Source organism: Deltaproteobacteria bacterium, assembly GCA_016874755.1.
Classification (GTDB): Bacteria; Desulfobacterota; Binatia; order UBA9968; family UBA9968; genus DP-20.
In genome coordinates this window covers 1-57,197 of record VGTH01000011.1, presented here as the reverse complement: position 1 = coordinate 57,197, position 57,197 = coordinate 1, and the positions used below count along the sequence as shown (strand labels likewise).

Below are 57,197 nucleotides of genomic sequence, written 5' to 3'. Positions count from 1 at the left end.
AAAGCGACGGACTACGTGATCGACCTTGGTTCTGGCGACGGCCGCATTATCATCACCGCGGCAAAGACCGCCAAAGCGCGGGGGTTGGGAGTCGACATCGATTCTAAACTGGTTGAGCTCAGCAACAGCAACGCCAAGAGTGCAGGCGTTGCAGATCGCGCCGAGTTCGTCGAGCGCGATATGTTCAAGACCGACATCAGCAAGGCCAGCGTCTTGATGCTCTACGTCTTGCCGGAGTTCATGCAAAGGCTGCGCTCCAAAGTGCAAAACGAACTCAAGCCCGGCACCCGCGTGGTCGCCCACGACTATCACATGGGCGACTGGTACCCGGACCGCATCGTCGAGCTGACCGTGCCGGAAAAGATTGAGGCCAACGGAACCGATAAAGCTTATCTTTACTTGTGGGTTGTGCCGACCATGGTGCAAGGTAGTTGGAATGTCCAGTTCGAACCGGCGGGAAAGGTCGACCCGCTCATTTTCGCTTTCAATCAGAATTATCAAATGATCAGCGGCGCCGTTGTCGGTCCCGGGCAACCCAAGATCGAGGACAGCAAGCTAAACGGCGACGAAATCAGTTTTACGCTGACCATGCGCTCGACGCCCTATCAATTCACCGGCAAGATCATGGGCAACACGATCGAAGGCAAAGCCCTTGCCGCCGGTGCCAAGGAAGCGATGCCGTGGAAAGCGACTAAAGCGAAATGACGAGTGGAGCTAAGGTCCGCGCTGTTCCGCCATCCTAGCGCCTACCCAATCGACGACTGCGGGTACGCCGGCGCCGGCCTTTAGATCGGTAAATAAAAACGGCCGCGCGCCGCGCATTTTTTTGGCATCCCGTTCCATCACGCCGAGATCGGCGCCGACGTGGGGCGCCAGGTCGATTTTGTTGATCACGAGTAAATCGGATTTGGTAATCCCGGGGCCGCCCTTGCGCGGGATCTTGTCGCCGGCGGCAACGTCGATGACGTAGATCGTCAGATCGGCAAGTTCCGGGCTGAACATGGCGGCTAGATTATCGCCGCCCGACTCAATTAGAATCAGATCAAGATCAGCAAAGCGGCGCGTGAGCCGATCTACGGCTTCTAAATTAATCGACGCATCCTCGCGAATCGCTGTGTGCGGGCAGCCGCCGGTCTCCACGCCGATGATGCGCTCCGGCGCCAGCGCCTGATGGCGCACGAGAAACTGCGCGTCTTCTTCCGTGTAGATATCGTTGGTGACGACGGCGAGATTATAGCGCTCGCGCAGCTCACGACAAAGGGTGAGCGTCAACGCAGTCTTGCCCGAGCCCACCGGGCCGCCAATGCCAACGCACAGCGGTTGATCTTGCTGCATGGTGATCCCTAAAATTTAGCGCTACAAACGTTCTTAGGCCTTGTCAGGGCGACCGGCTGGTCGCCCAATTTACGAGCGAAACAACCTTGTGTACTGCGTCTCGTGCCGGCTCGATAGAATGGCCAATTGCGGCATGAAACCGCCGAGCTCGTCATCGCTCAATTGCGCCGCAGTCTCTGTGACACGCACGACATGATCACTCAGCGCCAATAAAATCTGCTGCCCCTGGGTTTGGCCCAACGGCACGGTCTTGATCGCCGCCATAATCTGATTCTCCAGCCAGCCCCAGAGATACGCCGCCAGTGCTTCTTGCGCGGCGATTTGCCAGTGGGCTACTGCCATTCCAAACCCGGTGGGAAAAGCTGTTTCCGCCAAGCTGCGGAGATGGCCCAGCGCGCGCGGCTCAAGATCCCCGAGTTCACCAAACAGGCGCGTCAAGGAGAACCCCATCTGCACTGTTTCCGCGCGCAGCTCCGCAGTTTCTCGCCCGGCAAGAAACAAATCGTTCCAACGATTCACTGCGGCGAAATCGTTTGCTTGCCACGCGGCGATCAGCCGCAACAACAGCGGCGCTTCAAGCCGCCCGAGGGAATACTCCAACACATCGCCGATCCAGCGCTTTGTCGTCGCTGCATCGGTGACAATCCCCGCGGCAATCGCCGCCTCCAACCCTTGCGAGTAGCTGTAGGCACCCACCGGCAAAGCCGGGCTGGCCAACTGCAATAGACGCAGGAGGCGAATATCCGCGTGACCGTTCATGACTTCGCATGCGCCATGTCGCCGTTGCCGTACTCGTGAATTTTCGCGGCACCGTCGCTGCCGTGCGAATGACGGCTGGAATAGGCGCCCGCCTCGGGTTCGAACACCGCTTCTGTGCAGATCAGATTGGCGCCCAGACTTTTCAGCATCGCTTCCAGGACGTGGTTTCGGTGGATGCGCAAAAAGCCCGCGCAGACCTGGGTGGGTGCGTGACGATTGCCAAGGTGATACGCGGCGCGAGTCAATTCTTCCGGCGTCGCAAAGGATGCTTGCACGACGATCTCGGCAGCGGCAACCACTTCGACCACACGGCCATCGGTTGCAACGAGCAGTTCGCCGCCGCGCAGCGACTCACCGCGCGGCAAACGAACGTGAACGTTCTCGCCGTCGGACAGACTGGCATCGAGCCAGCGTTTTTGCCGTGACTCATAGGTCAGCGGCAACTGCGCGTCGATGCGCAGGTCGGCACGGCGTTCGATGCGTTTGATAATTTCTACCATCAGAAAAGAAAGTAGCGCTGCGCCAGCGGCAACACGTTGGCCGGCTCGCAGACCAGCAACTCGCCTTCGGCGCGCACCTGATAAGTTTCTGAGTCGACCTCGATCTTTGGCTGCCAGTTGTTGTGCACCATATCTTTCTTTCTTAGCTTGCGGGTGCTTTTCACGGCGACCAACGGGCGCGATAATTTGAGTTTTTGCAGCGCCGGATTTTTCAACGCCGCTTTCGAAATAAACGTCGCCGACGTATTCAAAGCTTTGCCGAAGCTGCCGAACATCGGCCGGTAGTGCACCGGCTGCGGCGTCGGGATCGACGCATTGGCGTCACCCATCGCCGCGGCGGCGATCATGCCGCCTTTGACAATCAAATCCGGCTTGACGCCGAAGAAGGCCGGTTTCCAGAGCACGAGATCGGCCAATTTGCCTTCAGCGATGGAACCGACAACGTCTGCGATACCGTGAGTAATCGCCGGATTGATGGTGTACTTGGCGATGTAGCGTTTCACCCGACCGTTGTCGTGGCACGCTGGATCGCCGCGGAGAGAACCGCGCTGAACTTTCATCTTGTGCGCCGTCTGCCAGGTGCGAATGACAACCTCGCCCACGCGCCCCATGGCCTGCGAGTCGGACGACATCATCGAGAACGCTCCGAGGTCGTGTAGGATATCCTCCGCCGCGATCGTCTCTTTGCGAATGCGCGATTCGGCGAACGCCATATCTTCGGCGATGCTTGAATCCAGATGATGGCAAACCATCAGCATGTCGAGATGCTCGGCGATGGTATTCACGGTGTAGGGCCGGGTCGGATTGGTCGACGACGGCAGCACGTTGGCTTCGCCGCAGACTTTGATGATATCCGGCGCATGGCCGCCGCCGGCGCCTTCGGTGTGAAACGTGTGAATCGTCCGCCCTTTGAACGCTTTGATCGTCGCTTCGACGAAGCCCGATTCGTTCAACGTGTCGGTGTGAATCGCCACCTGCACATCGAGCTTGTCCGCTACTGACAAACAATTATCGATGGCCGCTGGCGTCGTGCCCCAGTCTTCGTGCAACTTCAAACCGATAGCGCCGGCGTTGATTTGTTCGATCAACGGCGCCGGCAAGCTCGCGTTGCCCTTGCCGAAGAAACCGAGGTTCATCGGAAACGCTTCGGCGGCTGCGAGCATTGAGTAAATGTGCCATGGACCCGGCGTGCAAGTCGTCGCGAAAGTCCCAGTGGCCGGACCCGTACCGCCACCGAGCATCGTCGTCACCCCCGACATCAACGCTTCGTCAATCTGCTGTGGACAGATGAAATGAATATGCGAATCGATGCCGCCGGCGGTGACGATCTTCCCTTCGCCGGCAATGATTTCGGTCGCTGCGCCGATGGCAATCGTCACGCCTGGTTGAATATCGGGGTTGCCGGCCTTGCCGATCTTCCAAATGCGGCCGTTCTTAATACCGATGTCGGCTTTGACAATGCCCCAGTGATCGACGATCAGTGCATTGGTGATCACCGTGTCGGCGACCTTCGCCGCCGGCAGTTGGCTCTGCCCCATGCCGTCGCGAATGACTTTGCCGCCGCCGAATTTCACCTCGTCGCCGTAGACCGTCAAGTCTTTTTCGACCTCGACCCACAGTTCGGTGTCGGCGAGCCGCACCCGGTCGCCCACCGTCGGCCCAAACATCTCCGCATAGGCGTGGCGGCCGATCTTCATTTCACCGCTCCCATGACTTTGCCATTGAAGCCATAAATCTTTCTCGCGCCGGCAACGGCGACCAGCTCCACGGTGCGGGTCTGTCCCGGTTCAAAACGAACCGCGGTGCCCGCGGCGATATTCAAACGAAAGCCGCGCGTCTTCGCGCGCGCGAACTTCAACGCCTCGTTAGTCTCGAAGAAATGATAGTGCGAACCCACCTGAATCGGCCGATCTCCACTGTTGGTCACGGCTAGTGTCACGGTCTTGCGACCGAGGTTGATTTCAAGCTCACCGTCGACAACTTGGATTTCCCCGGGGATCATCACATCTCCTCACGTGAGGGCAAGGGCGACCGCCGGTCGCCCCTACAGCTTGTTCCTAGACTATCGGATTATGCACCGTCACCAATTTCGTGCCATCCGGAAACGTTGCTTCAACTTGAATCTCCGAGATCATTTCCGGCACACCTTCCATGACATCGTCACGTGTCAACAATGTCGCGCCCCAACCCATCAGCTCCGAAACGCTCCGGCCGTCGCGCGCCCCTTCCATGATCGCCGCGCTAATAAATGCGACGGCTTCCGGATAATTTAACTTGAGACCGCGCGCCTTGCGCCGCTCGGCGAGCAAAGCAGCGGTGAAAATTAGTAGTTTATCTTTTTCGCGTGGCGTTAGTTCCATTTGTGGCTCCTGCAAAGTGCGAATCGAGGATAGAGGATCGAAGATAGAGGATTGCGCCTTCCCCCTCCATCCTCCATACTCAACCCTCGATCTTCCAACTAAGTCCGCCAAATTCTTGGCTCGATCCCCTCGCGTCTTAACAACGCCGGCCGCAATATCCGCCACAGCTCGAAGAAATATTTTTTCGCTGCTTCGCTCGAATCACCGAGATAGCGCGCAACGAGCACACCCGGCAACAACGTCACCGCGCCGTCACCCCCGACTGGTGCAGCTTGCCGACAGAGGCCGAGCAGTGCCACGCTCAATTGCGGCGCCGCCGCGATCAAAGTTCCAACCACCGGTTGGTCGGCCAACAGCGCTGGCGAGCGCAGTCCAGCGCCGCCGCCTTCTAAACAAGCCCGCTCAAGCAGCAGCGGCTTTCCGCCACGATCGATCAACGTGCGCGCGAGCCACTTTCCGTTCGTGAAGCGCTCCCCCGCGCCGCTTCGGCCCAAACAGAGGATTTCCCAGCCGATGTAGCAAGATTCGGCACCGAGCCGCACCTCGGTTTTCTGCTCCGCCAGCGCGGCGTCAAAAACGATGGTCTCCTGCGGCAGCCATTCCAGCGTGGTATCCGGACCGAGGGTAAATTGGATATTCTGCGTAGCCGTGGGACCGGCGCTACGATACCATTTGGTTGCACCTGGAGTGGTCAGCAGGACGGAGGAGCCTGGCTGCACGGTCGCGCCGAGGTCGAGTCGGTCGCCGCCAGCGATCCCTCCCGGCGGGTGAACAATGATCGTGTGACACACGGCATCGCCTTCGGGATAAAGCGGCTTTTGCACGACCAGCGGCCCATCATGCGCGCGCCGCGCAAGCACGGTGCGCCGGCCGCGCTTGGCGAACTCCAGCGCCAATTGCGCCTGCCAAGCTGGCGCCCTGGAAGCGGCGGCCTGAGACATCGGAGGTTACACCGCTAACATCTTACGCACGGCGTCGCCAGAAAGATCGTCGCGGCCGCCGGCATGGACCACAGCGCCGCGATCGAGCACACAGTACGCATCGCAAATCTCACGCGCGAAGTCGAAATACTGCTCGACCAGAAGGATCGCAATCCTTCCCTCGCTCTTGATGCGGCGCACCGCGCTCTTGACCGCCGCAATTTCCGGAGACTCACGCTGGCCGCTTTTGACGCGATGCAAGACTTTTTGGATCTGGCTGATGACACTCGGCTGAATGCCTTCCGTCGGCTCGTCGAGAATCAAGAGCTTCGGCTTCGTCAACAGCGCCCGGCCGATCGCCAATTGTTGTTGTTGGCCGCCGGAGAGATCGCCGCCGCGCCGTTTGGCCATCTCTTTAAGCACGGGAAACATCTCGTAGATATCCGCATCGATGGATCGGCTTTTCTGCCCCGCCAGACCGGTCAACAGATTCTCTTCCACCGTCAGCCGCGGAAAAATTTCCCGCCCCTGCGGCACGTAGCCGAGACCCAAGCGCGCGCGGGAGTAGGATGAAGCGTTCGTAATATTTCGGCCGTCGAAGTTGATCGTCCCAGAACGTACCCGTTCGACGCCCATGATTGCTTTTAGCAGCGTGCTCTTGCCGACGCCGTTGCGGCCGAGCACAGCGGTGCAAGTACCCGCCGCGACTTCCAAGGAGACATCGTTGAGCGTGTGGCTGCCGCCGTAGTAGTGATGGAGCTTTTCGATGCGCAGCATCAGCGTCCCAGATAAACCTCGATTACCCGCTCGTCGTTTTGCACCGCTTCCATGGTTCCTTCCATCAAGACGCTCCCTTCGTGCAGCACTGTGACCTTGCGCGCCAGCGACGCCACGAACGCCATGTCGTGCTCGACGACCACCAGTGAATGTTTACCCTCCAGTGAGAGAAATAGCTCCGCGGTCCGTTCGGTCTCCTCATCGCTCATGCCGGCCGCCGGCTCGTCGAGCAACAAGATTTGCGGCTCTTGCATCAGCAGCATGCCGACCTCCAGCCATTGCTTTTGGCCATGCGACAAGCGGCCGGCAGGCTCGGCCATGCGCTCTTTCAAATGCACCCGCTTGAGCATCTCATCAATGCGATCTTCTTCTTCTAAGCTGCGCCGGTGAAACAGGGTCTTCCACACGCCTTTAGGACCGTTCATCGCCAATTCGAGATTTTCAAAAACCGTCTGCTGCTCGAAGACGGAGGGCTTTTGGAATTTGCGGCCAATACCAAGCCGGGCGATTTCGTACTCGCTGCGCCGGCTAAGGTCGATGGTCTGGCCCAGATAGACGCTGCCCGAGTCGGCTTTTGTCTTACCGGTGATAACGTCCATCATAGTGGTCTTGCCGGCGCCGTTGGGACCGATGACGCAGCGCAGCTCGCCGGCGTCGATAGAAAATGAAAGCTCGTTCAGCGCCTTGAAGCCGTCGAAGCTCACACTCACGCCGTCGATGTAGAGGACAACGCCATGCGAGACATCGATGCGGTCGCGTTCGACTACATGGCTTTCCCCGGAAATGCCGATGCCGTCGAGGTCGGAAACCGCCGTCGTCACTTGGCACCACCGCGCCGCAAGACCATCACTCCTTGCGGCAAGAACAACGTCACGATAACGAACAAGGCGCCGAGAAAGTAAAGCCAGATGTTGGGCCAGGCAATAGTCAAATAGCTTTTGGCGGCGTTGACCAGCCCGGCTCCCACTAAAGGTCCGACCAATGTACCGCGCCCGCCCACCGCGACCCAGATAGCGATCTCGATCGAATTGGCCGGCGACATCTCGCTCGGATTGATGATGCCCACTTGCGGCACGTAGAGCGCACCGGCGACGCCGCACAGGAGCGCCGACACCGTCCAGGCGAATAATTTATAATCGCGGGTATTGTAGCCGGAAAACATCGCGCGCGACTCGGCGTCGCGGATCGCCGTCAGCACACGGCCGAATTTCGACGCGACGATGAAGCGGCAGACAATGAGAGTCAGAATCAAACACCCGCCGGTGATGGCGAAAATCGCCACACGCGTGCCGGGATGCGCTAACGAAAAACCGAGCACCCGTTTAAAATCGGTGAAGCCGTTGTTGCCGCCGAAGCCGGTGTTGTTGCGAAAAAATAACAGCATCAAAGCGTAGGTCAGCGCCTGCGTGATGATCGAAAAGTAAACCCCTTTGATGCGCGAGCGAAAGGCGAACCAGCCGAAAACATAAGCAAGCAGGCTGGGGACGAGCAGAATCTTCAACAGCGCCACAAAAAAGTACTCGCTGCCGGCCCAGTACCAGGGAAATTCCTGCCAATCAAGAAAAACCATGAAGTCCGGCAGATGGCTGCGATACTGTCCCTCGGCGCCGATCTCGCGCATCAGATACATGCCCATCGCGTAGCCGCCGAGGGCGAAATACAAACCATGTCCTAGCGAGAGAATGCCGGCGTAGCCCCAGATGAGACCGAGCGCCAAAGCGACGATCGCGTAGCACATGATCTTGCCGACCAGCAAGAGGTAGTAATCGGATAGATGAAAAAGACTGCCTGCTGGCACGAGCAAACGCAGCGCAGGAACCACGATCAACACCACGGCGGCAAACCATGCCAGATAAAGCCAGCCGCGCCGGTCGTAAAGTTGCGCGATGCGCGTCATCTCAGCTGTCGGCCGTGCGCCCTTTCAGCGCAAACATGCCCTGCGGCCTTTTTTGGATAAACAGGATGATTAGGATAAGCACAAAAATCTTGCCGAGCACGGCGCCGGCGAAAGGCTCGAGAAACTTGTTTAATTCGCCCAGACTCAATGCCGCCACGATGGTGCCGGCCAATTGGCCGACGCCGCCGAGCACGACGACCATGAAAGAGTCGACAATGTAACTTTGCCCCAAGTCGGGGCCGACATTGCCGATCTGCGACAACGCGACGCCACCCAGTCCGGCAATGCCCGAGCCGAGACCAAAAGTCAACGCGTCGACGCGGGGCGTTTGAATCCCCATGCAATCGGCCATGGTGCGGTTCTGCGTCACCGCGCGCACATAGAGCCCGAGCCTCGTGCGCGCCAAGAACAGCCAAACCAAGAACAATACGAAGCCGGCAAAACCGATGATGACAATACGATTGTAGGGCAAGACGACATCGGCGCCCAGATCGAAGCCGCCGGACATCCAGGTGGGGTTGGCGACCTCGACGTTTTGCGCGCCAAAAACATTGCGCACGACTTGGATCAACATCAAGCTGATGCCCCAGGTCGTTAGCAGCGTTTCCAGCGGACGGCCGTAAAGGAAACGAATCACGCACCGCTCCAGGGCGATGCCGACTAGCGCAGCGACCAGAAATGCTGCCGGCACCGCCGCGACCAGATACCAATCGAGCGCTGCCGGCCAGTAGACGCGAAAGAGCGTCTGCACCCAGTAGGTCGCATAAGCGCCGAGCATCAACATTTCGCCATGGGCCATGTTGATGATGCCCATCAAGCCGAAGGTGATCGCCAAGCCCAGGGCGGCGAGCAGCAGCACACTGCCCAGGCTGAGTCCGCTAAACAGGGCGCCGGCAATCTGCGGGATCAAGTTTCGCTGCTCGATGGCGGCCAGCGCCTTTTGCGCTTCGCCGCGCACCTCGGCATCCGGCTCCGCCGGACTGCCGTCGTTATTTTTTTGTAATAGAGAGCTAAGAATCTGCCTGGCCTGGGGGTTGGAGCTGGCGCTGAGCAGCTGCACCACTTGGCGGCGCACCGCGGGTTCACTGCTTTTCAATTCAACAATCGCACGCGCTTGCGACAACAATGCTTTGATTTCCGCATCGGCCTCTTTTTCTAAAGCAGTCTTGATCAATGGCAGCATTTCTTCGCTGGGTTCGCCGCTGATCGTTTTCGCCGCGGCGAGCCGTTCGGCACGCTCGCCAGACGCCAACCGGAGCGCGGCTATGGCGCCGTCGAGCGCCGCGCGAATCCGATTATTGACGGTAATTTGCTCGGTTTTGCCCGCCGCCCCATCCACGGCCGCTCCAGTCACCGCATCAGTGACTTTGCCGTCGCCAACGAGAACCGGCCGGCCATTGAACAGATGCAACGCGTCGTCTTGCATCGCCTTAAACAAAGGCAGCGCCGCGCTCTCCCCTGACGCCACCAGTTTGTTAATCGCTGCGATCCTCGCGTCGGCGTCCTCGGCGCCCAACTGCTTGACCATCGACTCGTCGAGAGCATGGCCGAGCGCGGTGAAAAGAAATGCTCCCAAGAAGGCCGCGGCCGCAAGTCTCTGTTTAGAGATGAAGTGCATCTAGTGTTCGCAGACTAAAAATCGCAGAGGGCGAACAACCCGCCCTCTGCCAGCAAAATAGTTACTTCTTCGCGACGATCTCAGGCTCGTCCTTTTTCTTCTCGTTGCCTGCAATGAATGGGCTCCAGGGCTTTGCCTTGACTGGGCCTGAAGTTTTCCAAACCACGTTAAATTGGCCATCCGCCTTCACTTCACCGATGAATACCGGCTTGTGCAGGTGATGATTCTTCTCGTCCATCTTGGCCGTGAAACCGGACGGCGCCTTGAAGGTCTGCCCCGCCATGGCGCCGATGACTTTATCCGTATCCGTCGATTTCGCTTTCTCCACTGCCTGCTTCCACATGTAGATGCCGATGTAAGTCGCCTCCATTGGATCATTGGTCAGCGGCTTGTCTTTATGGCCCGCCAGCCCTTTGGCTTTCGCGTAGGCGAACCATTTCTTGGTAAACTCTTCGTTGGTCGGATTCTTCAAGGATTGAAAATAATTCCACGCTGCCAAATGGCCGACCAGCGGTTTGGTATCGACGCCGCGCAGCTCTTCTTCACCGACGGAAAAAGCCACCACCGGCACATCCTTGGCTTTCAATCCCTGATTGCCCAGCTCTTTGTAGAAGGGCACGTTGGAATCGCCATTGATGGTCGAAATCACCGCGGTCCGTTTGCCTTCGCCGGCAAATTTTTTGATCTTGCCGATGATGGTCTGGTAGTCCGTATGGCCGAAGGGCGTGTACTCCTCCATGATGTCGGACTCGGGAATATTTTTCGATTTCAAAAACGCACGCAAGATCTTGTTGGTCGTCCGTGGATAAACATAGTCGGTGCCGAGCAAGACAAAGCGCTTGGCGCCGCCGCCATCCTTCGACATCAGATACTCTACCGCGGGAATCGCCTGCTGGTTCGGCGCTGCGCCGGTGTAGAAAACGTTTTTTGACAGCTCTTCGCCTTCGTACTGGACCGGATAAAAGAGCAGGCCATTCAACTCTTCGAAAACCGGCAAGACGCTCTTGCGCGATACCGATGTCCAGCAGCCAAACACCGCAGCGACTTTGTCCTGAGCGATCAACTGCCGCGCTTTTTCGGCGAACAACGGCCAGTTCGACGCTGGATCGACGACCACCGGCTCGATTTTCTTGCCCAGCACGCCCCCCTTGGCGTTGATTTCGTCAAAGGCCATCAGCGCCATGTCTCTTAAAACCGTCTCGCTAATCGCCATCGTGCCGCTGAGCGAATGCAGCACACCGACTTTGATCGTGCCTTGCGCCTGCGCCTGATTCAGGCTCGCTAACGCCAGCCCGACGCTGAGCGCCGCTACGGCAAACATTTTGATAAACTGGCGCCGCTTACGCCCAGCCAGCGACCTAAAAGCATTCATGAATTCCTCCTCTATTGTGAAGTCCGTAATTTTTCAAAGCACCTAAAACAAGAATTGAGTTTGCAGCCGGATGCGGTGCGCATCACGCACGCTTGGCTGACCGCTGAATCTGCTGTTGTCGAGGAAGCTGTAGTCGCTCTGCAGCTTCAGATTGTGGCCGTAGATGTAATAATAATTGAGACCGGCCGTATACGCGGTGGTTTTCCGCGCCACTCCAGCGACGTTCGCCTTGTCGAACTCGACGCCGGAAATACGGCCAGCCAGCTCCAACTTCGCCGGAACCACATAGAAACCGAGCTGCGAGTAATAACCCCAGTTGTCACCGGAAGAGCGGCCGGGGGTGGTAAAATGATCATGCCGGTAATAACCCGCCGCCTGCAGCGCCAGCCGTTCCCAGCGAAAGCCGAGGTCGAGAGTCAGGTTCGTCGTGGTATCTTTGCGCACCAGGTTTTGAAATGACGAACCACCTTCGATCGGGTTATAGGCGGCCGCAAAACCGACGGACAATTCCGGATCGGCGGCCGGCTTGGGAGAGCTTTCGTTGTATCCATAGGGCTTGAGAATATCTAATTCCAGCCGGCCCAAAGCGCCCATCCGGCTCGAGAAGTTCTGTTGTCCGGGAGCGTCGAGAGCGCGAATGCTGTTGAGCGCCGCCGCATGGTAAGAAAGCGGTCCGATTTTTCCGGAAACATGCGCGCCGATTGAGCGCGGCAAATTGAACGCGTAGTCCGCCTCGGATAAATCGGAGAACAGCAGGTTGCCAGGGTGCGTGTAGAACTGCCGGCTGTACGGCAGCACGAAGCGGCCGACTTGCGCGCCAAACTCCGGCGCGTAACCGTATTTCATCCACCAGTCGAGCATGGTTATGTTGTTGTTGTTGCCAAGCGTGCTGCCCTGGATCTGCATAAAATAAGACAGCTTGGGATCGAAAACCTTTCCTGACAGCGCCAACCGCGCCAGCCCCACGTCAAACGTGTGATTGGTGCTGGTATTCTCGGCCTTGTTAAATGTGTAGCGGAATTGGCCGAAGCCGTTAGCGACCAAAGAAAACGGCTTATCCTTGCTGCGAATGTAAAAACCGTCTTCATAACCTGCTTCAATCGCGGGCAACTTGGCGAGGGCCTCCGCTTGCGCCTTCGCCTGAGCTTCGCCCTTCGTCTCTTGGGCTTGCACGCGCTTTTCGAGCTGCTCAATGTAAGCCCGCTGTTTGGCCAACTCCTCCCGCAAGACTTTCAAATCGAGATCCGCCTCACCAGCGAATCCTCGCGCCGTTGCTGCAAGCAGCCCCAGTACAGTGGCGCACAGGGACCCGCGCGCCGCCGGTGTCTCAATCGACCCATGGTTCTCCTCCTATGAAAAATTACTGTCTTATGTTGGAGACCCGTCGTTGGGTCGAGCGAAGAACGCCGGTGTTCCTCACCGGGTAACAGGCGATAGCAACTCTTATGCCGCAGGCTATCGAGCTAGGCGCGGCGGGATGGCCGCGAAAAGATGATGAATTATTGCGTATGGCTGTGCAGTGCGTGCAGAAAAGCGTGTTCGGTTTGCTTAGAAACTAGGCACTGCGATTAATTCCTAAGCACATCTGCGGAAGATGGATCAATGTGAGATCTGCGGAAAAATCTCGGGTGAGATTTTCGCGCGGCAATCGTCGGCGCCGGCGAGCTTCAACCCTTCCCTCTCCTGCTCACCGCTTCGGAAAGGATCAAGGCCTCGGCGATTTCCTTCATCGGCCGGCGCAGGTTCATGCTCTCTCTTTTAATCAAGGAAAATGCTTCCGCTTCAGTGTAGCCGCTTTGCTCCATCAAGAGTCCCTTGGCTTTTTCGATTAACTTGCGCGCTTCCAAAGTCCGCTTCAGATTGCCGTTCTCGTAGCGCAGCGCCGCGAGCTCGTGAAAGCGAACCAGCGCCAGCTCAATGGCCGCTGGCAGCTCCTCAGCGCGGAGTGGCTTGAGTAAATAGCCCATGATGCCGGCAGCGACAGCGCGCCGAATCGTCCCGGCATCGCAGCGACTCGTAAGTAGAATGATCGGCGTCGGCTGCGGGGCCATGATTTGCTGCGCCACACTGATGCCATCGAGGTCGCGCAGCCCAACCGCCATGAGCACTACATCCGGTGTTTTTGCGCCGACCAATCCAGCGGCACCCATACCGCACCGCTCGAGGTTTCGGCGATAACTTCATAACCCCTGCCGTTCAGGACACTGACAGCACTGCGGCACGATGGAGGGTGATCGTCGACGAGCAAAATTCGCGTCATGGCTGCATGGCGTTTCCGTTCTCGTGCAATGTGAGCAATGCCGATGCCAGCGAAATCCGGCGCTTTGGGGCCAGTGCTGCCCCGAGAACCAGTCGGAAGCTTATACAACTGCACAGAAGTTGAGCGACGCGAACAAATTCTAGGCAGGCAGGAGATAGCCGTCGAAATGCCCGGCGCGGGCATCCGTCGCTCTTTATTGAGCTAGCAACTTCAGCTTGTTTTTGGCGTTCTTGCCAATCTTATTGCGGGGAAATTTCTCGGCCACATGTTCTAACAACTCGCGCCCGAGATTGCGTTCTTCACCCTGGCGTTCGACCAAATTGAAACCGAGCGCGAAATATTCTTCCGGGCTAAAGTTCTTTTCTTTCTTCAAGGTCTCGAATAGCGGGAAAGCACTGTTGCGATAGAGGTCGACAACCAGATCGACGCCCGGATGTTGGCGATGGCTCGCCACCGTGTGGGCATGCCGCTTCAACTGCGCCAGCGCAAGCTGGAACTTGTCCTCGGGCTTGAATTGAGCCAGCTCTTTCAGCGGCGTCAAAAACGGCACCGCTTCCTTGTACTTCTTCGCTTTGACCAGTTTGCCCCCTTGCTCGGCAAGCTTATCGTAAACAAACTCACCGTCGGCCTGCTTTAGCGCGTGCAAGAACGCTGCTTGAATGCGCTCCTCGCTATCGATCGCTTTCTGCAGCCGCTTCCATAAGGCATCGATGGTGTCCTGGCGCCACTTGCCCTCGAACGATGGCAACAGCTCGACGATGCTCCAAGCTTTGCTGGCGTCCTCGCAGGCGAGCAACTCTTTGATCAACGCCGTGCGCGCTTCGGGAATCTTGCGCAGCGAGCTCGCCGCCACGTCGCGCTTGCGGTAGTCGGCGTCGCCCAATTGCTCAACCAACGTGCGCACCGTGCCCGGGGTGCCCACCTCGCCCATCTGGCGCAGAGCAAATTTCTGCACGTCGTTGTGTGGGCTCTGCATCAATTTCGACAGCAACGCGCGCGATTCATCCGGCAGTCCGTGAATGTCGAGCAATTCGAGGGCGAGCCGCGTCATCTCGGTGAATTCATTTTCTTCGAGCAGCGGCAGCAGTTTGGCGTACTCGTCTTTGCGGAGATCTTGATCGCGCAGGCAACGCAACAGCGCGACCAGCGCATGCGAACGAATGATTGGCGGCTGCTCCGCGCCAATGAATTTGAAGAGCCACTTGCGCGCGCCCGGCCGGCCAAGCATGCCGAGCAGGCGCATCGCCGACACCGCGGCTGGCCGCTGCTGCTTCACGTCGAGATCGTCGGCAAAGGCTTCGACTTCTTCGAAGAATTGTTCCTGTTCTTTGTCACTCTGCTCGCGCACCACGGGTGTCAGAAAATCGCAGATCGTTTTGTTCAACTCATCGCTGCCGCTAAGCAGCATTTGCAACAGACCCTTCAGGGCACCCTTGCCGCGCACCGCGCAAAGCACCCGCGCGCCGTTGACCTGTCCAAGGCGTGGTGCGGCGGACAAACGCTGGAGCAAGGGTTGCACGACGGGCTGCCCCGCCGTAGTCAATAACTTAACGGCACGTTCTTGAATGTCTCTGTCCGGATCTTCGAGCAACGGAATCAGCAGTGCAGGACCGTTCTTCGCTTGAATCGTTTCGAAATAGCGCAGCGCATAATCCTTAATAACCGGGTTGGGATTGCTAAGGCTCGCCGCGACCGTCTTAGCAACGGCAGCGTTATCGAGCTTGAGCGCGCCAAGGACCAGGAGCGCGGCCGCCCGATGCTCCACGGTACCTTTGTCGGCGAGCGCCAACAGTTGTTGTTGCAAATCAGCCATAAGATAGATCGTTTAACATCTGCGGTTTGGCGTCTAGAGTCCGGCGTTAGACGTCCGGAGCCCAAAACCGCTAGACCCAAAGCCGTTAGACTCTAGACGCTAAGACTTTTCCCTTTATCATCGCGCCGGCCCGCCAGTCCGCAACTCCTCCATCAACCGCCCATACCCTGGCCGGCAATCAAAAATGCGCAGCGCCTTCAACGCGCCCCACACCATCACCGCTGGCGCGGCCACGACGGCCTTGCCGCTGTCAGCTTCCAGCGGTGCGATGATGTCGACGCTCGGCCAGCGCGGGCAGGCGATATAGATCGCGTCCGCTTCGGGATGCAGCCGCGCCAGGTCGCGGCCAAGCGTATAGGCTGCGTCGGCCGATTGGCTGGCAAAATCGATGTTCTTTGTTAACCCTAGCCCCTTGGTCGCTGGCACTTTGAAGCCGCTGGCTTCGAGAAAATTCTTGATCTCCTGATTGCGCGCATCGATAAACGGGCTCACGGCCAAAACTGAGCGCGCGCCAAGCAAACGCAGCGCTTCGACCACAGCGCCGTTGGCCATCACCACTGGCAAATTCGTTTCGCGGCGCAAGAGCGCGCCAAGCTCAGCATCGCCGTTCGGCCCCTTCGCCAACGCCACCGGCGCGCCGCCGCAGATCAACACATCGACTTTCTCAGCGGCCAAACGCTTGCCGGCGTCGACCATGCGGTCGAAGGCCGAAGCCGCCTGCTCCGCACCGAGCGTTTGAATCGGCTCGCTGATCGTCAAGCCGACGTGCAAGACACCCTCGGGTAAGAGTTTGCGCATCTCTTCGCCGGAAGTGTCGAGAATCGCCGGCGCGATATGGCCAACTCGCGCGCGCCATCCGTATTTCATGATCTGTAGCCTTTCTGAAAACACTTACTCACCACAAAGACACGAAGATCGGAGAAAAGAACGACTTTTCCGAACTTCGTGTACTTCGCGTCTTCGTGGTGAAGAGTCCTATGTTGTCGACTTACTCGCAGCAATCACGAAGCGCGCCCGCCGGTTCTTGGCCCAACAGCCTTCGTTCTTGTCCGTGCACACCGGAATCTCCTGACCGTAGCTGATGGTATTCAAACGCTCTTTGCCGATGCCCAACGTTGCCAGAAAATCCAGCGCCGCTTGGGCGCGCCGCGAACCCAGTGCGAGATTGTACTCGACGGTGCCGCGCTGGTCGCAGTGACCTTCGATCTGCACACGCGCCGCCGGGTTGGCTTTCAGCCATTCACCACTGGCGCTGAGAATTTTGCGCGCCTCGGCGCTCAATTCTGAGCTATCGAAGCCAAAATAAATCTCTCTCAACGGACTCGACGCCGGAGTGACGCTGCTCTGCCCACTGCGCAGATCATCGAGACTGCCTCCTGTAACCGTCGGCACCGGCTTTGACGCCATCGGTGCGTTTTTTTCGGCGTCGGGATTCTCGAATGTCCACTTTGGCATGCCATATTCATCGAATCTCGGGTTGATGCTTGGCGCGCAGCCAGCCAGCCAAATAGTTGCCAATACTGTCGGCAAAACCATTGCCCATGAGTTCATTTTCTCCATGTTGCTATTTGTCCTTCCTCCTTGATGATTCATGCTTTGATGCTTGAGGTGGTGAGCTCTTGCTTCACGCGGCGGCCAACAAGCGTACGCCGTAGAGCTTTGGCTGCGAGACCACGAGACGCCGCCAGTTGGCGCCGCCGTCGGTGGTCGCGTAGACCGAGCCGTCGGTGTAGCCGACGCATAGTGTGTTGGGGTCGTCGGGGTGTATCGCAAAGCCGCAAGTCATATGTTCGTGTCCCGCCGGCAACCCGGTCTTCAAAAAAGTCCAATTCTTGCCGGCATCGTCGCTGCGCAGAATCTGCGTTTTGGCGCCGCCGGTTTCCGCCAGACGGAGCTGGCTAAACTTTACTGTGTTGTAAGGGCCAGCGCGCACGGTGCGGTAGCCGGCCCAGGTCGCCGGGCCATTCTCCGCGGCGCCGAGGAAGACGCGGTCCGGCGCTGCCGCATGATTGATCATTGGAATCGCATAGGCGCGGCCGAGACCGTACTCGCATTTGATCCAATTTTTACCGCCGTCAGTGGTCCGGTAAGTGCCGATGCCTGTGCTGGCATAAAGCGTGTCCAAGTCCTTCGGATGGCGGGTCACCCAGTGCACGTCGCGGTAGACCCGCCCCTCTTCATGCTGACCCATCTCGTAAGGAACGACGGCCGCCGGATCGTTAAACTTTGGGTACGCCGTCAAGCTCCACGGCCCGCTGATATCTTCCCAAGTCGCGCCGCGGTTGCGGCTGCGCGCCACACCGCCCTCTTCGATGCCGACGATGATTTCGTCGGGCACGCGGGCGTCGAGCACGATGCAGCGCGCGTGCGCCACATGGGCGCCGGGCGGGAAGGTCCAGCGGTTGTAATCGGGTAAATTGCGAAACGTCGATAGCTCGGTGAACGAGCGGCCGCCGTTTTCGCTGACGTAGACCGAAGCCGGCAGCGTGCCGACGTAGATTTCATCCTTGCGTGTCGGATGCACCGCCATGCACCAGATATCGCGCCGGTCGATGCCGCCCGACGGCAGCCACTTCCAGGTCACGCCCTCGTCCTCGCTGATGTGAATCTCGGTCAGCGTCGCCGCATAAAGTTTTTTCGGGTTGAAAGGATCGCGCGCGACTTCGCGGATGGTCTCACCATCCATCGCGCTGTTGATGATTTCGACGTTGTCGGACTTGCCATCCCAGCGGCAGCGCAAAAGTCGCTCGGCGGTCAGGAGAAATAGTTGCAGATCCTTGCTCATTGTGCACCTCCGTAGTCGAGTGGTCCAAAGCGAGAGTAGGGAAATCAGCCGAGCAGGTCAAGCCGCGCGGCGCGGCTTCGCCGCGCTGTTTCGGGTTCTAGCTTTCGAGTTTCGGGTCTTCGCTCAATTTCGTTGTTCAACGCTTGAACCATGAACGGATGTTGTTCTACATTGGCGGCCATCATGCGCCAGGTAAAACCACCCGACCCCAATACTCGCAGGCCGAGTTTCAAGCTGCCGCCCGGCGCCTGCGATACTCATTTGCATATCTACGGGCCGTTCGACTGCTATCCTTTGGTTCCCGAGCGCCACTACGACCCCGACCCACACTGTACGCTAGATCATTATCTGAAAGTGCAGGACGCGCTCGGCTTAGAGCGCGCCGTCATCGTCACCGGCAGCGGCAATGGCACGAATAATCAAATCACACTGGACGCCATCGCGCGCATGAACGGCCGCTTCAAAGGACTGGCGCAGCTCGATCCCAACATCAGCGATGCCGAGTTGGAAAAATTAACAAACGGCGGCATCACCGGCTTTCGCATCAAAGGCAGAAATCCCCCGAGCCGCGGCGGCATGAGCGTCAAAGAAACCCCGCGCATGATGGAGCGCACACAAGGCTTCGGGTGGCATATCGAGTTCATGTCTGAATCCATGCAGGAAGTCATCGCCACCACGCCATTTCTCAGTTCCCTCAAAGTTCCCTATCTCTTTGACCACGTCGCCCACGCCGAGCCCGACCAACACAAACATGGCGATAAGGAGTTTGCCGAACTGATCGCGATTTTAAAAAACGAAGAGCACGCCTGGATCAACCTCTACAGTTTCTACCAGCTCTCAAAAACCGGCACGCCTGACTACGCCGATATGGTCGGAGTCATCCAAGCGCTCATCGCCGCCCGCCCGGACCACGTCGTCTGGGGCACCAACTGGCCCCACGCCAGCATTACCGTAGCGACGCCCAACGACGGCGATTTGGTGGATTTTCTATTAGCCGCGGCGCCAGACGAAACCACGCGCAATAAGATTTTGAGTGAGAACCCGGCGAAGCTTTACGGCTGGTGAAGTAAGTCATTGAATACCCCTCGATACACGACTAGCGTCGCCACTCGGGGCAATCGGCAAAAAAATCCCGTCCGTCCCGAGTAGCGCGAGGCGTTATCGTGGGGCTTGACCAGGAGGATTCAAATGTACGGCTGGCGCGCTCGCATTGGTCACGTCGCCCCCTCGCGCGGCGACACGTTGGTTTATGAATTCTACAAAATGTTTCCCGAGGGGTTCATGATCATGAACACCACGGGCACCGTGCGCAATCTGGTCGACAATGACTTTGAGGCGGCGCTGCAACGCATCGATGAATCTGTCAAAGACCTCGTCGACAACAACTGCGATTCGATCATCTTCAGTGGCTCACCGCTGTTTACGCGCTTGCCCTTCGGCAAAGACCGCGAGTTGGGACAAGAACTGACGAAAAAATATGGCGTGCCGGTGTCCGCCGGATTGACCGCGGAAGTGGAAGCGCTAAAAGCGATGAAGTGTAAAAAACTCGTCGTCGGCACGCCCTATCCTGACGAGCTGAACAAACGATTGAAGCACCATCTCGAACAGTCCGGATTCGAGGTTCTGCAGATCGCCGGCTACGGCGTCAGCAACAACGCCAAGCTCACCGACTTGCCGGTGCATGCGGCCTACAAAATCGCCAAGCGGCTCTACGCCAAAGGCCGCGATGCCGACGGGATTTTCATACCCTGTCCACGCTGGCCGACGGTAACCGACGTCCAGCCGCTAGAAGACGAGCTCGGCATTCCGGTCATCACCAGCAGCGTCGCGTGCTGCTGGCACGCCATGAAGTTGATCGACATCAAAGAAAAAATCACCGGCTTTGGGCGCTTGATGGCCAGTTTGGGACAATGAGCACACTCGCGCATGCGGGCGAAACTTGATGCGACGTAAAGTTCCCGTCGTCTAACCGATAGCCATAACAAAGGAGACCATTTATGGACTGGCTCAAAGCAATGATTCTAACGGCGCTTTTTTCGGCGACCATCGCCGATTTCAACGCGGCTGCCATGGCGGCCGACTGGGGCCGCAGCGGCAGCTGCCGGCGCGGCGAGCCCATTCAAATCCAAGACCTCGACATGCGGCCCGATCCGGTGATTGAGGGACAGCGCGTCCGGTTTTGGCGCATCAACCTGCGCTACGACGGCCGCGGCGAGTGCGAGACCAACATTTATGTGCGCGAGGGCAACAACATCGCCGGCGCCCTGCGCAACTACACGATTCACAATGGCATGAATGAGATCCAAGTACCCGCCAATGACGGTTTTCGTTTTCGCACGCGCGAATCTTGCTTCAACGTCCAGGTGGACCTCGAAGGATCGCGCCGGCCGGTGGACGCCGAGAAACGCTTCTGCGCTACCCAGCGCGTGGTGTGGTCTATGCGCGAACCGGAAGACCGCGGGCGCTTTGAAGCAAATCGTCGCTAGCGCCTGATTCACGATAAACCCGGAGGCGGGAGGACGGGTGATTCTCAGCCTTCCGCCTTTCATCCTTCATAATTCATCATTCATCCTTTCCCACGCCGCACCACCAACCCGGTCCCGCACAGGACCAACACACACCCGAGAATCGTCTCCGCTGTAACCCTCTCACCGAGAAACAGCGCCGACCAGATCATCGTAAACGCCGGCATCAAAAACGTCACGGTCAACGCTTTTGTCGCCCCGACGTCGGTGATCAAGCGGAAATACAAAAGAAACGCCCAGCCGCTGCATAAAAGCGCAAACGTCAGCATGCTAAGTGCGATGTTAACCGTTATGGGACCGGGCGGCGGTGCAAGCGGAATTAGCGGCAGAAGCAACAATCCCGCCGCCAGTTGGCTCGCGCCGGCAATCGCTTTCGGATTGGCGCCGCCGGCAAAACCCTTGGCATAGGTGCTGGAGATCCCGTAACAGCAAGCAGCGCCCAAACAGGCAGCGATGGCCCACAGCGCCATCGTGCCAATCGCGCCGGAGCCCAGCCGCGTCACCAGCGCAACACCGGCCAGACCAAGAAAAAATCCCAAGATCTTCTGAGCCGTGATCTTTTCGCCCAACCAAAACGCGGAGAACAACGCGCCAAACAGAGGCGACGTAGCGTTGAGAATCGCCGAGTAAGACGCCGGAATGTGCAGCGCCGCAAAGGCGAACAGAAAAAACGGCAGCGCCCCATTGAAAATGCCGATGACAACGTACTGCCTCCAGAATCGCCGCCAATGGACGTCGAGACCGATGGCGCGGAAATAGAGCTGCAGCGCCGCCCAGGCGATCAGCACGCGTAAATCAGCAGTAACAATCGGACCGAGGGCCGGCGCGACAATGCGCAGAAACACAAACGAGCCGCCCCAGATGGCGGCGAGCAAAAGCAAACGAAGCCAGTCTGGTAAGGACATTTTGTCTCACTGGAAGGGAACCAGAGGTATCCGAGTGTGAACAGCCCCTCGATACGCGACTTGTGTCGCTACTCGGGGAATCGGTCAAAATTCCGTTTGTCCCGAGTAGCGCGAAGCGCGTATCGAGGGTAGTAGCGGCATTGGCCACGTATCGAGGGAAGTAGCGCGAAGCACATAGCCTGGTAGGTCATCCCCAAACTCGCCGCGCCGTCTCCAACATCACGTCAAATTTGCGGAACTGATCGTCTTCGGTGAGCAGATTGCCGCGGATGCTCGAGGCGAAGCCGCACTGCGGGCTGAGCGCCAATTGTTCGAGCGGCAGAAAGCGCGCCGCGTCGTCGATGCGCCGGCGCAGCTCGTCGACCGTTTCGACGCGCGCGCTCTTGGTCGTAATCAACCCGAGCACGGCGATTTTGCCCTTGGGCACGAAACGCAGTGGCTCAAAGGTGCCAGCGCGCTCGGTGTCATATTCCAGCAACAAACGCTGATGGTGCAGGCCACCAAAGAGTTTCTCGGCGATGGCGTCATACTTGCCTTCACGGTGCCACATGCTTTGGCGATTGCCGCGGCAGATGTGAATGCCAAACGTCACGCCCGGAAAATTCGCGATCACTTCGTTATCGGCGCGAATCGACCGCTCCATCGTCGCCATCGGCTCTTCACCGCGCGCTCTCATCGCCGCGATCGAATCCGGATCGACGTAGGCCGTGTAGCCAGGCCCGTCGATGCCGACATAGCGGCAGCCCGCTTGGGCCAACTCGCCGATCATCTGCCGCTCGACGGCGACGACGTCTCTTAGAAATTCATTCGTCGACGGATAAACCGCCTTCGAGGCATCACTATCGTAACATTGCTGAATGCGATCCGGCCCGATCAGCGAGACTTTTACCGGGCGATCGCTCACGCTCTGGGAAAACCGAAAGTCGTCGACCAGCGTATTGTGAATCAGTTTCAAACGCTGGCTCACGCGCTTGCGATTGAGCAGGATGGGATCCTGCGCCTTGTGCGTCCCTTCTTTGTCTTCCTCCGTGCGCGCCAGCATAACGTGGTAGCTTTTCGCGCCGGCCTGCCACTCCTCGACACCCGCCACTACGGCGAAGCTTTCCATAAAACTGGTGCGGCGAAATTCGCCATCGACGACGATCGGCAGATTGTGCGCGGCCTGTTTCCCAATTACGTCGCGAATCACCTCGTCCTGGACTTTGCGCAGATCGTCTTCGCCGATTTCGCCCGCGCCATATTTGGCGAAAGCATCTTTGATTTTTTGCGGCCGTAGCAAGCTGCCCACCTGGTCGACGCGCATGGTATTTAGATCCGTCATTGAAGCCATACGATTCCCTTTTAGAGTTCCATGTAAACCCCACCGGAGTGCTTCGACAAGCTCAGGACGAACGGAACAAAATTAACGAGTCGAAGCATTCTTGGGTTTCAGCGGACTGTTCCGCTCAACCCAAACCTTCGATGACCCCACTGGCATTGACACTCATTTTCACCGCTTGCGGCACTTTACCCAACCCCGGCATCAGCAGCATGTTGCCGGCTATGCAAACCACAAAACCTGCGCCGCTCGACAAATGCGCGTCGCTGATTGTCAACGTCCAACCCTTCGGCGCGCCGAGTTTTTTCGGATCGTCGGACAAGGAGTTTTGCGTCTTGGCGATGCACACCGGAAAGTGGCCAAAACCCATTCCGGCAAATTTATCAAGTTTGCTTTTCGCTGCATCCTTAAACGTTACGCCGTCGGCGCCGTAGACTTCGCGAGCGATCGTAGCGATCTTCTGAGTGAACGGATCATTCGCGGCATACAGCGGCTTGATCTCCGCCGGATTGGCTTTGGCCGCAGCGCCGATGATTTTTTCTCCCAGCTCCGCACCGCCTGCACCGCCTTTGCTGAACACCTCGTTCACGGCAAACTCAACACCGAGCTCCTTGCAGCAATCCTTGACGGTTTGAATATCGGCATCGCGATCGTCGGCAAATCGATTCAAGCCGACCACCGCGGGCAAATGATACTTGCGCAAATTGTCGACATGCTTGGCGAGGTTTTCCAGGCCGGGCTTTATGTCGGTGTTGGCGGCGTCGTGGCGGCGCAGTGCTTTAATCGTCGCAACCAAAACCGCGGCGCTGGGCTTGATTCCAGACGACGGCATCACGATGTCGATATATTTCTCGCCGCCGAGATCGGAAGCGAAACCGGCTTCATTCACCACATATTCGGCGCGGTCCAGCGCGATGCGCTGGGCGATGATGCTGCTCGTGCCATGGGCGATATTGGCAAACGGCCCGGCGTGAATCAGCGCGGGCGTGTGCTCGGTGGTCTGCACCAAATTCGGCATTAGCGTTTCGTTTAGCAACACCATCATGGCGCCAACGGCCTGCAAATCCTTCGCCCGAATTGGCTTACCTGCGCCGGTATAGCCAATCGTGATCTCGCCCAAGCGCCGCTCGAAGTCAGCACGCGATTCCGCCAACGCCAAGACCGCCATGATTTCGGAAGCAGCGGTAATGATAAAGCGCGAATCGCGCGGCACGCCATCGGCTTTGCCGCCGAGGCCAATCTTGATATTGCGCAGCGCCCGATCATTCATGTCCATGGCGCGGGGCCAGGAGATATTGTTGAGATCGAAGCCCGGCTCGTTGCCGAAAAAAACATGGGCGTCGAGCATGGCGGCGAGCAGATTGTGCGCCGAAGTCACCGCATGTTTGTCACCGTTGAAATGCAAGTTAATTTTTTCGTAGGGCTGAACTTGTGACCGACCACCGCCGGTGGCGCCGCCTTTGACGCCGAACACTGGCCCAAGCGACGGCTCGCGCAGCGTCGCCACCGATTTCTTGCCAAGCTTTTCCAGCGCTTGGGCTAAACCAATTGTCGTGACCGTCTTACCTTCACCGGCGCTGGTCGGGGTGATGCCCGTAACCAGAATCAACTTGCCCTTGGGAGCAGTCCCTTGCGCCGGCAAACACTCGAGCCGAACTTTGGCCGTGTGGCGTCCGTAGGTTTCGATGTCGTCGTCGCGCAGACCGAGTTTGTGGGCGATTTCGTTGATGGGCAGTAAGTCGCTCATGATATCGGCTCTCCGTTTGCAGCCTTCCCCTTTTGAGACTGCGTCGTAATGCCAAGCATCGCTCGTTTCGTCATCCTGAGCAGTAGTGAAGGATCTGCTTTTCCGCCAGCTACATGAAGCATATTCTTCGCCTTCGGCTCATGACAATGGCGACACAAGTCTCCCTCGGGGCAAGATCAAGATAGGGGCTGCTCCTAAACGGCCCCCTCTCTAACTCTCCCCCGAAACCGGGGCGAGGATTAGAAACGCAATCACCCGACTTGGTACTATTTCACCACCCCGTCACTTTTAAGCTTGCTCAGTTCCTCTGCGCCTAATCCCAACACTCCCTTCAACACCTCGTCCGTGTGCTGCCCCAGCGTTGGCGACTGGCTGCGGATGCTTGCCGGTGTCTTGGACATGTGGATCCATGGTGCCAACATTTTCACCGGTCCGGCGGTTGGATGGTCAACGTCCGTGAACGCTTTGCGCTCTTTGATGTGCTGGTCTTCGATCACTTCGCCCATGGACAACACTGGCGCACCGAAATAGTCGATGGCGCGCAAGCCATCCCAAAGTTCTTGGCGCGGTTTGGTGGCGATCCAAGCCTTTACCAAATTGTACAGCTCGTTGCGATTTTGTTTGCGCGCCGCCTCGGTGGCGAAGCGGGCATCTTGCACGAGATCTTCGCGCCCCATGAACTTTGCCAGCTTGGCAAAGCGGCCGTCGCTCAAATCCGGCACGCGCAGCGTAAAAAATCCGTCCGCCGCCGGCACCGGCTTGTTACCGATCTCGATGCCGATGAAGTGCTCGTGCCATTCGCTGATCATGAAACCGATCAGCGCTTCTTGCATCGACACGACAATGCGCTGCCCCTCGCCAGTGCGCTGGCGTGCGTGCAACGCGGCGAGGATGCCGCACACCATGCTGACGCCGGCGGCTTCGTCACCGATGCCGATCGCTTTCGTCCCGGGCGCTTTGTTATAGCCCCAGCCGGTGTGCGTCCAGCCGGACATGCTATTGTTTGTGTGCGCCGTGCTGCCGTAGTCTTTGTATGGCCCGGTCTCGCCGAAGCCGCGCGAACAGGAATAAATGATGCGCGGATTGATCTTCTTCAAGTCTTCATAGCCCAGCCCGAATTTTTCCATGGTGCCGGTATGATAGTTCTCCACGACGATGTCCGATTTGGCAATGAGTTGCTTCGCGATGTCGGCGCCTTTGGGATCTTTGAGATTGAGCACGACGCTTTTTTTGTTCTGACTGACCCAGAGAAACTCGTAGCCATCGACTTTGGCATTGGGCGGCATCCACGAGCGGCGAAAGCCATCCCCAGCGGGCGGCTCGATCTTGATAACTTCCGCGCCGAGATGGCCGAGCAGCATGGTGCAGAAGGGGCCGTTCAATGCATGGGTAAAATCGATCACGCGAATATCGTCGAGTGCGCCGGGCATGAGAACCTCCGTCCGATAAATTATGAAAACGGCAAGCGGATTTTCCCTTCCGCGAGTGGTCGGACCATAGCATGATTTGGGCGCGGCGCAAAAGAATCTGCGTTTGACAGCCAACGCTCTCCAGGGGTAGCGTTCGGCATGCTTGTCGAATCCAAACCAAAGGAGATTTTACTTTGTCGCGTTTAAGAACTTGGTTTGCTTGCGCAGCACTCGCTCAACTAGTTTTCACCAGCATCTTATCAGCGGCCACTCACCCGGACATGCCTGCTCTACAGCCCGATCTCAAAGCAGGCGGGGGCCGATTCAAAAACGCCAATTACATGAGCCCTGACTTGCTCTACGAGAAGGGCAGCGAATGGCAGGAGTATTTTCAGAATCAGTTCATGAAATAAGCGGGATCGCATTCACAGTTGACAAGTTCCACAGTCGGGGACTAGCGTGATCAATCCGCGCAGCCCGACAGCAAGAGGGGGAACATGCTTCGACCGGCACAGCATGAACGGATCGCATGTAGCGAGACGACGCTTGATCTGTTCGCCTGAGCTTGTCGAAGGGCTCCTAAGAATCTTGCCATAGGCCCGCAGCCCTGACAAATCGAGAGGAGGATCCAATGATTCGAAACCTAATTGTTCTCCTGTCTGCATCTCTCATTCTCAGTGGCTTTAGTTTAGCCACAGCCGCCAGCGTCGAAGACGTGGCGCTAATGAAATCGCCCAACCGCGAGAAGCTTCTCATCGAAGGCGCCAAGAAAGAAGGCAAGGTATCTTTTTACACTGGCTTGATCGTCGATCAGGTCGTGCGCCCGGTCAAAGACGCTTTCGAGAAGGAATATCCGTTTGTCCAGGTGGAATTTTTCCGCGCCAACGCCGACCGCTTGGCGCAGCGCATGATCACCGAATATCAGGCAAAAAAATACGAAGCCGATATCGTCAGCGGCAGCGCCGCGGCAACCATGCTGCAGCGCGCCGGCTTGATGCAGCGTTTTTATTCGCCGCCGATTGCCGAATATCCGCCAGAGTTACGAGACCCAAAAGGATTTTGGGGCAGTACCAACGTTTACTTCATGACGCTGGGTTACAACACGCGCAACGTCAAAGCCGCCGAGCTGCCGAAAACCTACGAAGACCTGCTTAACCCGCGCTGGAAAGGACAAATGATGTGGTCCACCAGCCGCGGCTCCGGCGCGCCGCAATTTATCGGCAACATCCTCGTCAGCATGGGACAGGAAGCCGGCAAAGCCTACCTGCAAAAACTCAGGCAGCAAAACATCGTCAAGACCACCGCCAGCGCGCGGCAGATTCTCGACTTGGTGATTGCCGGTGAATATCCGATGGCGGTCCAGATCTTTAATCACCATGCCTACATCAGTAAAGCCGCTGGTGCGCCGGTGGAATGGCAGCCACTAGAGCCGGTGACGGCGACCAACAATGCGATTGGGCTTGCGAAAAACGCGCCGCACCCTTACGCGGCGATGCTGTTCATGGATTTCGTCCTGTCACGGCGCGGCCAGCGCGTCTTTCAAGCGGCGAACTATTTGCCCGCGCATCCAGAGATTGCGGCGTTGCAAGCCGACTTGAAACCAGGTGTGCGCTTCAAAAAGGCAAATTACTTGGGCCCGGAAATCCTTTACGACAAAAGCAATGAGTGGGGCGACTATTTTGAGAAAGAGTTTCTGAAGTAGTTCGGGGATCGGAGAATTAACCGCAAAAAGCGCAAAAGGCGCAAAATAAGAATTTGGATTTGTAGGGGCGAGCAAACTTTGCGTTCTTGGCGCCTTTGCGCGAGGAAATCCGGGAGCGAAGGATGGGCTTGAATCAACGGATCGGCATCGACTTCAAAGACGATGGCCTCGACTGCGCTTTGTCGGCGCAGGACGTGCTCGATCTTGCGCGCCAAGCTGAAGCAGCCGGATTTGAAAGCGTCTGGCTAAACGAAGACATCGGCCGCGACTCGATGGCGATGCTCGCTGCGATGGCGACGACGACCAAACGCATTGGCATCGGCACAGCGATCGTCAACGTCTACACCCGCTCGGCGTTTCAGATCGCCATGGGCGCCGCAACTTTGGATGAACTCTCCGGCGGCCGCGCCCGTCTGGGTCTCAGCGTCGGCCATCACCCGTGGAATGATCTGGCGCACGGCATTCCCCTGCGGGCGCCACTGGCGCGCTGCCGCGAGTACGTGCAGTTTGTTCGCAAGGCGCTCACCGGCGAAAAATTTACCCATGATGGCCCGGTTTTTTCTGGCGTGAACAGCAGGCTCGGCGTGCATAAAGCGCCGAAGCATTTGCCCATCTATGTCGGTGCGACGCGCCCCCGCATGGTCGCCCTGGCCGGCGAGGTTGCCGATGGCTTGCTGACAAATGTCGTCTCGCCGTACTACGTGGCCAATTTTTCGACACATCAGTTCCGCGACGCCGCCCGCAAGGCGGGACGCAACCCCGACGCATTGGAACTGACAGCCATCACCACTTGCTGCGCCAACGACAACCGCGCCGAAGCCCTCAGTCATGCCCGCGCGACTTTCATGCAAAGGTTTCGCAGCAACCCCGACCGGATGATCGGCACGCAGTCGCCGAAATTTCACGATGAGCTGCGAGAGCTGAAAGACCTGGTTGAGCGCGGCGAGACCAAGCGCGCTCAGGAACAGATCAGCGAGGGCTTGGCAACGACGTTTGTCGCCGCAGGAAGTGGTGCGGATATCCGCAAAACCATCGACGAGTATTTTTCCGCCGGTTGCACGCGGGTCATTGTCGCGCCGTTCCCGCGCGGCAGAGACTCAGCCGAGCGGCTGATTCGAGCGCTCTCGGACTAACATGCACGCTTCCCTGTTTACAATTGCAAACTGTGCGGGCTCAGCGCCTCTGCGCGAGATATTCCGCTAGTTTTTATTCTGCGCCTTATGCGCTGCTTGCGGTTAAGTTCCCCGATTCCGAATCAAACCGGACGGAACTTCGGCAGGGTCGCTTCCGTCGTGACATCATCGAACACTACGCGCACCGCCATGCCGACTCTCACCTCTTCCCACGAACAGCCGATCACGTTGCTGCACACTTCCACATGATCGTTAGTCCCGTCGATCATGATGTGCGCCACGACGTAGGGCAGGTCCGGCTGAAATGCGGTGACGGCAGCATAGTGCACCACCACAAACGTTGTCACTTTGCCGGTCTCGCGAAGTTTGTTCCAAGCGTAATCCCAACTGTAGCAGTGCGGGCAAAAGGGCTGCGGCGGCCAGCGGTATTCGCTGCAGCTTTTGCATTGCTGCGCGATTAGCTCGTGGCGTTTGCAGCCGTCCCAGAAGGGCTGGGTATCGATGTCGGTTTGCGGCAGCGGCTTGGCGTAGGCTTCCATGTTCATGCCTTTCTCAGCAAGATAGCGCTGTCGACGCATTCGCCGCAGAGCAGCGCGATATTCGGATTCTTCACTTGCCGGCACTTCGCGCGATCGTAGCTGTGCGGCCCTTCGCACAGATCGTCGATGACACCTTCGGGCCGAAGCTGCTGCACCGCTTCAATGAAATGGTTGAGCCCCGCGATGTGGCCTTCTGACAAGAGCCCCCCGTGCGTATTTACCGGCAGCGAGCCGTCGAGCTTGTTATGACCAGCGCGCACCCACGGGCCGATCTCGCCCTTGGGCACTTGCAGCAAGTCTTCCAGGTGGGTCATGCACATGAACGTGAACGGATCGTAGATCTCCGCGAAGCTCACGTCTTTTGGCGTGATGCCCGCGCCTTCGTAGAGTTTGGGTGCAGTTTTCACCCCATTCGTTTCCCACCATCCCGAAGTTTTACCTACACCGCCGACGCCCGACATGATGTAAACCGGCGTGTGCTTCATATCCTTTGCGCGCTCAGCCGAGCTCACCACCAGCGCCACCGCGCCATCGGTCTCCTGGCAGCAATCGAACAGACGAAACGGATAAATCACCCAGCGCGAGCTCTGATGCTCTTCGATGGTGAGCGGCTTGCGCATCATGGCTTTTTTGTTGACCATCGCATGCTCGCGCTCGGTGACCGCGAGATGCGCAAAATCCAGTGAACTCGTGCCGTACTTCGCCATATGCGCAGTGGCATGGGGCCCAAAATGCGCCGCCGCATGGTGCTGTCCGAACGGCATGGTGAATTGATCAGGCCCACTGACATCGCGAGCGCGCTCGGTCCGCGCCACTCGCCCTTCGCTGTAGCGATTCTGCGCTTTGAAGACGAGCACGTTTTTGCAAATGCCCGAATGCACCATCATCGCCGCCGACAACACTGCGGCGCAGTTCCAACCGCCGCCGCCGTCGCTATAGAGCTGAAAGTTGCACTGCTTAATTCCCAGCATCTTGGTCAGCTCTTCTACTTCTTTGGATTCCGGCCGCTTGTGGAAATAAGAAACAACGCCGTCGATGTCCTGGACATTGAGCCCCGCATCGCTGATGGCCTTGAGGCTCGCCTCCGCCGCCAGCGTCAGCGTGCGCACCCCGGACTTGCGCGTAAACGCCGTCCAGCCGATGCCGGTGATGGCGGTTTTATCTTTGATGGCTTGTTCCGCCATTGCTCATCTCCTTCGAATACACGGTGTACTGGGCTTTATCACTCGAAAAATTTCAAGCTACGATGGCCCAAATAGATGCGGCAATAGCAACCGCCGTAACGAATCCGATGACTCCTTCGCGTCGACGCCAAAAGTCCCCTGCCTTCACGGTTTTCAATTCTTGCCAAAGAGAATAACGACAGCCCTTACGAAGCCACAAAACAAAACCGCCTAGGAACACACACAAGTCATCGAAGATTAGGCCAAGACCCAAACTGATCTCCTATCACAATCCATAAAACGTCTTCGCGTTTTCGTGCAGAATCTTCTGCACCGTGCTGTGGGACATCTCGCCGGCGTCGGCGCGCTCTTTGAGCAAGCGCGGAAACTCGTACTCCATCGACGAGTCGCGGTGGGTGTAGTCGGAGCCGACCATCAGGCTGTCTTCGCCGGCGACTTTCAGGATATACGGCAAATCTTCGTCGACTTGGCAGGTGACGTACATGCGGTTGTCTTTGAGTAGATCGGACGACAGCGTGTAGCGGGCGAACCGGCTGAAAGAGCCGGCGCCGTCGAAGGCTTTTTCCATGCGCCGTTTCAGTTCCCAGGCGATGAACGGAATCCACGAACAGCCGGCTTCGATAATACCGAAGCGGAGCTTGGGATATTTTTGCGGCAAGCGGTGGCGGATGATCGTGTGAAAGGCGTGCACCGTCGGTAGCTGCGAGCGCATGAACGAGCCCAGAGAAAATTCCGCCGCCGACACGAAGTCGGGCGTGCCGGAACCGATGTGCACGCAGATCGGCAGCTCCAGGCGATTGGCCTCAGCGTAGAATGGCTCGAAATATTTGTCCGCCGGCCATTTGCCGGCTTCGAGATCGCCCTTCTTCAAGATGCCGCAGGCGCCGTGATCTTTGGCGAACTGCAGTTCTTTAATTGTCTCTTCCATGTTCATGAGGGGCGGCAAGCAGACCCAGCGCAGCCGGCCTTTGGACTCGGCGCAGCGGTCAGCAAGCCAGCGGTTGTAACTGCGCCGCAATGCCGTCGACACTTCGGGATTGGTCGTCGCTTCCATCAAGAACAACGTCGGATAAATCACCTGTACGTCGGTGCCCATCTCATCCATGTCGCGCAGTCGCTTTTGCACGTCGAGCAGTTCTCTCGTCTCCACGGTCGTACGCGTGTTGTCATCATCACGAACAAAGCGCATCTGGCGATGGCCGTCGACCAACCAGTAACGCACCGGCGGCTTGGAAGGATCGACGCGGCTCGGATACTGAGTGAGCGGTTTATACTCCTGCTCGAAATCGCGCAGATATTCCCAGGTCGCTTCGGTTTCGTCGATATGGGTGTCAGCATCGATGATCGCCATGGCATTTCTCCTTAAGGATTCTTATATCGAAATATTAATCACAAAACGGCGCTCGTTAGCAAAGTTGAAAAGGATGGATTTTCACCACGAAGTGCACGAAGGACACAAAGTTCGGAAAATAATTTCCTTCTCTTCTCTTCGTGCTCTTCGAGCCCTTCGTGGTGAAAAAATTCCCTCTCTCACTTGCCGAAGATTTTGTCTTGCAGCGCGACCCACTTCGCGCTTTGTTCCAGGACAACTTCGGGATGAAAATAGTTCGCCTTGGCAAATCTGCCGCCGCCCGGTTTCAGCTTTGGAGTTTTTGCTTTTACCTTGGGATGTGCCGGCAAATAGTCAGCCTGCTGAAAGCCGCGAGAGTTGGCGCGGTGGAAGTCGACTTTGATGAATGGATATTTCTTCTCGAAGACTTCTTTGAGCGGGCGCACCGCTTGGTTGACGATGAGCGGTGTGTACCAAACGACCTTGCCTTCTTTCTTGGCGCCTTCTTTAAGGAGCTTTTGCCGATCAGGCTTGTTGAGCTGGGCAATCTCTTCAGCCGTTGTTGCCAACGCCGGCCCAGAAACTGCCATTATCGCGACAACGATCGCAAAGGTTTGAAACCCAATACTCCATCACTCCAATGCTTCTGTAGAAGCGAAAAAGGGCCACCCAATGGAGTGACCCTCTTCATTGCAGTCATCGCTCGCCGCGACGTCTACCCCGCCGACTCGGCGAAGAACTTGCCCATTTCGATGGGCGGCAGATTGCGGTTTTCAACCGACCCACTAGGCAGCGGTTTGCCGTCTTTGCCTAAACGCATCTCTTGGCCGCCTTGTTTTTGGCCCTTCACGCCGGCGCCGATGCGGAGCACGACGAGATTGCCTTCGCCGGTGTTGAGATAACGATAATAGGCGCCGCGCGGAATCATTACCCCCTGGTACTTTTCGATCTTCAACTCGCCGCCTTTTTCATCGAAGACGCTCATCTGGCCTTCGAGCACGATGAAAGAATGATCTTCGTCGAGGTGCTGGTGGATCTCGTTCTCGCCGCCCTCGGCGTTGATCTTGGTGTGAATCCACATGTTGGTCGTCTCGGCGACGAGCTGGGTGACGCGGCCCTGTTTCATGTAGGGGGTTTTGAGCGAGAACTTTTTCGATTTGGGTTTTTCGTTCTCCAAGATTCTCGCGGCATTGGCACTGGCTTGCATGGTTTTTTCTCCTTTGGTCTAATTTTGATTAATTGCTAATCCCGTCAATTTTCAAATTATACAATTTTATCACGTTCTCGCGCACCACCTTGCGCAGCACTTCTTTGGGCAGATGGCCTAGCTCCTCGGCAATCACTTTGCGCGAGTGCGGCCAGGGCGAGGCCGCGTGCGGGTAATCATTGGACCACATGAACGTATCTTGGCCATAGCGGGTCATCAACAGCCCACCCGTCGGGTCGCTGAAAAATGTCACGTAGACTTGTTCGTTGCAGTACTCACTGGGCAGCTTCTTCATAAACGGCAGCGGCACTTTGTTTTTGAAGCGCAGATAGTACTTGTCCCACTCATGCATATAGAATGGCAGCCACGCGCATTCGTTCTCGACATAGACGAGTTTCAACTTGGGGAAACGCGACAGCACGCCGGTGAAAATTAAGTCAAAAAGCGTGTTCGCCGCGTCGTTCAACTTGTCGTTGACCGCCGTCTTGTAAGTGTCCAACCCTTGCCGCTCCCAGCGGCTGTAGTTAAAGCCGGTGAGAATGTGCAGGTTGACCGGCATGTCCAATTCACTGGCAGCTTCCCAGAAGGGATCGTAATAATCGCTCTTGAACGAAAGATGCTCCGGCGGCACCTGCCAGACCAGGCAGCCGATCATCCCGGCCTTCTTGCAACGCTCCAGCTCTTTGATGGCGTTTTTGATGTTGTAGAGCGAGATCATCGGGATGCCGAAGAGCCGTCCGGGATGGACCTTGCAGTAGTCGATCATCCAATCGTTGGCGATTTTGAAACAAGCTTCTTGACACTCGGCGTCTTCCATAGCGAACAGGCGCAGGCCAAGCGTCGGATAGAGCACTTCCGCCGAGACACCGTCGGTTTCCATCTCACCGATGCGCGCGTGGGGATTGTAGCCGCCCGGCTTTTCTCCCGGCGAGTTACGCTTGGGAAATTTCGGGTAGCGGTCTTTCATCGAGCCCAGGTTGTTCACCCAGAGATCTTCCGGCTCTTGAATGTGCGAGTCGGCGGAGATGATGTTTTCTCCAGCCAATACGACGTCGGGCGTATAATGGGAGGTCGGCGCATTCATCGGGTTACCTCGCTTTCGCTCTGTGCTTTTTTGGTATTAGTCCAATTCGGGACGTTTGTCCATGTCCACTCGCGCGACCGATGCCGCCTTGACCCGAACCGTCACGCGTAATAGGTAACTCAGAAACGGACGGTATCCTCAATAACAGGAATCTTGCATGCAGCGGCGTTGGTTATCACTCATTCTTGCTATCATGCTCACGGGCTGCGAAAGCGGCGTGGATCATAATCCCGCGCTCGCTGCCAAACAAGCCGAGGAGTTTGCTGCCTTGGCCTACGTGAAGCAAGATTACGAAGGAGCCTATGCGCTGCTCGCCGACAGTACTCGGCGCCACGTGTCGCTGACACAATTCAAGCAAACGGTCACCAGAAACGAAACTGGCGCGAAACCGGCCAAGATCGTTGCGCAAGAGTTTGAGCCCATGGCCGACGAGAAGGCGATTTATGTGTATCTTACCGCCGCCAACGGCGGACAGTCGAACTATCGGATCACCTTGGAAGGCACCTCGGCCAGCGGTTACAAAGTCTTGCGCTTCGACAACCTCGGCTTCAGTCTATCCCTCGGCAAGCGCAAAAAGCTTCCTCAATAGCACGCCTCCTCGAAAGCTTTCAGCCGTTTTTCATCGACAATTCATCTGTTACAAATTGACTGCCAACCGGCGCCGTGTTAGTTAGCGAAAACTTTAAGCCAAGGACCGATGGTGGCTAGACTACAATTCGAAGAGCTTCGGTCGCTCGACTTGCGCCAATGCGCGACCGTCGGCGACATCGTTGATGGCATGCGCTACTGCGCCTTCGGCGCGCGCATGCTGGGCGAGGTGGCGCGGACAATCGAATCGATGATCGCCGGGCCAAAGAAGCCCGTCATTATCTACGACGGCCTGCCGCGCTCACCGCTCGGACTTTTGCTGAGCAAGTTCGTTGCGAACAAATGGTGCAGCAAGATCATGCTGCCGTCGGAGTACGCGCGCGGCAAGACACGCGGCGAAAACGCCATCGTCGTCGGCGCCTTCTCTGAGCGCGACGCCAAGGCGATCTATCGCCGGCCGAAGCGCGCCTTGTTCATCAATCAGTTCGACATGGCCAAGCCAGGCCAAGTGCGTGACGGTTTTTTCCCCGACGCGGTGTTCGCCGACCCGCGCTATATCATGCCGCTCATCTATCACGCCCTGAATGAATGGCTGAGCGGCAAGCGCTGCACGATCACTTCATTGGTGGCCGATCTCAAACGCTACGGCGGTGTCGCTGACCAAGTGGCGCGCGGCGCAGCGGCACTGCATGCGATGATCGAAGACAAAGATTGTCAACGCTTCATGACGATCAGCGGCGCCATGACCGTCGGCAAGATGGACCTGGTCATCTGCGACATGATCGAAATGGGCTTCACGCACGCGATTTCATCCACCGGCGCGTTAATGGCGCACGGCTTGGTTTCGTCCATCGGCTTGAAACACTACAAGTACAATCCCAAGTACAACGACACCGAGCTTGCCAAGCGCAAACTAAACCGCGTCACCGACACGTTGGAGCCGGAAACCAATCTCGACACCGTGGAAGAAGTGATCGGCAAAGTCATCGAGCAGCTCGATGGCAAGGCGCCCTGCAGCCCAACACAATTGAACCGCCTGATCGGCAAACACCTGGCGGACAATTATCCCAACGACCGCGGCGTTCTAAAGTCGGCCTATTTACACAAAGTGCCGGTGCTGGTGCCGGCGTTCGTCGATTCGGAACTGGGCAACGATATTTACATTCACAACATCAAGCGCAAACGGCGCGGCAAGAAACCGATTTTTATGGATCTGGAGCTGGACAGCAAAGAACTGATCCGCCTGGTAACGGCAAAAAAACGCTTCGGCATTCTTTCCATCGGCGGCGGCGTGCCGCGCAACAACACCCAGAACGTCTCGCCGCTGATCGAGATCATCAACGAGCGGCTCGGTCCCACGTTTCCGCCGCGCCGCTTCAGCTACGGCGTGCGCATCTGCCCCGACCGGCCCCACTTCGGCCATCTGTCCGGCTGCACCTATTCGGAAAACGAATCCTGGCGCAAAGCGGCCAAGGACGGCATCTACGCCGAGATGCTCGCCGACGCCACGCAGGTTTGGCCGTTTCTCGTCAAATATGTGATGGAGCAGCGCGCGTGAGCGGGGTTTTGTTTCGGGTTTCGCGTTAGGGCAAGACGCGCGTAAACGCGAAATGGAGCGAACTGTTCCGAAAAACACGAAACCCGGGACCCAAAACCCGAAACGTTATTTCTTAATCCCCAAGATTTGCCGACCGTATTCGCGCACGAGGTCGTCGCGTTCCGGCGATGGCGGTAGGGCTTTCAGGCGGTCCTCGATGCGGCCGCGCGCTTCGCTGCGCAGATCGTTCCACAGCTCGAGCTGCTTCTGCAGTCGATCCTTCTCATCCGCTGTCAGCGGCTGCGATGAAGCTTCGTTATTACGAGCCGTGACAATTTCGCTGCGGTCCTCGGCCCGAGTCTCGATGACCATGGCCCGATAGGGCCGGTCTTTTTCGTCATAAAGAAGTGCGAAACCGCGAAAACCGATGGCATAAACGAACAAGCGCAGAGCTGGTTCGATGGGCAATTGGCTTAGCTGCAAGCTCACCGTCTGGGGCTTGGCACTGGCCGGGAGGACAATCTGCAGACCGGTGCGTGCTTGAATCAAATTGATGGCGGCGTCCACCGGAAATTGCTCGAAACTCACCGACAGTTTGCCATCACGATAGTCCACCCGTTGGCCGGTCTCCGCTGTTTGCGCAACACCGGGCGCGCCTAACAGAAAAACCAGAAGTACCGAAGCCAACGCTCGTTGAATTGATATTTTCACTGCTTTGAACCTTTCAGTTTCCGCACAACGAGCAAAGTCCGTGCCTTGGCCTAAACCAACCCGAATTTGCTCTTATTCGCTCAAAGCATCCTGCAAAGTCCTAGAGTTCCATCCAAGTGCGCTGTCTCTTCTGTCGCAAACCGACAACATTGTAGCCATCGAGAGCAGGATTGTCCTTCTCTGGTTTGCCCCGCCACCCTCACTTTTTTTGTACAAGCCCCTCGAGCCACGGGCGAAATTCGTTGATTTTATCTTTATGCTCTTCCAAGCCGGTAAATAGGTATTCGCGCTTAGGATCGAGAATGTAGAACTGATTGACAACCCCTTCCTTGGCGATGTCCACGCGCAGCGAATTCTCCCGCGTCAGTTTTTGATAACTCATTTGACCGTCGCGCGAAAGAATCCAATTGAGAAAGACTTTGGCGGCGTTTGTATGCGGCGCCGACGCCAAAAGCGAAGCCGCATCGGTGCCCGCGCCGACGGCCGCCAAGCCTTCGAGGTGAACCGAGGCCAACGGCAATCCTCTTAGCGCCAGGTTTTCGCAATCGACGCCGCCGATGGCGATGGCGTATTTGCCGCCGGCGACCCAATCGGAAATCTGCGGCAGGTTGCGCGAGAAGACAATATCCATTTCGCCCAGGAGCCGCTTCAAATATTCGCCGCCCAGATCCTTGCGCGCGTAAAGCGCGTACATCTGATTGCGCGCGCTGCCGATGCGCAGGTCCTGCGAAACGATCTTGCCTTTCCATTTTGGCTGAAGCAGATCCCAGTAACTCTTGAGCTCGCCCGCCTTCACCAAGTTGGTATTGATGCACGCCGCCGTGTACGGCACCGCGCGCCACATGGGAACAAATTTGTCTTCGTTGTCGGCGAACCAGATTTTGCCCTTGTACCAACCAGCGCTGTCGAGCACGTCGGGCAAAACCAGCATCGAGCGGATCGGCTGCAGCATCCCTTTGTCTTTCAACGTGCCGAGTAAAATATCCGTGCCGCCCAGAACAAGATCGGCTTGGCGCAGCCCGGCGCGCTGCTCCGCCATGATGCGCGAGATCAGTTCGCTCATGCGCCCCGGCGTATAGTTGACCTTGATCTTGGGGAACGCTTTCTCGAAGGTATCGACATAGAGCTGCTGCTGATCGGCAGCGGGCGGTCCGAACACGACCAAGCGTCCTTCTTTTTCCGCGGCTCTTTGCGTGGCATCCCAGTCGGCTTTCCAGTTGGCAGGAGGTTGGGCAGCGAATAGTTGAGCGCAACAAATTATCCAAGTAAGCATGAGTGTCCCCCTTTGGAAAAGGGGGATTAAGGGGGATTTTTTTCTTTCAGCGTCAGCAAATCCCCCCATACCCCGCTTTTTCAAAGGGGGGTAGAAACAAGACAAAGCCGGCATTCGCTCAATGATTCGTTGGCAAAATTCCATGATTTACAATCTCACTATCCGCGGCAAATGATCTTTCATCTCACCAATATTCACCAACCGCCCCGAGCCAACCACGTCGAAGTGAATCATCTCATTGTCCTTTAAATCGCGCAGGATACCCGGCGGATCGTCGCCGCGCATGACCGCTTGTATCGCCGACATCCACAGCTTGCGCACTAAGATCACGCCGCGATCGGAGTAACCTAAGTGCTCCGCCGCACGGTCGGCGATGGCACCCTGGCCGATTTGTGCGGCGGCATCTTGGCCATTGACAGTGGTCATGTCGTATTTTTTGAAAGTGCCGCGCATGAGCGGCTCTGGCCGAGGCTTATTGCGTTTCGGCCGAATTGTCGACTTGCCATCTTTAAAAGGAAAAAATTTCAGAATGAAAGATTGCGTGTTGTAGTCGTCCACCGGCACGCGCCACGCGACGTCGCTGAAGAAGTCATCCGCCGCGCCCGGCAGCGAGCCGCCGTCGTGAATGACCAGCACAGGCGGCGTGTAAGACACTTCGCGATGCCACTCTTTGCCTGGCTCCGGCCCCGGCCGGCGCGCCACGTAGCTGGCGAACAGATCGCCCGCCAGCACGTCGAATTCGGGAATGCGCTCACGCTCGGGATTTTCCCGCGCGCCGTTGACTTCGCGCCCGTGCAAAATCGTCGCGTGCACCGGATCGAGACAGTTGTCGAGCTGATTCAAGAAATTGCACTCGCGCAGATAGCCATCGTAGGTGCGCTCGCCATCTTCACGCACAAGAAAGTCATAGCGCGGAAACGGCGGCGGATCGCCCGGGCCCATGTACGCGAAAACGATGCCGCCGACTTCGTTGACCCGATACGCTTTAAGGCGAACTTTGTCTTTGAAGTTGCTGTCCGCCGGCTCGCCCGGCTGTTCGATGCAGCGGCCGTTCACGTCGAACACCCAACCGTGATAGCAGCAGCGCAAGCCGCCCGCTTCGATCCAGCCATATTCCAACGACGTGCCGCGATGCGGACAACTTGGCTCGGTCAAACCGACCCGCCCATGCTCGTCGCGAAACAATAACAAATCTTCGCCGAGACGGCGGACAATCTTCGGCGCGTCAGAGCTGATCTCTCGGGAAAGACTCACCGGCAGCCAATAACGGCGCAGGGTTTCGCCCGCCGGCGTGCCGGGGCCGACGCGGGTCATCATATCGTTTTCTTGGCGATCCATAGTCTTTTTCTTGTCGGAGAGAGGGCACAAAGTCAAAGCCTCGCCAATCACCGTGAGAGGGCGATCAACCGGTCGCTCCTACGAGTCATCGCCATTTCGCTTTGTTCAATTCATAACCGACCCGTGTAGGGGCGACCGGCTGGTCGCCCTCCCAAACGGTTGCCTGTTACCGAGCGTTCGGGCTAGCCTAGCATCAGCCATGAAACAAGAACCGAGCCCTCCGGCTGAAATTCCTATCGATCCCGAACTCCCCATCTGCGATCCGCATCATCATCTATGGGAACGTAACGACGAGCACTATCTGCTTGAAGATTTCTTACGTGACACGAATAGCGGTCACAAGATTGTTTCGTCCGTGCTGGTCGAGTGCGGCACGCACTATTGGCAGGAAGGCCCCGAAGAGACTCGCCCGTTGGGCGAAACCGAATTTTTCGCGAGCGTGGCTGTGGACGCGAGCGAGCGCAAGCTTGGCACCCAGGTCGCTGCGGCGATCGTCGGTCATGCCGATCTCGCGTTGGGCGATAAAGTTGCGCCGGTGCTCGAAGCACAATTGGCCATGAGTCCAAAACACTTTCGCGGCATTCGCCACCAAACCACCTACGACGACGACCCTGACATTCGCAGCACCGCGGCCAAAGCCATTCTTGCCGACAAAAGCTTTCGCCGCGGCGTCGCCTGCCTCGCAAAATACAATCTGACGTGCGACGCGTGGATTTATCACACGCAGATTGGCGAACTCACCGAGCTCGCCCGGGCGCTGCCCAACGTGCAGATGATTCTGGACCACATTGCCGCGCCTTTGGGCGTCGGCCCCTACGCGGGGAAACGCGCCGAGATATTTCAACTGTGGAGCAAAGGCATTGCCGAATTAGCAAGCTGCGCCAATGTGTCGATCAAACTCGGCGGCTTCGGCTCGCTGCGCTCCGGCTACGATTGGCATCAACGCCAACCGCGTGTCGGTTCGCTGGAGCTCGCCTCGGTGATGGCCCCCTATTTTGAATTTTGCATCGAGAAATTTGGCGTGCGGCGCTGCATGTTCGAAAGCAATTTCCCGGTCGATAAGCGCTCCTTCGACTACGGCACGATTTGGAACGCCTTCAAACGAATCACCCAGAACTATTCAAAAGACGAACGCGCCGCGTTGTTCCACGACACCGCCGCGCGCGTCTATCGACTTTCCTAAACGTCTGCCGTACCGAGCGGAAAACGGATTGGCAACTCGAAATCCGAAACTCGGAACGCCGGCCTATCCCAACGGCTTGAGCCCGTAAAACCGCTCGGCGTTGCGGTGCAGCACCGCGTGTTTGTCGTCGTCGGTGAGATGCTCGTTTTCGATGATCTCTTCGATCTCGTGTTTGCAATATTCGTTGTTCACTTCGTGCGGGAAATCGCTGGAGAACATGAACGGCTTGTTGCCCACCGCTTCGATCGCGTGATGGAGCGTTCTCTCCGTCCCTTCGCAGCCAACGAAAAGTCTGCCCGCTTCAGCCTGGCGGCGAATGTAGTCGCTGACCTTTTCGCCATTTTTCAACTGGATGTACTCGCCGCGCGGATCGTATTGGATGTGGGTCTCCCAACCGCGGTCGAAGCGTTCCAGACAGGTATTGAGCCATGAGACGCCGGCTTCCATGAAACCGATGCGCACGTTGGGGTATTTTTCGAAGATGCCGTTGAACACGATGCCGGCAAACGCGACCATCTGCCCCACCGCGTGGCCAAGGCCGTTGATCGGCGCGTAGGGCGTCAGCCAATCCATGCCCAAGCCTTCGTGAGCGCCGCCGTGGATGCCGATGCAGCAGCCGAGCTTGCTGGCTTCCTCGTAAAACGGCCAATATTCTTTGTCGCCCAGGTGGCCTTTAAAACCAGTCGACGGCAGCATGACGCCGCAGAATTTCAGCTCGTTGACCGCGCGGCGCATCTCCTTGATCGCTTCCGCCGGCTCCTGCAGCGGAACGAGTGCTAAGCCCTGAAAGCGCGGACTCTTCTTTAAATAGGTATCGGCGAACCAGCTATTCCAGGCGCGCGCCACGTCGACGGCAAACTCGCGGGTGATCACTTTGCCAAACGCGAGACCGCCGGTCGAATAGAGCACCGCGCGCTCGATGCCGACGTCTTCCATGAACTCCAACCAGCCATCTTCGCGCACCGGCCGAAACGCGCCGGGAACCAATGTGTAGAGAGTCGCCCCATGCAGATGATCCAAGGGCGGAAAGATTCTGCCTTTGAACCTGCCGCTCTTGATATAGGGCTCCGGCATGTAGCTCAGCAGCCCGTCCCAATCTTCCATCACATGCCCGTCGCCATCGACAACCGGGATTCCATTGCGTGCCATAAATGAATACCTCCTTAGGAGATTTGATTGCCCCTTCTCTATCGCAATAAGGTCGGCCCTAGCAACGCTTGACTCCAGTGTCCGATACTGCCTAACGTCACCGCGAGAATGGCTGACTCACCACGAAGACACGAAGGGCACGCAGTTCGGAAATATTTTTCGTGTCTTACCTTCGTGTACTTCGTGCCTGCGTGGTGAAAAATCCCTTTCTCTGGAGGATGAATTATGCAGCAACCCAAAGTCATCGATGCCGACGGCCACATTTACGAAAACCACGAAGAGATCGAAGAGTACTTCGAAGGCAAGTACAAAGGCATGCGCCGCGCCCGCGCTTATGCGCTGTTTCCATCCCTCGATGGCTGGCCGCGCGGCCTGGGTGCTGGGCGGCCTGACAAAGTCACTGAGACCAAACCTGACGACGTCATCAAGTTCGTCGAATCCCTCGGCGTCGACTACACTGTGCTCTATCCGACTGCGGCGCTGGCGATCGGTTTGGTGCAAGACCCTGGCTGGTCCTGCTCGATCTCGCGCGCCTACAACAACTGGTTTCACGCGCGCTACATCAAGAGAGATTCCCGTCTAAAAGGCGTTGCCGTTTTACCCGTGCAAGACCCGCAAGGCGCCGCTGCGGAGTTGCGCCACGCTGTGGAGAAGCTCGACATGTGCGGCGCGTTTCTGCCCTCGGCAACGGTGATGAACAAGGGCTTCGGCCATCCCGACTTCCGGCCGATCTTCGCCATGGCGCAAGACCTGGGCGTGCCGCTCGGCATTCACGGCGCGCCAAGCCGCGGTTTTGGTTTCGACTATTTTGAAGATCAAGGACAAGTCCATGCGCTCGAACACCCGTTTCCGTTGATGATCCAGTTCACCAGTATCATTTGCGACGGCGTGCTCGAACAATTTCCCAAACTGAAAATCGCCTTCCTCGAAGCCGGCTGCGGCTGGCTGCCCTACATGATGGATCGTTTGGATTATGAATATGAAACCCGCGGCGCGCGTTCGTTTCCCAATCTGAAAAAGAAACCGAGCGCCTACGTGAAAGACTGCCCGGTCTATGTGACCTGCGAGCCGGAAGAAACATCGCTGGCGCACGTGGCGCAAATCATTGGCGATGACCGCATCATGTTTCCGTCCGACTATCCACACGAGCGGGTCTACGGCGAGTTTTTGAAAGACATCCCGGAGCTGCTTAAGCGGCCCGAGTTGTCAGATTCGACCAAACAGAAGATTCTTTACGACAACGCCAAAGAGTTTTATCGGATTTAACTTCCCAAACTGTAGGGGCAGGCCCCCTTGCCTGCCCGTCTTGTGACCCCACGAGCGATCGGACGGGCAACCACAGGGGGTTGCCCCTACAAAACACAAAGAGGTGCAAGAAAGATGATGCAGATTTACCGCGCATTGATAGCCTTATTTTTGTTCTTCGCCGCCCCTGTCTTCGCCCAGGACGCTAAACTCATCGAAGCGGGCAAGAAAGAAGGCAAACTGGTGCTGTACGGCACCATGCAAGGCGACACGTTTGACCTCTTGCAAAAAGCCTTCACGAAAAAAACCGGCATCGCCATCGACTACTGGCGCACCTCGGCGACCAAAGTCGCCGAGCGCGCCCTGGCCGAAGCGCGCGCCGGCAAGGCCCTATTCGATCTGGTGATGTCCACCGAAGACACCCACCGGATTATGTACAAGGAAGGCATTCTGACTCGCTATGAATCGCCCGTGTGGAAGGACTTTCCCAAAGAAGCGATCGACCCGGTGCTCGGGCCGCGCGCGCGCAACCACATCATCGGCGTGATGTACAATAAAGACGTCATCAAGCCCGCCGATGCGCCGAAGTCCCTCGAAGATATCGTCAAGCCGCAGTATCGCGGCAAACTGGTTATCGCCGACCCGACCGTCCACACGACGACCGCCCAATGGCTGGCGAATCTCCACAAGATCATGGGCAAGGAGAAGGCCGACAAATTCATCCGCGACCTGGCCGCCATGAAACCGGTCCTGGTCGAATCCTTCGCGCCCAGCGCCGATCGGGTCACCACCGGCGAGACGCCGATCGGCATCACCTATGTGTATTACGTCTATCTCAACGGCCGCAAAGGCGCGCCTGTAGACTACGTGCGCGGCGACTACCGGCTCCTCGGCGACGCCAGCTACATGTCGCTGTTTCACAAAGCACCGCACCCCAATGCGGCAAAAGCATTTATTGATTTCTTCCTCGACGACGAAAGCATGAACATCATGGCCAAGAACGGCGAGTTCGTGAATCGCAAAGGCGTTTTCCCGCCTGTGCCCGACGCCGACAAGATCAAGTTCGTCGAGATGGATGATCTCGGCGAAAGCTTCTACACTGAAAAACGCAAAGAATTTCAAAAATTATTCCGCTAATCATGAAGCTCCGAGCCAACGCTCCATCACTCGATTACTCCAGATTCGTGCTCGTGCTCGCGCTCACGGTGGTAACGGGGATCGTTTCGGAGTTGCGTGCCCAGTCGCTCATCAAGGTCCCCTTCCCCTATTCGCCGATCAACGCCAGCGCGCTGCCCTTCTTCATCGCCAAGGACACCAAGCTCTACGAGAAATACGGCCTCGACGTCGACCCGGTCTTCGTCGGCGCCTCGCAGTTGATCATCCAGTCGATGCTTTCCGGCGCCGCCAATGTGGCCGGCTTCGGCGGCCCGGCGATTGTGACGAATGTGTTGCGCGGCGGCGACATCATCACCGTCGCGGCGATGACGCCCCTGACGATTTCACTCGTGGCGCATCCGAGCATCCAACGGGTCGAAGAGCTCAAGGGCAAAAAGGTTGGCATCAGCCGTCTCGGCGGCATTCCTCATTTTGCGATTCAGTTGATCCTCGACCGCTACAACATGAAAGACGTAACGATTTTACAAATGGGCACCCAGTCTGAAGCCGAAGTTGGCCTGCGCCGCGGCGCCATCGACGCGGCCGTATTGTCACCGCCGCAGCTTTATTTGCTGCAGCGCGACGGTTTTCGTGAGCTGGTCGGCGCCCAGGACTACACCAAGCTCGGTATCAAGTTTCTCTCCGGCGGCATCGCCGCGCGCCGCTCCTACGCGGTCAAGAACCGCGATGTGATCGCGCGCATGATCAAAGCCACTTTCGAAGGCGTCAAAGTCATCTTCACCCAAGAAGCGCTGGCAAAGAGAATTCTTTCCAAATACACGCGCCAAACCAACCCGGAGATTCTCGACAAGCTGCACAAGTTCGCGACGGAGACGATTCCGCGCGACCCGACTATTCCTCGTGAAGCCATCGTCAATATGTCACGGCTCATGGGCGAATTTGGCATCGTCGAAAAAGCACAAGTCAGCGCGACGACGCCGGAAGCCTACTTCGACAACAGCTACGTCGACGAAGTCAAGCAGTCGGGGTTCTTCAAAGAGCTGTGGAAATAGATCGCCTGCGGCCGAAATTGAGTCAGTCCATGAGCAATTTTTTTTCCGGTCGCTGGCTCCCGCTAATCATTGCAGTCGGGGTCATCACGTCAGCGCTGCCGGCATCGGGCGGAACGCCCGACGACGCCGATCCCGCCGCGCGCATGGCGCGCTACGATCTGACAAAGTCCGATATTGACGACGTCGATCGCACGCTCGGCGACGCCTTCAAAAACTTGTCAGAGATCTGGAGCAGGATTTTCGCCGAGAATCGTCTCAGCTACAGAAATCCCGCGCTCAAGCGCTACGTCAACAACGGCACGGCGCGGTGTGGTTTGAATTTTCTCCGGGTGGGCAACGCCTATTACTGCCAGCCCGATGACGTCATCTGGTACGATCCAATTTTCCTGGCTCGAGTGAAAAAACTGGTCGCCGCGCGAAGCAAACAGTCCGCCGATGCGGTGCCGGTTCTGATCGTCGCGCATGAGTGGGGCCATGCGGTGGCGGCCCGGTTGGGATTCGGCAAACAAACCATTGGCACCAACGTAGAAAACGATGCCGACTGCTACGCCGGCGCAGCCACGCGCGAGCTCATCAAGCTGCGGCGGCTTCCCGCCACCGCGCTGCAGGAAGCAGAGCAGATGTTTGAACTGATCGGCGAGCCGGACTCCAAAGCGACCGGGACGTTCGACGATATCCCTTCCCGATTGCACGGCGTTAAATCCGAGCGCCAGTTAGCTTTCTCCCGTGGAGCGGAGTCGGGAACCAAGACTTGCCAAGCTGAAAAGCGCTACTACGACATACTGCGAAAAGTTCAGAAGCCGATTAAATGAAGACCTCGCTTTGACCCCGAGCACGAAGCGGCCAGCGCCAATTTTCAGCTCGAAACGCAGGTTTGAAACGGCGTGATCGGACATCCTGAGTTGAGCTGAAGGGGGCTCCGGACGCCGTAAACACCGTGCGTCCGGCACGACTTATTGATGCCCAACGCTTTCGGTCTCGACTTCGGCACAACGAACAGCGCGCTCGCTTGCGCGCGCCGCGACCGTTCGGTCGAGCTAGCGCAATTCGGCGGCGGCGCGACGTTTCGCTCGATCCTTTATTTCGAAGAAGACGAGACTGCCAAGCTTCATCGACTCCGGGTCGTCGCCGGCCCCGATGCGATCCAGCGCTATTTGAACGCGAAAACGCCGGGTCGGCTCATCCAATCGACCAAATCCTATCTCGCCAGCCGATTGTTTCAGCAAACCCAAATACTCGGCGAGACTTACTCGCTCGAAGAATTGATCGGTGTGTTGCTGCGCTACCTGCGCAAATCGGCCGAAGCACAATTCGGCGACTTAGGTTCCACGGTGGTCGTCGGCCGCCCCGTCCATTTCAGCGGCACCAAGAAAGATGAAGACGACGAGTTCGCGGTGAGCCGGCTGCGCACGGCTTTCAGGAACGCCGGCTTTGACGACGTGCACTTTCTGCCGGAACCGGTCGCCGCCGCTTACAAATATCAGCGAACTCTGGACCACGACGAGCTGGTATTGATCGCCGACTTCGGCGGCGGCACCAGCGACTTTTCGCTGGTGCACCTGCATGCCACACGACCAGGCTATAGCTTCAGCGAACAAGTCATCGGCCAAGTACTTGCGAATGACGGTGTCGGCATCGCCGGCGACATGTTCGATAGCAAGCTCGTGCGCAACCTGGTCGCGCCCATGCTCGGCTTAGGTTCGCAGTACAAAACGGAGTTCGGCAAAGTCCTGCCGGTGCCCAACTGGATCTATGAGCATCTCGAGCGCTGGCATTATCTCTCGTTTCTCAAGAATCGTAAGAACATGGAGCTGCTGCGACAGCTGCACTTTCAAGCCCGTGAGCCGCAAAAACTCGCGGCATTGATCGACCTCGTCGATCACGACCTCGGCTACCGCTTGTACCAATCCACAGAAGCGGCTAAGTGCGCGCTGTCCGAAAGCAACAACGCGCGATTTCGCTTTCACGAAGCCGCCGTCGACATTCAGAAAAGCGTCCTTCGGGATAACTTCGAAAGCTGGATTAGTCCCGAGCTGCAGCAAATTGCCAGGTGCGTCGACCGATTGCTCGGCACCTGCAGCGTCGCTGCCAAGAACGTCGACGCCATATTTATGACCGGCGGTTCCTCTTTCGTCCCGTCCGTGCGCCGTATCTTTGAGCAAAAGTTCAGCCACGCACCGATCCGCGCCGGCCAAGAATTCACTTCGGTAGCCGAGGGGTTGGCGCTGCACGGGTTGGAACTGTTCAGTTGATGTCCCTTGCTCCAAGCCCTTTGCTGTTGCCTATTGCCTCCTGCCTTCCCGCGATTGACACCACTGCCACGTTCGCACTAGAAGTGGGCTGACTCATCCCAACAAGGAGAAGCCCATGGCTATCATCGACGCCGACGCCCACTTGATCGAAGGAGCACAAACCTGGACGTTCATGTTGGAAGAAGAACGTCATCTCGCGCCCGAGCTTTTGATCTCGCAAAAAACCGGCATCGAGTTCTGGCGCTTCGAAGACCGTGTGCTGGCCAATTCCAACGTTGGGCTTAACGTGCCGCCGGAGTCGCGCGACATGCTCGATGTCACGTCACGCCTGAAACACATGGACGCGCTCGGCATCGACATTCAAGTGCTCTATCCAACACTGTTTTTGCGCCCGACAACCGCCCGCGCCGACGTCGAGCTGGCGGTCTATCGCGGCTACAACCGCTGGCTCGCGCATATCTGGAAGCTGGGAAACAATCGCCTGCGCTGGGTCGTGCTGCCGCCGCTGCGCTCTATAAATGAAGCCATCGATGAAATTCGTTTCGGCAAAGAACATGGCGCCTGCGGCATTTTCATGCGCGGCCACGAAGAGGGCCGACTGTTGTCCGACAGCTCGCTTTTTCCATTGTACAAAGTAGCGGAACAACTCGATCTGGCTATTTGTGTTCATGCCGGCACGGGTGATTTCGCCTACTACCACCAATACGGCCAAGATGTTTTCTCGCGCTTCAAGTTGCCCTCGGTGGGCGGCTTCAATAATCTGATCTACCAAGGCATTCCGGCGAAATTTCCCAAGCTCCGCTGGTCGTTTGTCGAAACCACCGCCCAATGGCTGCCCTACGCTGTCAACGATCTGGTGATCCGCACCGAAGCCGAGCGCGCCTTTCAGCGCAACAACGCCGGCCACGTGCTCACGCAAGCGCGGCCCAAAGAACGCACCATCCATGCGTCCACTATCCTCGCCGACAATCGCGTCTACGTCGCCTGCCAAACCACGGACGATCTCGCCTACATCGCAAGCTGCGTCGGCGAAGATCACATCACCGTCGGCACCGACTACGGCCACGCGGACTACTCCAACGACATCGAAGCGTTTCAAAGCTTGGCCCAAGACGGTGGGATCAGCGTAACGTTCGCGAAGAAAATTCTCGGCGAGAATGCCAAGCGGCTCTACGGTTTGTAAAATCTTTTTCAGACTTAAATACAGGTGCTGCACCGGTTGAAGTTCGGCACCGGCGCGCAATTGCGTGCCGTCACCCGTGTGACGGCGTGCGCAAAAGGGTGGCTTCGCTCGTTAAGCTAGCGCTCCTTGTGACTTCGTTAGTTTCTGTGAATATCTTTCGCCGTAGCGGCAGCACTTACGGGTTAGTTAGATTGCAAGATTTGCAAGCACGACAGCTTATTTTTGATTTATACCAGTGGGCCATCAGGTCAAAAGGCGGGCGTCGAAAGTAAATTCCTGCGGTTTGCCAAGGGTGATTTTCCGGAAGTCAGGGTGGTTGGGATTAAGTACGTAATTCAGCTCTTCCGGTATGATAATGCTCGGCACAGCCAAGACCACCGATCGCGATTCTCTCACCCAGGCGTCACCGATCCCTTGGGTGGAGGGTGGCGGTGGCTCTTGTCGCCAATCTTGTGACAGACCTCGTAGCGGTAGCGTTTCAACCAGTGACTCGGGAAATTGAAAAGGGAATGCGGTGAATCGGTTGGGCCTTCTGAGGTCACGGTGGACGAGAAGTTCTAATGCCGCGAGGGACTTGTGCTGGCTACCATAGAGAACCGCCACACCGGAGGAATTCCAGCGACCACCAAATAATTTTGCACCCTCGCCAATAAAGGCGTCGTGAGCACGAGCGTCCGGCACGATGCGCCATCCCGACGCCATCAGGAATAAACGCCGTACTCGATCCGGCCCAGGAGATTTTCGACCTCGCGGGCGCCGATCTCCGTTTCTGCATAGTCCAACGGCACGGCGCCACCCAAACCAAATTGGGGAGCTTTTAGCCATTGGCGCGCCGCCTCGATGCCGCCTAGGACTGTCGCTGCCTTTCCTATCAATCGGGCTAATCGCACAACTCGGTCGGACTCCGCTGGCCCCAGCCGCCCCTGCGCCTTTCTTCGATGGAGGGTGGCGTTCGAGATGCCCAGTTTCGACGCAAGCTTCTCCATCGGCATATCCAGGCTATTCCGCAAAGCCTCCAGCTCCTGAACGGGTAAGCCGCCCTGAACCTGCTGAATAATCTTTGTCGAGGCTAACATCCTGGAGCCGGACTTGCCTCGGACTTTATCAGACGAAACGCGAAGGTAAGACTCCACAATCATTGCCGCAGGCTTGGCTTTCGGCGATTTTGTCTTTTTCAGCACAGCTCCCATTTGATAATATAAATAATGTCATATGACACCCCTGTCAAGCGAACCCGGCCAACTGTCAGAAAGAAGATAAACGGTGGACCGAATCTTACGACGCAGCGCCGCGCTTTTGTTTTTCGGCCAGCATCATCGCCGCTTCGACTATCATGTCTTCTTGACCGCCAACGACTTTGCGCTTGCCGAGCTCAACTAAGATATCACGGGCGTCGACGCCGAACTGTTCGGCGGCTTTGTCGTCATGCAAAAGAAAACTCGAGTAGACTCCGGCATAGCCCATGGTGAGACTCACTTTGCCGATGCGCACCGGCTTGGGCATGATCGGCCGGACGATGTTCTCCGCCACGTCCATGATCTTCCATAAGTTGATGCCGGTTTCATAGCCCATCTTGTCGGCACGGCGGCGGGACGATGCCGGCCATGAGCGTCGGGCGCAAGGTTTTGCTTCGTTTGAGTTTGTACAACAAGTCCGTGCCGATGTTGCCGGACCCGAGAATGGCCGCGCGGATCTGTTCCATCGGTTTACCTTAAATAAAGCGTACCGAAACGGTGCCGAGCCCATCGTAAGAAGCCTGCAGCAGATCATTTGCTGCAACATCGACAGCACCGCACAGGGCGCCCGGCATGACGATGTCGCCGGCATTCAAACTCACGCCGAACTGACCAATGGCGTTAGCCAGCCAGGCACCGCTACGGCGGGGTGGCCGAGGACAGCGCCGCCGGCGCCGGTTTGAACGATGTCGCCGTTTTTTTCCAAGATCATGCCGACCAGTTTTAAGTCGCGCTCGTCGACGCGACGCGGCGAGCTGCCGAGCACGACCCGCGCCGATGACGCGTTGTCCGCAATCGTGTCGCAGAGCTTGATCTTCCAACCCTCGATGCGGCTATCGATAATCTCCAATGCCGGCACGACAAAGCGCGTGGCGGCCATCACTTGCATCGGCGTGACGCCCGGGCCTTTGAGGTCACGATCCATAATGAACGCAATTTCCGGTTCGATCTTTGGCTGCATCAGTGCGCCGACGCGAAACTGCGCGCCATCCTGCAGGACCATGCCGTCAAGGATATGGCCGTAGTCCGGCTGGGCGACGTTGAGCATCTTCTGCATCGCTTTACTGGTAAGACCGATTTTTTTACCGACGACTTTGGCGCCGGCGGATTTTTTCAAATCGATAAACGCCAGTTGAATGCGATAGGCGTCTTCCTGAGTGATGTTGGGAAATTTTTCGGTAAAAGGTCGGAGCGCCGCTTTGGTTTGCTCGGCGCGAAATAGCGCCTGACCCTCTTGGGCGATTTGTTCTCGGGTTAATCCTGCCATGGATATCGAGTCCAATCTCAGCGGCTGTTGCCGCGCTCGTGTTTTGCTAGTCGGATATCACGTCAGCGCGGGCAAACCAATCCACGTTTGGCGACCGGTCAGGGATGCACCCGCTGGAATCGACTACCATGTTAGGTCCGTTGTTCGTGCAGCGTTGGTCGTGTTATGTACGTGGTCGTCGCTGTTCTGCGCGCCAGGAGGAGGCACACCCATGCGCCAAGGTTTTAAAGTTTTTGACTCGGATACACACCTCGCTCCAAACTTTGAGACCTTGGAGCCTTATTTCGATGCCAACACTCGCAAGCGGATCCCAGAGTGGGAGGAGTTTAAAGTACCATTTCGTGTCGGCTGGTCCGGCGAGATTCTAGAGCCGCCTTATGGTCACCGGTTACAGTTCAAGAAAAGATCCGGCTGGCGCCAGAAGCTGCGGGTGTTGGGCGAAGCGGGGCCGAGGGAAGAGGCCAAGCGGCATCACCCGAAATTTATGGGCAGCCGCTTTCCATCGCCGGGCGTCTCCGATGAAAACTTCGAAGCGCGCATTCGCGATATGGACGAAGAAGGCGTCGATGTTCAACTCATGCTTCCTCCAGCGCCGCCGCCTTCGGACGACGTCGATATTGAGCTTGGATTTATCCGCGCGGGTCACCGATTTTGCAACGACTTTTGTGGCAAATATCCCCATCGGCTCAAAACTCTCATCGTGGTGAGCAATAAAGCGGTCGACGCATCCGTGGCAGAAATCAAAACCTGGGCGAAGGCACCCTGGGTCGCCGGGATTTATCCGCACTTGGATGAAGGCTTTCCCATCGACCACCCCGATCTTGAGCCGATCTGGGCCGCTGCAAATGAAGCCGGGCTCTGTGTCGCGCATCACAGTTTTACCGAGGGGTTCCCTGGCTACCGCGATCTGTGGGACAACCCGTTCCTCGGCCGAAGCGCTTCGCACCCGTGGGCTGCGATGCGAGCGATGGCGGCATTTTTCGGCGCCGGCATCATGGAGCGCTACCCGAATATTCGCTACTGCGTCCTTGAGTCCGGCTTTGGCTGGCTGCCGTTTTGGGCCGCGCGGATGGACGATCAATGCGAGTACATCTCTTACGCACTTCCAGAAAGCATGACTCGCAAGCCGAGCGAATACCTTGCCAACGGGCGTTTTTTCGCCAGCGTCGTGATCCATGAAGGCGAGAAGATGGCAAGAATGGTCACCGACTATCTCGGCGACGGTTTGCTGATGTATTCGTCCGATTATCCTCACCCAGAATCCCGCTTTCCGGGCTCCATCGACGTCGTACTGGCGTGGAAATCTCTTGGCGATGAGGTCATGCGCAAAATGCTCTGGGACAACGCGGTAAAATGCTTCGGAGAGCCGTAAGAACTTTGTTCAAAGTTCAAGGTTCAATGTTCAAGGGTTCAAGTAGGCGAGCACATCTCACGTACCGTGCCGTATTTCGATTTATCGTTCCGTTCCGAAAGGGGATCTCATGGGAGAAATTCTTGGGATTGGCTATAGTCACGGACCGGGAATTACCGGGCCGCTAACACGGCTGACGGATATCTACTTGCGCCGCAATCTGCAAAGCGAACTGACGCCGGCGCACATGAAGGATCCCAAGAATTGGCCGAAGAAGATGCAGAATGTCTCCGACCCGCCGCCTCCGGCGCCGCCGCCCTGGCGTTGCTATGATCTCGGTAAGGCTGTAGCGGAAGTAATCAAACAGAGCCCGTGGCGCGCGGTGGTCATTGGGTCATCGAGCTGGTCCCACGCGTCGCTCACAAAGAAGAACTATTTGCTCTGGCCCGACGTAGAAACGGACCGCCAGCGATTAGCCGACTTGAAAAGCGGTGAGCAGCGCAAGTGGCGGTCGGTGTGCGCCAATTTCAGAAGACTCACCAGGGAGGTCACGGAGAACACGGAGGAAGAAACAGAGGAAAGAGCTTTGTAAAACAATTTTCTAAGGCTCTTTTCTTCGTGCCTCTGTGAACTCCGTGTTACTATCTTTGAAGATTTGCGCGATTTGCAAAAACTCTCGGATGACTCACCACGGAGCGCACAGAGGACACGGAGAAACTGACAGAGGAAAGAGATTCGTGAAACAAATTTCCGAAAGCCTCTCTCTTAATTAACTCCGTGACCTCCGTGTCCTCCGCGGTGAGTGCTCCGAATCTCTTGGCTGCGGCTACGCCGCGCTGTATCCTCCGGGGTGAATAATCAGACTACTTTTTTTGTTTTTCCGCGTTTGCCAGCGCCTCTTCAAAAACCGCCAGCGCCGGCTTTATATCCGTCCATTCAACCTGGCTGTCGAGGTCGAGATAGTTGACTCCCGCGGCGCGGCGGTTCTCTGGACTGACGTCGTTTTTCGGAATATCGATGCGCAGCGAATCGGCCGTCTCGGCAGCGTTCTTGGCTAGAGTTTTTTGCAGTGCGATCTGGCCATCGCGCGAAAGAAACCAGTTGATGAAAACCCTCGCCGCATTTGGGTGAGGCGCGCGATTCACGAGGCCAAGCGTGCCGTATTGCGTCACCAGCGGCGCGCCTTCCTTAAAATTCACAAACTCGTCGACCGGTAGTCCCTGAGCTTTGGCCTTGTCGCTGTCCGCGCAGAACAAGCACAGGCTCGCCTTGCCGCTCGCGAGCCAATCGATACCCTGGCGAAAGTCACGGAAGAGCGTCACCTCCATCTCGCCGAACAACTTCTTGATGAAAGCCGGGCCGATCGCCGGGTGCAGGTAGAAAAAGCGCATCGGCGCGCTCCCCGGCCCGGGAACGCGCACGTCGCGCGCGATGATTTTGCCTTTCCACTTTGCATCGACCAAGTCCCACACCGAGTGAATTTCCTTCGGGTTGACCAGCTTGGTGTTGTAGGCGATGTTGCCATTTTGCCGCGTGCCGACGTAACGAAAGATGAACTGCCCTTCGGGGTCGGCGTAGCGGTGCTTACCCTGATACCAGAGCGATTCATCGGTCACTTCGGGCAGCAAGAGCGCGGCTTTGATCGGATCGAAGCTTTTGGCCAAATGCAGCACCCGATAATTGGAACCGATGCCTTCGCTGCTCACGTCGGCGAGAAACTTTCCGGCGCGGCGCTCGGCGAGAATGCGTTTAGCGTTCTCGCCGCCGCGGCCGCCGACCCAGGTCGCCTTAATCTCGGGAAAGGCTCTTTGAAATGCACCCGATTCGAGGACGGCTTCCCAACCGCCGATGTAGACATTGACCTGGCCTTCCTTCTTCGCCGCCTCAACGGTTTTTTCCCATTCTTTTTTCCAGTCCGACTGAGCGCGCGCCTCCGCCAGGCATAGCAATACGGCGCAAGCCGACAAGACAAGGTTTGACATTGGCAATTTCCTCCCACGGCAGTTTCTATGCCGGTTTTGGGTAGGTGTTCGGTGTCACGACCGCGCTGCCATAAGCGATGCACGGGTGCCAGCAATGGGCGGTGACTGTTGGCGACTATCATACATATTCAATTTTTACGTGCGTTGCGCGAAAGTGCCTGATTGACGACGCGCTGCATCGGCTCGGAATCGATCCAATCTTCTTTCCAGGTGACAACGTATTTCGCGCCTTCTTTGCGCCGCGCCACCGGCCGCACATCATTTTTGGCAATGTCGATGCGCAGTGAGTCGTTGATCCCGCCATCTTTTTGCAAGGCGAGCTGGCCCTCGCGGGACAAGAGCCAATTGAGAAACACTTTCGACGCGTTGGGGTGTGGTGATTTATCCAACCACGCCAGCGTGAACGCTCCCGGCTCCAACATGCCGCCCTCTTTCCACACCCCAGTGTCAATGACGTTGATCGGCAATCCCTGCGCTCTTGCTTGCAGCACGTCATCGCCATTGCTGAACAGCATGATCGAAAATCTTTTCTGCGCCAGCCAATCGATTGCCTGGCGGTAATCGCGCGATACCATCACAACCTGATCGCGGAACAGCCGGTTCAGAAACTCGGCGCCGAGCTGAGGATGAAAATACGCAGCGCGCGCACCGCTGCGGCCATAACCGGTGGCGCGCGGATCGATGACCACGATCTTGGCCCGCCACTTCTCCTGCAGCAGGTCCCAAAAGGAATTAAGCTCCGCCGGGGCAACCGCGTCCGTATTATAAGCCACCATGTTGATCGACACGCTGCCCACCGGCACGAAAATATATCGCCCTTCGCTGTCGATGTACTGGTGTTTGCCGGACCACCATTTCGACTCGTCTTTGACTTCGGGAAGCAGCAGCGCCGACGCGATGGGCTGGAGCGCTTTGGCTTGATAGAGTGTGTAGGGCGAGGTGTTGCCGATGCGCGCGATATCGGCGAGATACTTGCCGCCGCGGCGCTCGGCCATCATGCGCGCCAAGAGATCGACACCCCGGCCCTGAACGACGCGGACTTTGATGCGCGGAAATTTCTTTTCGAATTCGCTCAGGAAATTAAACTCGCCAACAGTGTAGTAAGTAAATTCGCCCTCTTGCTCAGCGGCTTTGATCGCCCGCTCCCATTCCGCCTGCCAAGCCTCCGCTCCCTCGACCGCTGTTTGCGTGCCAAGAAGAAACAGTGCCAGGGAAAGAAGGACAACCAGCATCGGTTGCATCTCGCTGCCTAAACGGGGGCGAGCCGATGCGCCCGGAGGAAGGAACGTATCTGGCGCACCGCCAGGGGAACTCGTTCCTTCGGTTCCTTCCACGGGAACATGCTCACCTCGCCCTTCGGCGCTAGCAGAGCGGACTCCATGGCAACCGCATACGGGTGCGGTGGGATGTCGTCCGGCAGGACCAGCACCGGGGTTTGGCAATGGCGCACGAAATCGCGCGTCACGCACCAGACGAAGTCTGGGTTGGAGAGGTACATCTTGGTGAGAAATTTGTCGACCATCTCTATTGTCAGGTCGGGCCGACGCTTAACCAGTTCCGGGCCCCACTCTTTCATGTTGTGATCGTACGCCTGGTTGGGCCGCTCCGGGCGACAGCCGCTCGGCTGCGCCATCACCGAGGCAACGATACGACCGGGGGCGCGCTTCAAAAGGTTCCAAGCCAAAGGTCCGCCGATGCAGAAGCCCATCACCACGAACTTGTCGATCCCCAAGTGGTCCATCAGACCGATTTGATCATCGGCAGCGGCTTCCCACGGCCGTTCGATCTCGAGCGGGCCGGAGGACTGTCCGCCATTGGCGTTGCGCAGATCCGCGAAGATGCAGCGATACTCTCCCCCGAACTCTTCGATCGTACTAAAAGGCCTGCCGCGCTTCAGACCGGCAATCGTCGAGTTCAATCCTCCGCCAGGGATGACCAACAACGGATAGCCCGAACCGGCCTCCTCGTAATAAATGCGAACGGCGCCTTTTTCGTAGAACGGCATTGCAGTTCCTTTCCAACGATTTCGCCACGGCAAAATGCAAGCCTATATCAAGTTCGCTGGTGTTTCGATAGTGCCGCCGCGCCCATCAAGTCGTCCTCGACTTCAGCCGGTAGCGACAGCGCTGGAGCCGTTGTCAATAGGTGTGTAAAAAGATACTAGGCGGCGACCCTCATCTCTTTGCCATTGTCATACTTCGTCCCGCGCGCTACTTTTCCGACAAGCTGTGGTGCGTTCAGTTTGCGGAAGCTCTT

55 protein-coding genes and 1 pseudogene (1 of these 56 running past the window's edge) are annotated in these 57,197 nt (G+C 57.4%); 17 read left to right on the top strand and 39 right to left on the bottom strand.

Translation table 11 applies throughout. The features are described 5' to 3' along the window. Window positions 1-705: the 3' portion of a methyltransferase domain-containing protein gene (locus FJ145_08975; protein ID MBM4261551.1), read on the top strand. Its footprint begins 168 nt before the window's first position; only the last 705 of its 873 coding nucleotides appear in the window; the start codon falls outside the window, past its left edge; the stop codon is at window positions 703-705. 9 nt (window positions 706-714) lie between these two features. On the opposite strand, the gene ureG is transcribed toward FJ145_08975, so the two are convergent. From ureG to FJ145_08885, 18 genes are all read right to left on the bottom strand, one after another. Then, a complete protein-coding gene (ureG, locus tag FJ145_08970; GenBank protein MBM4261550.1) occupies window positions 715-1,335 on the bottom strand; it encodes an urease accessory protein UreG in 621 nt (206 codons plus the stop codon). 69 nt (window positions 1,336-1,404) lie between these two features. After that, complete coding sequence (locus tag FJ145_08965; protein MBM4261549.1) at window positions 1,405-2,094, bottom strand: urease accessory protein UreF; 690 nt, start codon at window positions 2,092-2,094, stop codon at window positions 1,405-1,407. Beyond that, window positions 2,091-2,594, bottom strand: coding sequence for an urease accessory protein UreE (gene ureE / locus FJ145_08960; GenBank protein ID MBM4261548.1), 504 nt, complete (start codon window positions 2,592-2,594; stop codon window positions 2,091-2,093). Before ureE ends, FJ145_08965 begins: the two co-directional genes overlap by 4 nt. Further along, window positions 2,594-4,291 (bottom strand): urease subunit alpha, encoded by a 1,698-nt coding sequence (gene ureC / locus FJ145_08955; GenBank protein MBM4261547.1) that lies wholly within the window; start codon window positions 4,289-4,291, stop codon window positions 2,594-2,596. Before ureC ends, ureE begins: the two co-directional genes overlap by 1 nt. Continuing rightward, window positions 4,288-4,596, bottom strand: a complete 309-nt coding sequence (locus FJ145_08950) for an urease subunit beta (protein MBM4261546.1) — start codon at window positions 4,594-4,596, stop codon at window positions 4,288-4,290. The genes ureC and FJ145_08950 overlap by 4 nt, the downstream gene beginning before the upstream one ends. Window positions 4,597-4,651: 55 nt before the next feature. Next, the gene (ureA, locus tag FJ145_08945) at window positions 4,652-4,954 is read right to left on the bottom strand and encodes an urease subunit gamma (GenBank protein ID MBM4261545.1); all 303 of its coding nucleotides are present in this window, start codon (window positions 4,952-4,954) and stop codon (window positions 4,652-4,654) included. Between the two features lie 98 nt (window positions 4,955-5,052). Continuing rightward, a complete protein-coding gene (locus FJ145_08940; protein ID MBM4261544.1) occupies window positions 5,053-5,895 on the bottom strand; it encodes an urease accessory protein in 843 nt (280 codons plus the stop codon). 6 nt (window positions 5,896-5,901) lie between these two features. Then, window positions 5,902-6,651, bottom strand: a complete 750-nt coding sequence (locus tag FJ145_08935) for an ABC transporter ATP-binding protein (protein MBM4261543.1) — start codon at window positions 6,649-6,651, stop codon at window positions 5,902-5,904. Beyond that, the gene (gene urtD / locus FJ145_08930) at window positions 6,651-7,472 is read right to left on the bottom strand and encodes an urea ABC transporter ATP-binding protein UrtD (GenBank protein MBM4261542.1); all 822 of its coding nucleotides are present in this window, start codon (window positions 7,470-7,472) and stop codon (window positions 6,651-6,653) included. The genes FJ145_08935 and urtD overlap by 1 nt, the downstream gene beginning before the upstream one ends. Next, entirely contained in the window at window positions 7,469-8,548 is a 1,080-nt protein-coding gene (gene urtC / locus FJ145_08925) for an urea ABC transporter permease subunit UrtC (GenBank protein ID MBM4261541.1), read from the bottom strand. The genes urtD and urtC overlap by 4 nt, the downstream gene beginning before the upstream one ends. Before the next feature lies 1 nt (window position 8,549). After that, the gene (gene urtB, locus FJ145_08920) at window positions 8,550-10,166 is read right to left on the bottom strand and encodes an urea ABC transporter permease subunit UrtB (GenBank protein MBM4261540.1); all 1,617 of its coding nucleotides are present in this window, start codon (window positions 10,164-10,166) and stop codon (window positions 8,550-8,552) included. Window positions 10,167-10,227: 61 nt separating this feature from the next. Next, window positions 10,228-11,487, bottom strand: coding sequence for an urea ABC transporter substrate-binding protein (gene urtA, locus FJ145_08915; protein ID MBM4261539.1), 1,260 nt, complete (start codon window positions 11,485-11,487; stop codon window positions 10,228-10,230). Window positions 11,488-11,580: 93 nt separating this feature from the next. Further along, the gene (locus FJ145_08910; protein ID MBM4261538.1) at window positions 11,581-12,870 is read right to left on the bottom strand and encodes a hypothetical protein; all 1,290 of its coding nucleotides are present in this window, start codon (window positions 12,868-12,870) and stop codon (window positions 11,581-11,583) included. Between the two features lie 335 nt (window positions 12,871-13,205). Continuing rightward, on the bottom strand, window positions 13,206-13,688 hold the full coding sequence (locus FJ145_08905; GenBank protein ID MBM4261537.1) for an ANTAR domain-containing protein: 483 nt from the start codon (window positions 13,686-13,688) through the stop codon (window positions 13,206-13,208). Window positions 13,689-13,991: 303 nt separating this feature from the next. Next, window positions 13,992-15,611: a hypothetical protein gene (locus tag FJ145_08900; GenBank protein ID MBM4261536.1), complete on the bottom strand. Its 1,620-nt coding sequence runs from the start codon at window positions 15,609-15,611 to the stop codon at window positions 13,992-13,994. A gap of 117 nt (window positions 15,612-15,728) precedes the next feature. Continuing rightward, window positions 15,729-16,478, bottom strand: coding sequence for a hypothetical protein (locus FJ145_08895; GenBank protein MBM4261535.1), 750 nt, complete (start codon window positions 16,476-16,478; stop codon window positions 15,729-15,731). 108 nt (window positions 16,479-16,586) lie between these two features. Continuing rightward, window positions 16,587-17,204, bottom strand: coding sequence for a peptidoglycan-associated lipoprotein Pal (pal, locus tag FJ145_08890; protein ID MBM4261534.1), 618 nt, complete (start codon window positions 17,202-17,204; stop codon window positions 16,587-16,589). A 31-nt stretch (window positions 17,205-17,235) separates the two neighbouring features. Beyond that, entirely contained in the window at window positions 17,236-18,396 is a 1,161-nt protein-coding gene (locus FJ145_08885) for a hypothetical protein (GenBank protein ID MBM4261533.1), read from the bottom strand. Window positions 18,397-18,546: 150 nt separating this feature from the next. Here FJ145_08885 and FJ145_08880 point away from each other — a divergent pair, with 150 nt between their 5' ends. The 3 genes from FJ145_08880 to FJ145_08870 all read left to right on the top strand — a co-directional run bounded on the left by FJ145_08880 (window position 18,547) and on the right by FJ145_08870 (window position 20,882). After that, window positions 18,547-19,461, top strand: coding sequence for a hypothetical protein (locus tag FJ145_08880; GenBank protein ID MBM4261532.1), 915 nt, complete (start codon window positions 18,547-18,549; stop codon window positions 19,459-19,461). 123 nt (window positions 19,462-19,584) lie between these two features. Next, window positions 19,585-20,310, top strand: coding sequence for a hypothetical protein (locus tag FJ145_08875; protein MBM4261531.1), 726 nt, complete (start codon window positions 19,585-19,587; stop codon window positions 20,308-20,310). Between the two features lie 83 nt (window positions 20,311-20,393). Then, a complete protein-coding gene (locus FJ145_08870; protein ID MBM4261530.1) occupies window positions 20,394-20,882 on the top strand; it encodes a hypothetical protein in 489 nt (162 codons plus the stop codon). An 80-nt stretch (window positions 20,883-20,962) separates the two neighbouring features. On the opposite strand, the gene FJ145_08865 is transcribed toward FJ145_08870, so the two are convergent. The 4 genes from FJ145_08865 to FJ145_08850 form a co-directional block, all read right to left on the bottom strand. Continuing rightward, a complete protein-coding gene (locus tag FJ145_08865) occupies window positions 20,963-21,826 on the bottom strand; it encodes a DMT family transporter (protein ID MBM4261529.1) in 864 nt (287 codons plus the stop codon). Between the two features lie 187 nt (window positions 21,827-22,013). Then, complete coding sequence (locus tag FJ145_08860) at window positions 22,014-23,156, bottom strand: methionine synthase (protein MBM4261528.1); 1,143 nt, start codon at window positions 23,154-23,156, stop codon at window positions 22,014-22,016. A gap of 115 nt (window positions 23,157-23,271) precedes the next feature. After that, complete coding sequence (locus tag FJ145_08855; protein ID MBM4261527.1) at window positions 23,272-24,891, bottom strand: formate--tetrahydrofolate ligase; 1,620 nt, start codon at window positions 24,889-24,891, stop codon at window positions 23,272-23,274. Window positions 24,892-25,157: 266 nt separating this feature from the next. Then, window positions 25,158-26,321 (bottom strand): CoA transferase, encoded by a 1,164-nt coding sequence (locus tag FJ145_08850; protein MBM4261526.1) that lies wholly within the window; start codon window positions 26,319-26,321, stop codon window positions 25,158-25,160. 610 nt (window positions 26,322-26,931) lie between these two features. On the opposite strand from FJ145_08850, the gene FJ145_08845 reads away from it, so the two are divergent. Together FJ145_08845 and FJ145_08840 are read left to right on the top strand one after the other, a co-directional pair. Beyond that, window positions 26,932-28,002, top strand: a complete 1,071-nt coding sequence (locus FJ145_08845) for an extracellular solute-binding protein (protein MBM4261525.1) — start codon at window positions 26,932-26,934, stop codon at window positions 28,000-28,002. A gap of 122 nt (window positions 28,003-28,124) precedes the next feature. Then, the gene (locus FJ145_08840) at window positions 28,125-29,135 is read left to right on the top strand and encodes an LLM class flavin-dependent oxidoreductase (protein MBM4261524.1); all 1,011 of its coding nucleotides are present in this window, start codon (window positions 28,125-28,127) and stop codon (window positions 29,133-29,135) included. Between the two features lie 122 nt (window positions 29,136-29,257). On the opposite strand, the gene FJ145_08835 is transcribed toward FJ145_08840, so the two are convergent. The 6 genes from FJ145_08835 to FJ145_08810 all read right to left on the bottom strand — a co-directional run bounded on the left by FJ145_08835 (window position 29,258) and on the right by FJ145_08810 (window position 34,479). Beyond that, window positions 29,258-29,713, bottom strand: coding sequence for a thiolase (locus FJ145_08835; GenBank protein ID MBM4261523.1), 456 nt, complete (start codon window positions 29,711-29,713; stop codon window positions 29,258-29,260). After that, window positions 29,677-30,858, bottom strand: a complete 1,182-nt coding sequence (locus FJ145_08830; protein MBM4261522.1) for a hypothetical protein — start codon at window positions 30,856-30,858, stop codon at window positions 29,677-29,679. Before FJ145_08830 ends, FJ145_08835 begins: the two co-directional genes overlap by 37 nt. A 265-nt stretch (window positions 30,859-31,123) precedes the next feature. Continuing rightward, on the bottom strand, window positions 31,124-32,209 hold the full coding sequence (locus FJ145_08825) for an amidohydrolase (GenBank protein MBM4261521.1): 1,086 nt from the start codon (window positions 32,207-32,209) through the stop codon (window positions 31,124-31,126). A gap of 179 nt (window positions 32,210-32,388) precedes the next feature. Then, entirely contained in the window at window positions 32,389-32,778 is a 390-nt protein-coding gene (locus tag FJ145_08820; GenBank protein MBM4261520.1) for a hypothetical protein, read from the bottom strand. 125 nt (window positions 32,779-32,903) lie between these two features. Then, a complete protein-coding gene (locus FJ145_08815) occupies window positions 32,904-33,395 on the bottom strand; it encodes a cupin domain-containing protein (GenBank protein ID MBM4261519.1) in 492 nt (163 codons plus the stop codon). Between the two features lie 28 nt (window positions 33,396-33,423). Next, window positions 33,424-34,479 (bottom strand): amidohydrolase, encoded by a 1,056-nt coding sequence (locus FJ145_08810; protein MBM4261518.1) that lies wholly within the window; start codon window positions 34,477-34,479, stop codon window positions 33,424-33,426. Between the two features lie 157 nt (window positions 34,480-34,636). Between FJ145_08810 and FJ145_08805 the strand changes: the two genes are divergently transcribed. Together FJ145_08805 and FJ145_08800 are read left to right on the top strand one after the other, a co-directional pair. Beyond that, window positions 34,637-35,068 carry a hypothetical protein gene (locus tag FJ145_08805; GenBank protein ID MBM4261517.1) on the top strand — a complete coding sequence of 144 codons (432 nt, stop codon included), beginning with the start codon at window positions 34,637-34,639 and terminating at the stop codon, window positions 35,066-35,068. Between the two features lie 108 nt (window positions 35,069-35,176). Next, entirely contained in the window at window positions 35,177-36,625 is a 1,449-nt protein-coding gene (locus tag FJ145_08800) for a hypothetical protein (GenBank protein MBM4261516.1), read from the top strand. Window positions 36,626-36,730: 105 nt separating this feature from the next. On the opposite strand, the gene FJ145_08795 is transcribed toward FJ145_08800, so the two are convergent. The 3 genes from FJ145_08795 to FJ145_08785 form a co-directional block, all read right to left on the bottom strand. Then, window positions 36,731-37,291, bottom strand: a complete 561-nt coding sequence (locus FJ145_08795; protein ID MBM4261515.1) for a hypothetical protein — start codon at window positions 37,289-37,291, stop codon at window positions 36,731-36,733. Between the two features lie 223 nt (window positions 37,292-37,514). Then, the gene (locus tag FJ145_08790) at window positions 37,515-38,732 is read right to left on the bottom strand and encodes an extracellular solute-binding protein (protein ID MBM4261514.1); all 1,218 of its coding nucleotides are present in this window, start codon (window positions 38,730-38,732) and stop codon (window positions 37,515-37,517) included. Window positions 38,733-38,735: 3 nt separating this feature from the next. After that, window positions 38,736-39,926, bottom strand: coding sequence for a Rieske 2Fe-2S domain-containing protein (locus FJ145_08785; protein ID MBM4261513.1), 1,191 nt, complete (start codon window positions 39,924-39,926; stop codon window positions 38,736-38,738). Window positions 39,927-40,125: 199 nt separating this feature from the next. On the opposite strand from FJ145_08785, the gene FJ145_08780 reads away from it, so the two are divergent. Next, on the top strand, window positions 40,126-41,109 hold the full coding sequence (locus FJ145_08780) for an amidohydrolase (GenBank protein ID MBM4261512.1): 984 nt from the start codon (window positions 40,126-40,128) through the stop codon (window positions 41,107-41,109). A 63-nt stretch (window positions 41,110-41,172) separates the two neighbouring features. Here the strand turns inward: FJ145_08780 and FJ145_08775 are convergent, their stop codons facing one another. Beyond that, window positions 41,173-42,258 carry an amidohydrolase gene (locus tag FJ145_08775; protein MBM4261511.1) on the bottom strand — a complete coding sequence of 362 codons (1,086 nt, stop codon included), beginning with the start codon at window positions 42,256-42,258 and terminating at the stop codon, window positions 41,173-41,175. A gap of 225 nt (window positions 42,259-42,483) precedes the next feature. Between FJ145_08775 and FJ145_08770 the strand changes: the two genes are divergently transcribed. The 6 genes from FJ145_08770 to FJ145_08745 all read left to right on the top strand — a co-directional run bounded on the left by FJ145_08770 (window position 42,484) and on the right by FJ145_08745 (window position 49,106). Beyond that, window positions 42,484-43,524: an amidohydrolase gene (locus tag FJ145_08770; GenBank protein MBM4261510.1), complete on the top strand. Its 1,041-nt coding sequence runs from the start codon at window positions 42,484-42,486 to the stop codon at window positions 43,522-43,524. Between the two features lie 114 nt (window positions 43,525-43,638). Beyond that, the gene (locus FJ145_08765) at window positions 43,639-44,640 is read left to right on the top strand and encodes an extracellular solute-binding protein (protein ID MBM4261509.1); all 1,002 of its coding nucleotides are present in this window, start codon (window positions 43,639-43,641) and stop codon (window positions 44,638-44,640) included. A gap of 2 nt (window positions 44,641-44,642) precedes the next feature. Next, complete coding sequence (locus FJ145_08760) at window positions 44,643-45,671, top strand: ABC transporter substrate-binding protein (protein ID MBM4261508.1); 1,029 nt, start codon at window positions 44,643-44,645, stop codon at window positions 45,669-45,671. A gap of 29 nt (window positions 45,672-45,700) precedes the next feature. Continuing rightward, entirely contained in the window at window positions 45,701-46,483 is a 783-nt protein-coding gene (locus FJ145_08755) for a hypothetical protein (protein ID MBM4261507.1), read from the top strand. Between the two features lie 147 nt (window positions 46,484-46,630). Then, the gene (locus FJ145_08750; GenBank protein ID MBM4261506.1) at window positions 46,631-47,923 is read left to right on the top strand and encodes an Hsp70 family protein; all 1,293 of its coding nucleotides are present in this window, start codon (window positions 46,631-46,633) and stop codon (window positions 47,921-47,923) included. A 115-nt stretch (window positions 47,924-48,038) separates the two neighbouring features. Further along, on the top strand, window positions 48,039-49,106 hold the full coding sequence (locus FJ145_08745) for a hypothetical protein (protein ID MBM4261505.1): 1,068 nt from the start codon (window positions 48,039-48,041) through the stop codon (window positions 49,104-49,106). A 243-nt stretch (window positions 49,107-49,349) separates the two neighbouring features. On the opposite strand, the gene FJ145_08740 is transcribed toward FJ145_08745, so the two are convergent. The 4 genes and pseudogenes from FJ145_08740 to FJ145_08725 all read right to left on the bottom strand — a co-directional run bounded on the left by FJ145_08740 (window position 49,350) and on the right by FJ145_08725 (window position 51,608). Then, entirely contained in the window at window positions 49,350-49,931 is a 582-nt protein-coding gene (locus FJ145_08740) for an RES domain-containing protein (protein MBM4261504.1), read from the bottom strand. After that, a complete protein-coding gene (locus FJ145_08735) occupies window positions 49,808-50,245 on the bottom strand; it encodes a DUF2384 domain-containing protein (protein MBM4261503.1) in 438 nt (145 codons plus the stop codon). Before FJ145_08735 ends, FJ145_08740 begins: the two co-directional genes overlap by 124 nt. A gap of 136 nt (window positions 50,246-50,381) precedes the next feature. Further along, on the bottom strand, window positions 50,382-50,678 hold the full coding sequence (locus tag FJ145_08730; protein MBM4261502.1) for a 4-hydroxy-2-oxovalerate aldolase: 297 nt from the start codon (window positions 50,676-50,678) through the stop codon (window positions 50,382-50,384). Between the two features lie 139 nt (window positions 50,679-50,817). Next, window positions 50,818-51,608 (bottom strand): annotated as a pseudogene (locus FJ145_08725) (2-keto-4-pentenoate hydratase). Between FJ145_08725 and FJ145_08720 the strand changes: the two are divergent. Then, complete coding sequence (locus FJ145_08720; GenBank protein ID MBM4261501.1) at window positions 51,607-52,980, top strand: hypothetical protein; 1,374 nt, start codon at window positions 51,607-51,609, stop codon at window positions 52,978-52,980. The pseudogene FJ145_08725 and the gene FJ145_08720 overlap by 2 nt on opposite strands. 109 nt (window positions 52,981-53,089) lie before the next feature. Further along, window positions 53,090-53,551 (top strand): hypothetical protein, encoded by a 462-nt coding sequence (locus FJ145_08715; GenBank protein MBM4261500.1) that lies wholly within the window; start codon window positions 53,090-53,092, stop codon window positions 53,549-53,551. A gap of 271 nt (window positions 53,552-53,822) precedes the next feature. Here FJ145_08715 and FJ145_08710 read toward each other — a convergent pair whose 3' ends face one another. The 3 genes from FJ145_08710 to FJ145_08700 all read right to left on the bottom strand — a co-directional run bounded on the left by FJ145_08710 (window position 53,823) and on the right by FJ145_08700 (window position 56,946). Beyond that, window positions 53,823-54,941 carry an extracellular solute-binding protein gene (locus FJ145_08710; protein MBM4261499.1) on the bottom strand — a complete coding sequence of 373 codons (1,119 nt, stop codon included), beginning with the start codon at window positions 54,939-54,941 and terminating at the stop codon, window positions 53,823-53,825. Between the two features lie 128 nt (window positions 54,942-55,069). Continuing rightward, window positions 55,070-56,182 carry an extracellular solute-binding protein gene (locus FJ145_08705; GenBank protein ID MBM4261498.1) on the bottom strand — a complete coding sequence of 371 codons (1,113 nt, stop codon included), beginning with the start codon at window positions 56,180-56,182 and terminating at the stop codon, window positions 55,070-55,072. 8 nt (window positions 56,183-56,190) lie between these two features. Continuing rightward, a complete protein-coding gene (locus tag FJ145_08700; GenBank protein MBM4261497.1) occupies window positions 56,191-56,946 on the bottom strand; it encodes an alpha/beta hydrolase in 756 nt (251 codons plus the stop codon). Window positions 56,947-57,197 lie beyond the last annotated feature (251 nt).

Bases quoted from the DNA above. Each gene is read 5' to 3' on its own strand.
- FJ145_08845 (MBM4261525.1), top strand. From the start codon at position 26,932: ATGATTCGAAACCTAATTGTTCTCCTGTCTGCATCTCTCATTCTCAGT.
- FJ145_08935 (MBM4261543.1), bottom strand. From the start codon at position 6,651: ATGCTGCGCATCGAAAAGCTCCATCACTACTACGGCGGCAGCCACACG.
- FJ145_08785 (MBM4261513.1), bottom strand. From the start codon at position 39,926: ATGGATCGCCAAGAAAACGATATGATGACCCGCGTCGGCCCCGGCACG.
- FJ145_08815 (MBM4261519.1), bottom strand. From the start codon at position 33,395: ATGCAAGCCAGTGCCAATGCCGCGAGAATCTTGGAGAACGAAAAACCC.
- ureA (MBM4261545.1), bottom strand. From the start codon at position 4,954: ATGGAACTAACGCCACGCGAAAAAGATAAACTACTAATTTTCACCGCT.
- FJ145_08860 (MBM4261528.1), bottom strand. From the start codon at position 23,156: ATGGCTTCAATGACGGATCTAAATACCATGCGCGTCGACCAGGTGGGC.
- FJ145_08760 (MBM4261508.1), top strand. From the start codon at position 44,643: ATGAAGCTCCGAGCCAACGCTCCATCACTCGATTACTCCAGATTCGTG.
- FJ145_08805 (MBM4261517.1), top strand. From the start codon at position 34,637: ATGCAGCGGCGTTGGTTATCACTCATTCTTGCTATCATGCTCACGGGC.
- ureC (MBM4261547.1), bottom strand. From the start codon at position 4,291: ATGAAGATCGGCCGCCACGCCTATGCGGAGATGTTTGGGCCGACGGTG.
- urtA (MBM4261539.1), bottom strand. From the start codon at position 11,487: ATGTTTGCCGTAGCGGCGCTCAGCGTCGGGCTGGCGTTAGCGAGCCTG.
- FJ145_08885 (MBM4261533.1), bottom strand. From the start codon at position 18,396: ATGAGCAAGGATCTGCAACTATTTCTCCTGACCGCCGAGCGACTTTTG.
- FJ145_08940 (MBM4261544.1), bottom strand. From the start codon at position 5,895: ATGTCTCAGGCCGCCGCTTCCAGGGCGCCAGCTTGGCAGGCGCAATTG.
- FJ145_08830 (MBM4261522.1), bottom strand. From the start codon at position 30,858: ATGGCGGAACAAGCCATCAAAGATAAAACCGCCATCACCGGCATCGGC.
- ureE (MBM4261548.1), bottom strand. From the start codon at position 2,594: ATGGTAGAAATTATCAAACGCATCGAACGCCGTGCCGACCTGCGCATC.
- FJ145_08775 (MBM4261511.1), bottom strand. From the start codon at position 42,258: ATGGCACGCAATGGAATCCCGGTTGTCGATGGCGACGGGCATGTGATG.
- FJ145_08755 (MBM4261507.1), top strand. From the start codon at position 45,701: ATGAGCAATTTTTTTTCCGGTCGCTGGCTCCCGCTAATCATTGCAGTC.
- FJ145_08720 (MBM4261501.1), top strand. From the start codon at position 51,607: ATGGATATCGAGTCCAATCTCAGCGGCTGTTGCCGCGCTCGTGTTTTG.
- FJ145_08950 (MBM4261546.1), bottom strand. From the start codon at position 4,596: ATGATCCCCGGGGAAATCCAAGTTGTCGACGGTGAGCTTGAAATCAAC.
- FJ145_08750 (MBM4261506.1), top strand. From the start codon at position 46,631: ATGCCCAACGCTTTCGGTCTCGACTTCGGCACAACGAACAGCGCGCTC.
- FJ145_08740 (MBM4261504.1), bottom strand. From the start codon at position 49,931: ATGGCTAAAAGCTCCCCAATTTGGTTTGGGTGGCGCCGTGCCGTTGGA.
- FJ145_08765 (MBM4261509.1), top strand. From the start codon at position 43,639: ATGATGCAGATTTACCGCGCATTGATAGCCTTATTTTTGTTCTTCGCC.
- FJ145_08850 (MBM4261526.1), bottom strand. From the start codon at position 26,321: ATGCCCGGCGCACTCGACGATATTCGCGTGATCGATTTTACCCATGCA.
- FJ145_08880 (MBM4261532.1), top strand. From the start codon at position 18,547: ATGAACGGATGTTGTTCTACATTGGCGGCCATCATGCGCCAGGTAAAA.
- FJ145_08735 (MBM4261503.1), bottom strand. From the start codon at position 50,245: ATGATTGTGGAGTCTTACCTTCGCGTTTCGTCTGATAAAGTCCGAGGC.
- FJ145_08705 (MBM4261498.1), bottom strand. From the start codon at position 56,182: ATGCAACCGATGCTGGTTGTCCTTCTTTCCCTGGCACTGTTTCTTCTT.
- FJ145_08790 (MBM4261514.1), bottom strand. From the start codon at position 38,732: ATGGAATTTTGCCAACGAATCATTGAGCGAATGCCGGCTTTGTCTTGT.
- FJ145_08875 (MBM4261531.1), top strand. From the start codon at position 19,585: ATGTACGGCTGGCGCGCTCGCATTGGTCACGTCGCCCCCTCGCGCGGC.
- FJ145_08855 (MBM4261527.1), bottom strand. From the start codon at position 24,891: ATGAGCGACTTACTGCCCATCAACGAAATCGCCCACAAACTCGGTCTG.
- FJ145_08715 (MBM4261500.1), top strand. From the start codon at position 53,090: ATGGGAGAAATTCTTGGGATTGGCTATAGTCACGGACCGGGAATTACC.
- urtB (MBM4261540.1), bottom strand. From the start codon at position 10,166: ATGCACTTCATCTCTAAACAGAGACTTGCGGCCGCGGCCTTCTTGGGA.
- ureG (MBM4261550.1), bottom strand. From the start codon at position 1,335: ATGCAGCAAGATCAACCGCTGTGCGTTGGCATTGGCGGCCCGGTGGGC.
- FJ145_08965 (MBM4261549.1), bottom strand. From the start codon at position 2,094: ATGAACGGTCACGCGGATATTCGCCTCCTGCGTCTATTGCAGTTGGCC.
- FJ145_08835 (MBM4261523.1), bottom strand. From the start codon at position 29,713: ATGCGTCGACAGCGCTATCTTGCTGAGAAAGGCATGAACATGGAAGCC.
- FJ145_08800 (MBM4261516.1), top strand. From the start codon at position 35,177: ATGGTGGCTAGACTACAATTCGAAGAGCTTCGGTCGCTCGACTTGCGC.
- FJ145_08770 (MBM4261510.1), top strand. From the start codon at position 42,484: ATGCAGCAACCCAAAGTCATCGATGCCGACGGCCACATTTACGAAAAC.
- pal (MBM4261534.1), bottom strand. From the start codon at position 17,204: ATGAATCATCAAGGAGGAAGGACAAATAGCAACATGGAGAAAATGAAC.
- FJ145_08710 (MBM4261499.1), bottom strand. From the start codon at position 54,941: ATGTCAAACCTTGTCTTGTCGGCTTGCGCCGTATTGCTATGCCTGGCG.
- FJ145_08730 (MBM4261502.1), bottom strand. From the start codon at position 50,678: ATGGGCTATGAAACCGGCATCAACTTATGGAAGATCATGGACGTGGCG.
- urtC (MBM4261541.1), bottom strand. From the start codon at position 8,548: ATGACGCGCATCGCGCAACTTTACGACCGGCGCGGCTGGCTTTATCTG.
- FJ145_08900 (MBM4261536.1), bottom strand. From the start codon at position 15,611: ATGGCTGATTTGCAACAACAACTGTTGGCGCTCGCCGACAAAGGTACC.
- FJ145_08810 (MBM4261518.1), bottom strand. From the start codon at position 34,479: ATGAATGCGCCGACCTCCCATTATACGCCCGACGTCGTATTGGCTGGA.
- FJ145_08825 (MBM4261521.1), bottom strand. From the start codon at position 32,209: ATGGCGATCATCGATGCTGACACCCATATCGACGAAACCGAAGCGACC.
- FJ145_08905 (MBM4261537.1), bottom strand. From the start codon at position 13,688: ATGGGTGCCGCTGGATTGGTCGGCGCAAAAACACCGGATGTAGTGCTC.
- FJ145_08865 (MBM4261529.1), bottom strand. From the start codon at position 21,826: ATGTCCTTACCAGACTGGCTTCGTTTGCTTTTGCTCGCCGCCATCTGG.
- FJ145_08780 (MBM4261512.1), top strand. From the start codon at position 40,126: ATGAAACAAGAACCGAGCCCTCCGGCTGAAATTCCTATCGATCCCGAA.
- FJ145_08840 (MBM4261524.1), top strand. From the start codon at position 28,125: ATGGGCTTGAATCAACGGATCGGCATCGACTTCAAAGACGATGGCCTC.
- FJ145_08745 (MBM4261505.1), top strand. From the start codon at position 48,039: ATGGCTATCATCGACGCCGACGCCCACTTGATCGAAGGAGCACAAACC.
- FJ145_08895 (MBM4261535.1), bottom strand. From the start codon at position 16,478: ATGAAATACGGATGGCGCGCGCGAGTTGGCCATATCGCGCCGGCGATT.
- FJ145_08820 (MBM4261520.1), bottom strand. From the start codon at position 32,778: ATGGCAGTTTCTGGGCCGGCGTTGGCAACAACGGCTGAAGAGATTGCC.
- FJ145_08700 (MBM4261497.1), bottom strand. From the start codon at position 56,946: ATGCCGTTCTACGAAAAAGGCGCCGTTCGCATTTATTACGAGGAGGCC.
- FJ145_08870 (MBM4261530.1), top strand. From the start codon at position 20,394: ATGGACTGGCTCAAAGCAATGATTCTAACGGCGCTTTTTTCGGCGACC.